General features: G+C 69.7%; 41 protein-coding genes and 1 pseudogene. 16 read left to right on the forward strand and 26 right to left on the reverse strand.

Going from position 1 to position 48,766, the window contains the following annotated elements:
• The 4 genes from D7X99_RS28855 to D7X99_RS28870 form a co-directional block, all read left to right on the forward strand.
• Positions 1–414, forward strand: a 414-nt coding sequence (locus D7X99_RS28855) for a DnaJ domain-containing protein (protein ID WP_158627088.1), incomplete at its 5' end; no start/stop codon positions are given.
• A gap of 24 nt (positions 415–438) precedes the next feature.
• Positions 439–1,143 (forward strand): Smr/MutS family protein, encoded by a 705-nt coding sequence (locus D7X99_RS28860; protein WP_121780599.1) that lies wholly within the window; start codon positions 439–441, stop codon positions 1,141–1,143.
• A gap of 36 nt (positions 1,144–1,179) precedes the next feature.
• Positions 1,180–2,172: an adenosine deaminase gene (gene add, locus D7X99_RS28865; RefSeq protein ID WP_121780600.1), complete on the forward strand. Its 993-nt coding sequence runs from the start codon at positions 1,180–1,182 to the stop codon at positions 2,170–2,172.
• A gap of 3 nt (positions 2,173–2,175) precedes the next feature.
• Positions 2,176–3,249, forward strand: a complete 1,074-nt coding sequence (locus D7X99_RS28870; protein ID WP_121780601.1) for a quinone-dependent dihydroorotate dehydrogenase — start codon at positions 2,176–2,178, stop codon at positions 3,247–3,249.
• Between the two features lie 86 nt (positions 3,250–3,335).
• On the opposite strand, the gene D7X99_RS28875 is transcribed toward D7X99_RS28870, so the two are convergent.
• The gene (locus tag D7X99_RS28875; RefSeq protein ID WP_121780602.1) at positions 3,336–4,037 is read right to left on the reverse strand and encodes a double-CXXCG motif protein; all 702 of its coding nucleotides are present in this window, start codon (positions 4,035–4,037) and stop codon (positions 3,336–3,338) included.
• Positions 4,037–4,723 (reverse strand): TIGR02269 family lipoprotein, encoded by a 687-nt coding sequence (locus D7X99_RS28880; RefSeq protein WP_233596749.1) that lies wholly within the window; start codon positions 4,721–4,723, stop codon positions 4,037–4,039. Before D7X99_RS28880 ends, D7X99_RS28875 begins: the two co-directional genes overlap by 1 nt.
• A 94-nt stretch (positions 4,724–4,817) precedes the next feature.
• Here D7X99_RS28880 and D7X99_RS28885 point away from each other — a divergent pair.
• A pseudogene (locus D7X99_RS28885) lies at positions 4,818–5,300 on the forward strand (dihydroorotate dehydrogenase (quinone)); the annotation flags it as partial.
• A 108-nt stretch (positions 5,301–5,408) separates the two neighbouring features.
• Positions 5,409–5,774, forward strand: coding sequence for a hypothetical protein (locus D7X99_RS28890; protein WP_147452009.1), 366 nt, complete (start codon positions 5,409–5,411; stop codon positions 5,772–5,774).
• Between the two features lie 28 nt (positions 5,775–5,802).
• Here D7X99_RS28890 and D7X99_RS28895 read toward each other — a convergent pair whose 3' ends face one another.
• Positions 5,803–6,885, reverse strand: coding sequence for an SMI1/KNR4 family protein (locus tag D7X99_RS28895; RefSeq protein WP_121780603.1), 1,083 nt, complete (start codon positions 6,883–6,885; stop codon positions 5,803–5,805).
• 182 nt (positions 6,886–7,067) lie between these two features.
• On the opposite strand from D7X99_RS28895, the gene D7X99_RS28900 reads away from it, so the two are divergent.
• The gene (locus tag D7X99_RS28900; protein ID WP_120575612.1) at positions 7,068–7,625 is read left to right on the forward strand and encodes a hypothetical protein; all 558 of its coding nucleotides are present in this window, start codon (positions 7,068–7,070) and stop codon (positions 7,623–7,625) included.
• Between the two features lie 53 nt (positions 7,626–7,678).
• Positions 7,679–8,890, forward strand: a complete 1,212-nt coding sequence (locus D7X99_RS28905; protein WP_121780604.1) for a serine/threonine-protein kinase — start codon at positions 7,679–7,681, stop codon at positions 8,888–8,890.
• Here the strand turns inward: D7X99_RS28905 and D7X99_RS28910 are convergent, their stop codons facing one another.
• Positions 8,891–9,331, reverse strand: a complete 441-nt coding sequence (locus D7X99_RS28910; RefSeq protein ID WP_120575610.1) for a hypothetical protein — start codon at positions 9,329–9,331, stop codon at positions 8,891–8,893.
• Positions 9,332–9,479: 148 nt separating this feature from the next.
• Positions 9,480–12,392, reverse strand: coding sequence for a serine/threonine-protein kinase (locus D7X99_RS28915; RefSeq protein WP_121780605.1), 2,913 nt, complete (start codon positions 12,390–12,392; stop codon positions 9,480–9,482).
• Positions 12,393–12,539: 147 nt separating this feature from the next.
• Between D7X99_RS28915 and D7X99_RS28920 the strand changes: the two genes are divergently transcribed.
• Positions 12,540–13,502, forward strand: a complete 963-nt coding sequence (locus tag D7X99_RS28920; protein ID WP_121780606.1) for an ornithine cyclodeaminase family protein — start codon at positions 12,540–12,542, stop codon at positions 13,500–13,502.
• A 551-nt stretch (positions 13,503–14,053) separates the two neighbouring features.
• Here the strand turns inward: D7X99_RS28920 and D7X99_RS28925 are convergent.
• The 5 genes from D7X99_RS28925 to D7X99_RS28945 all read right to left on the reverse strand — a co-directional run bounded on the left by D7X99_RS28925 (position 14,054) and on the right by D7X99_RS28945 (position 19,544).
• Positions 14,054–15,208, reverse strand: a complete 1,155-nt coding sequence (locus D7X99_RS28925) for a glycosyltransferase (RefSeq protein WP_121780607.1) — start codon at positions 15,206–15,208, stop codon at positions 14,054–14,056.
• Entirely contained in the window at positions 15,198–16,481 is a 1,284-nt protein-coding gene (locus D7X99_RS28930; protein ID WP_121780624.1) for an O-antigen ligase, read from the reverse strand. Before D7X99_RS28930 ends, D7X99_RS28925 begins: the two co-directional genes overlap by 11 nt.
• Positions 16,482–16,698: 217 nt before the next feature.
• On the reverse strand, positions 16,699–18,360 hold the full coding sequence (locus D7X99_RS28935) for a DUF6178 family protein (protein ID WP_121780608.1): 1,662 nt from the start codon (positions 18,358–18,360) through the stop codon (positions 16,699–16,701).
• Between the two features lie 39 nt (positions 18,361–18,399).
• Positions 18,400–19,020, reverse strand: a complete 621-nt coding sequence (gene yihA, locus D7X99_RS28940; protein WP_120575605.1) for a ribosome biogenesis GTP-binding protein YihA/YsxC — start codon at positions 19,018–19,020, stop codon at positions 18,400–18,402.
• Between the two features lie 11 nt (positions 19,021–19,031).
• The gene (locus D7X99_RS28945; RefSeq protein WP_121762611.1) at positions 19,032–19,544 is read right to left on the reverse strand and encodes a multiheme c-type cytochrome; all 513 of its coding nucleotides are present in this window, start codon (positions 19,542–19,544) and stop codon (positions 19,032–19,034) included.
• A 135-nt stretch (positions 19,545–19,679) separates the two neighbouring features.
• On the opposite strand from D7X99_RS28945, the gene D7X99_RS28950 reads away from it, so the two are divergent.
• The 6 genes from D7X99_RS28950 (at position 19,680) to D7X99_RS28975 (ending at position 28,651) form a co-directional block, all read left to right on the forward strand.
• Positions 19,680–20,162 (forward strand): hypothetical protein, encoded by a 483-nt coding sequence (locus tag D7X99_RS28950; RefSeq protein WP_120575603.1) that lies wholly within the window; start codon positions 19,680–19,682, stop codon positions 20,160–20,162.
• A 3-nt stretch (positions 20,163–20,165) separates the two neighbouring features.
• Positions 20,166–20,762, forward strand: a complete 597-nt coding sequence (coaE, locus tag D7X99_RS28955) for a dephospho-CoA kinase (RefSeq protein WP_121780609.1) — start codon at positions 20,166–20,168, stop codon at positions 20,760–20,762.
• A gap of 23 nt (positions 20,763–20,785) precedes the next feature.
• Entirely contained in the window at positions 20,786–21,955 is a 1,170-nt protein-coding gene (locus tag D7X99_RS28960; RefSeq protein ID WP_171805297.1) for an SDR family oxidoreductase, read from the forward strand.
• A 545-nt stretch (positions 21,956–22,500) separates the two neighbouring features.
• Positions 22,501–27,648 (forward strand): myxosortase-dependent M36 family metallopeptidase, encoded by a 5,148-nt coding sequence (locus D7X99_RS28965; RefSeq protein WP_121780611.1) that lies wholly within the window; start codon positions 22,501–22,503, stop codon positions 27,646–27,648.
• 122 nt (positions 27,649–27,770) lie between these two features.
• Positions 27,771–28,166, forward strand: a complete 396-nt coding sequence (locus tag D7X99_RS28970) for a MaoC/PaaZ C-terminal domain-containing protein (protein WP_120596265.1) — start codon at positions 27,771–27,773, stop codon at positions 28,164–28,166.
• A gap of 2 nt (positions 28,167–28,168) precedes the next feature.
• Positions 28,169–28,651, forward strand: a complete 483-nt coding sequence (locus D7X99_RS28975) for a MaoC family dehydratase N-terminal domain-containing protein (RefSeq protein WP_120575598.1) — start codon at positions 28,169–28,171, stop codon at positions 28,649–28,651.
• 19 nt (positions 28,652–28,670) lie between these two features.
• On the opposite strand, the gene D7X99_RS28980 is transcribed toward D7X99_RS28975, so the two are convergent.
• The 11 genes from D7X99_RS28980 to trmFO all read right to left on the reverse strand — a co-directional run bounded on the left by D7X99_RS28980 (position 28,671) and on the right by trmFO (position 42,769).
• Positions 28,671–29,447 (reverse strand): tetratricopeptide repeat protein, encoded by a 777-nt coding sequence (locus D7X99_RS28980; RefSeq protein WP_121780612.1) that lies wholly within the window; start codon positions 29,445–29,447, stop codon positions 28,671–28,673.
• Between the two features lie 3 nt (positions 29,448–29,450).
• The gene (gene dnaK, locus D7X99_RS28985) at positions 29,451–31,298 is read right to left on the reverse strand and encodes a molecular chaperone DnaK (RefSeq protein WP_121780613.1); all 1,848 of its coding nucleotides are present in this window, start codon (positions 31,296–31,298) and stop codon (positions 29,451–29,453) included.
• 18 nt (positions 31,299–31,316) lie between these two features.
• Complete coding sequence (locus D7X99_RS28990) at positions 31,317–32,636, reverse strand: DnaJ domain-containing protein (protein WP_121780614.1); 1,320 nt, start codon at positions 32,634–32,636, stop codon at positions 31,317–31,319.
• 92 nt (positions 32,637–32,728) lie between these two features.
• Positions 32,729–33,955: an aspartate aminotransferase family protein gene (locus tag D7X99_RS28995; RefSeq protein WP_121780615.1), complete on the reverse strand. Its 1,227-nt coding sequence runs from the start codon at positions 33,953–33,955 to the stop codon at positions 32,729–32,731.
• Positions 33,956–34,014: 59 nt separating this feature from the next.
• Positions 34,015–35,412: an ATP-dependent protease ATPase subunit HslU gene (hslU, locus tag D7X99_RS29000; protein ID WP_121780616.1), complete on the reverse strand. Its 1,398-nt coding sequence runs from the start codon at positions 35,410–35,412 to the stop codon at positions 34,015–34,017.
• A gap of 12 nt (positions 35,413–35,424) precedes the next feature.
• Positions 35,425–35,952, reverse strand: a complete 528-nt coding sequence (hslV, locus tag D7X99_RS29005) for an ATP-dependent protease subunit HslV (RefSeq protein ID WP_120575592.1) — start codon at positions 35,950–35,952, stop codon at positions 35,425–35,427.
• Positions 35,953–36,033: 81 nt separating this feature from the next.
• The gene (locus tag D7X99_RS29010) at positions 36,034–36,423 is read right to left on the reverse strand and encodes a DUF1801 domain-containing protein (protein ID WP_233613803.1); all 390 of its coding nucleotides are present in this window, start codon (positions 36,421–36,423) and stop codon (positions 36,034–36,036) included.
• Between the two features lie 24 nt (positions 36,424–36,447).
• Positions 36,448–37,350 carry a tyrosine recombinase XerC gene (locus tag D7X99_RS29015; RefSeq protein WP_121780617.1) on the reverse strand — a complete coding sequence of 301 codons (903 nt, stop codon included), beginning with the start codon at positions 37,348–37,350 and terminating at the stop codon, positions 36,448–36,450.
• A gap of 64 nt (positions 37,351–37,414) precedes the next feature.
• A complete protein-coding gene (locus D7X99_RS29020; RefSeq protein WP_121780618.1) occupies positions 37,415–39,685 on the reverse strand; it encodes a kinesin in 2,271 nt (756 codons plus the stop codon).
• Positions 39,686–39,788: 103 nt separating this feature from the next.
• Complete coding sequence (locus D7X99_RS29025; protein ID WP_121780619.1) at positions 39,789–41,408, reverse strand: gliding motility protein; 1,620 nt, start codon at positions 41,406–41,408, stop codon at positions 39,789–39,791.
• Entirely contained in the window at positions 41,405–42,769 is a 1,365-nt protein-coding gene (gene trmFO, locus D7X99_RS29030; RefSeq protein WP_121780620.1) for a methylenetetrahydrofolate--tRNA-(uracil(54)-C(5))-methyltransferase (FADH(2)-oxidizing) TrmFO, read from the reverse strand. The genes D7X99_RS29025 and trmFO overlap by 4 nt, the downstream gene beginning before the upstream one ends.
• A 229-nt stretch (positions 42,770–42,998) precedes the next feature.
• On the opposite strand from trmFO, the gene D7X99_RS29035 reads away from it, so the two are divergent.
• Positions 42,999–43,391, forward strand: coding sequence for a TraR/DksA C4-type zinc finger protein (locus tag D7X99_RS29035; RefSeq protein WP_121780621.1), 393 nt, complete (start codon positions 42,999–43,001; stop codon positions 43,389–43,391).
• Between the two features lie 62 nt (positions 43,392–43,453).
• On the opposite strand, the gene D7X99_RS29040 is transcribed toward D7X99_RS29035, so the two are convergent.
• The 5 genes from D7X99_RS29040 to D7X99_RS29060 all read right to left on the reverse strand — a co-directional run.
• Complete coding sequence (locus D7X99_RS29040) at positions 43,454–44,032, reverse strand: biopolymer transporter ExbD (RefSeq protein WP_121780622.1); 579 nt, start codon at positions 44,030–44,032, stop codon at positions 43,454–43,456.
• A 2-nt stretch (positions 44,033–44,034) separates the two neighbouring features.
• Positions 44,035–44,559 carry a biopolymer transporter ExbD gene (locus tag D7X99_RS29045; RefSeq protein WP_120598355.1) on the reverse strand — a complete coding sequence of 175 codons (525 nt, stop codon included), beginning with the start codon at positions 44,557–44,559 and terminating at the stop codon, positions 44,035–44,037.
• 25 nt (positions 44,560–44,584) lie between these two features.
• Complete coding sequence (locus D7X99_RS29050; RefSeq protein WP_120575584.1) at positions 44,585–45,340, reverse strand: MotA/TolQ/ExbB proton channel family protein; 756 nt, start codon at positions 45,338–45,340, stop codon at positions 44,585–44,587.
• Positions 45,341–45,503: 163 nt separating this feature from the next.
• Positions 45,504–48,101 (reverse strand): type I DNA topoisomerase, encoded by a 2,598-nt coding sequence (gene topA, locus D7X99_RS29055; protein WP_121780623.1) that lies wholly within the window; start codon positions 48,099–48,101, stop codon positions 45,504–45,506.
• 23 nt (positions 48,102–48,124) lie between these two features.
• Positions 48,125–48,766, reverse strand: a 642-nt coding sequence (locus D7X99_RS29060) for a DNA-processing protein DprA (protein ID WP_199756373.1), incomplete at its 5' end; no start/stop codon positions are given.

A 48,766-nucleotide genomic window follows, 5' to 3' on the forward strand; every position in this document is an offset into this window, starting at 1 on the left:
CCCTTCACCGCGGCCCTGTGGAACCGGCTGGAGTCCTGCCTGGACTCCCTGCCTTCGGGCGAACGGCTCCGCCTGCTGGACGCGCTCTATGAGATGGCGCTCGCGGACGGCCCCCTCCAGCGCTCCGAACGCGAGGCCCTGAAGCGCATGGCCGAAGGCCTGGACGTCCCCTACGCCAAGGTCCAGGCCCTGGCCGAACTGCACCTGGGCGACGCCACCGCCCACTACCAGACGCTGGGCCTCCCCCCGGACGCCACCGACGCGGAGGTGAAGAGCGCCTACCGCAAGCTCGCCGCCCGCTTCCACCCGGACAAGGCCGCCCACCTGGCGCCCAAGGCCGCCGAGCAGGCCGCCCGCCGGTTCCAGGCCGCCCGCGACGCCTACGAGGAAATCCGCAGGCTGCGCGGCCTGTAGCCCGGGTTAGAAGACAGGAATCCCATGAGCCAGCGTCCCCCGAAGAAGAAGGAAGCGGAGTTCCAGAACAACCCGTTCAAGTCCGCCATCAAGACGCTCCAGGACCAGGAGAAGCAGGAGAAGGCGGCGGCCGCCGCCGCGGAGGCCTCGAAGAAGAAGGCCGTCGTGCAGAAGCCCTCCAAGGCCCCCAAGGCGCGTCCGGAAGACGACGACGTGGGCCTCTTCTTCTCCGCCATGGACGGCGTGCAGCAGATCACCCACCGCGGCGAGGCCCCCAAGACGAACCCGCGCCTGCCGGAGATCATCGACGACAACGCGGAGGCGCTCGCGCAGCTCTCCGACCTGGTCGCGGTGGACGGGCCGCTGTCCTTCACCGGCTCGGACGCGGCCTTCGAGGGCGCCTCCCCCGGCACCGACCCCAACCTGCTGCGTTCGCTGCGCCGGGGCGACTTCTCCGTGCAGGACCGGCTGGACCTTCACGGCAAGACGCAGCGCGAGGCCCAGGCCGCCGTGGAGCGCTTCCTGTCCGACAGCCGCCGCGCCAAGCGCCGCTGCGTGCTCATCGTCCACGGGCGCGGTTTGAATTCCAAGGATCAGATCCCGGTGCTCAAGGACGCGGTGAGGGACTTGCTGTCGCAGAAGCGGCTGGAGCGGATGGTGCTGGCGTTCTCCACTGCCCGTCCGCAGGACGGCGGGGCTGGCGCCGTCTACGTGCTGCTGCGCCGATAGCTTTACGCGTGGCCGTGGCTGTGCATACATGCCGCCATGGTTCGCGACCTCATTGACCTTCACATCCACGTGGGTGGCGCGGTGGCTCCGCACATCCTGTGGTCCATTGCCCACCAGCAGGGCTTCAAGCTCCCCGTCAAGAACTACTTCGACTTCGTCGAGCTCATCACCTCCCGTCCGGGCAAGGTGGGCAGCCTCGACGACTACCTGAAGATCCTCCACACCTGGACGGAGAAGATCCAATCCTCTCCCAGCGCCATCGAGCGCTCCGTCTACGAGGTGATTGGCAAGGAGTACCGGGGCAGCCGCGTCACGCAGATCGAGCTGCGCTTCAACCCGATGAAGCGCAACCTCTCCAGCGAGCTGGACCTGGACCACATCATCCACGCGGCGCTGCGGGGCATGGACCGCGCGACGCTGGAGTACGGCGTGAAGGTGGGCCTCATCTTCTGCCTGGCCCGCGAGTTCGACCACAAGCTCAACAGCATCATCGTGGAGAAGGCCATCAAGTACCGCTCGCGCGGCGTGTACGGCATCGACCTGGCCGGCACGGAGCGCGACGCGATGGAGCACAAGGCCTCGCTCGCGGAGTACGAGGACCTCTACGCCCGCGCTCGCAAGGCCGGCCTCAAGTGCACCGTGCACACCGGCGAGACGGCCGGCACGGGCGCCAACGGCCTGATGGCGGCGGTGGAGAAGCTCAAGCCCCACCGCATCGGCCATGGCATCCGCGCCGCGTACGACGAGTCCGCGATGAAGATTCTTCGCGAGAACAACATCACGCTGGAGCTGTGCCCCACGTCCAACATCCACACCAAGGCCGTGGAGGACCTGCAGGAGCTCAAGCACATCATGCAGACGTTCTGGGACCGCAAGGTGAAGTTCACCATCAACACGGACGGCCCCTACCTGCTGGAGACGGACATGCGGCGGGAGATTGAGATCGTCGAGTCCAACGGCCTGCTCTCCACCGAGCAGGTGGACCAGGCACTCGCGTGGGCGCGCGAGGCGTCCTTCATCCCGGCCTGACGCATGTACGGCCTGACTCGCGCATTGCTCTTCAGCCTGCCCCCGGAGCCCGCGCACCGGCTGGGCATGTCGGGGCTCGCGGCCCTGGGGAAGTGGAACGCCCGCTGCCGCGCCATGCGCGAGCACACGCTGCGCCGTGCCCCCATGGACCTGTCCGTGGAGCTGGCGGGGCTGAAGTTCGCCCACCCGGTGGCGCTCGCCGCCGGGTTGGACAAGGACGCGGAGGCCGTGGACGGGCTGTTCGCCTGCGGCTTCTCCGCCGTGGAGATTGGCACCGTCACGCCGAAGCCCCAGCCGGGCAACCCGAAGCCGCGCCTGTTCCGCCTGCCGGAGCACCGCGCGGTCATCAACCGCATGGGCTTCAACAACCACGGCACGGCCACCGCGGCGGAGCGCCTCAAGGCCCGCTCGTGGAAGCCCGGCCCGCTGGGCGTGAACATCGGCAAGAACAAGGACACGCCGCTGGAGCGCGCGGTGGACGACTACGTGGCGTGCGTGGACGCGCTCGCGTCGCTGGGGGACTACGTCGTCGTCAACGCGTCCTCGCCCAACACGCCGGGCCTGCGCAAGCTGCAGGAGCCAGAGCAGCTGTCCGCGCTGCTGCTCGCCGTGCGTGAACGGATGGAAGCCGTGGCTCCGGGCACGCCGCTGTTCCTGAAGATCGCCCCGGACCTCACGCCCGAGGCCGTGGATGAAGTCGTGGACGTGGCGATGGCGCGCGGGCTGTCCGGGCTCATCGCCACCAACACCACGCTCACCCGCCCCTTCGAGCACCCGCACTCGAAGGAGGCCGGCGGCCTGTCCGGCGCCCCCGTGCGCGAGCTGTCCAACGCCGTCATCCGCCGCGCGTACCAGCGCGGCAAGGGCGCCCTGCCCCTCATCGGCGTGGGCGGCGTGTTCACCGCGCAGGACGTCTACGAGAAGCTGCGCGCGGGCGCCACCGTGGTGCAGGTGTACACGGGCTTCATCTACGAGGGCCCGGGCATGGTGGACCGAATCCTCCCGGAGCTGGGCGCCCTGCTGGCCCGGGACGGCTTCGCCTCCGTGCGCGACGTGATTGGCGTGGACGCTCGCTAGGGGAGTCCTCTTCTTCGCGCTCCTGAGTCACCCCTACGCCGGGGAAGTCACCCAGGACTCTCCGCGCAACTCCTGACACGGCTCCGTCAGCGTGTCGGCACTTCGCGCAGCTCGACGTCGCTCGGGCCCAGCTTGTCCAGCGTCGCGGCGAACCGCTCGGAGACCACCATCACCCCCGTTCCCCATACGCGGAACACGTCGCTCGATGGCACAGTGGCCGCGTCCAGCGCCCAGTCGGTGGCGAGGCTGAAGCCGCCCTGGTGGCCGCAGTAGTCGCAGGACGGGCTGTCCGGCGTCATCGAGGCGTAGTGGGCGCGGCCGATGGGGCGCGCCTCCACCTCGTACAGCTGTCCCCTGCTCCCCTGCAGCTGCGCCTGCACCGCCTCCACGCCTTGCAGCGGCAGTTCGCGAAGGGCCGCCCGTGCGTCCTCGCGCACCAGCAGCTGCCAGCCAGGCCACGCCGTCAGCGGGCCGAAGTCACCGGACGCGGCGCCCCGAAGTGGCCCAAAGGCGCAGCCTGGCGTCACCTCCTGGTCCACCGCCACCAAGGGCGTGATGGCCGCGGCCATCCGGCGGTACTCGGCCACCGTCGTCGGCCAGAGCGTCTCCTCGAGTTCCTTCGCGAGTGCCCCCGTCCCGCTCAAGTCCACCGTCGGGTACGCGCCCGCGCCCGCCCAGGTTCCGCAGCGCGGACAGTCCACCCCTGGCAGCACCCATCGATGCTCGGCGTCGTAGCGCCCGCTCCACCGCCATGACTCCTGCGATGCGCGCACCCTGTAGTACCGCATCAGTCATCCCTCACAGGTTGGGGACTCAGGTCGACGACTTGCCAGTACGTCATGGTCAGACCGAAGAGGCCGTGCTTTTGAATCATGGCCGACGCCTGCTCGAAGTATTCCACCTTCCTGGCGCGGTCCCGTTTCAGCTCAAGCCATTCCTCCCACTCGCGATTCCACGGCCCGCCTGCCTCTCCGCGGTGAATCTTGTGATGCAGGTCGGCATCAATGGCAATCACGTACTGGTGGACATCGATGCCTCTGCGCGCGAAGCGACGCTCGAAGGCCTGGGGGAAGATGTGGTGCCGCTCCTTCGGTCGCCTCGCCCATTCTTCAATGGCCTGCTGCCGACGCAGTTCGCTGGGCAGCGGCTCTCGCCTGTGCCAGCGAAACACCATGATGGGCTGCGCACCGCCTGGAAGTCCCTGGGCATTTCCCCAGTTGCGTTGCGCGCCACTTCCAGGCGCGACGAGGAGTGGTGCCACCGTGGCGCCTCGCGTCCGCACCACGCGCCCGGGCACCAGGTCCTCGCAGCGGTACAGCGCGCAGCCCTCGCCGGCACACAGCGCCGCGGTGCAGATGTCGTGCGTGTCATCGCGACATCCTGCCGTCGTTCCCGCCTCCCGCCACACCTCCTCGGGCGTTAGCCGGTGCACTCCAGCTGGCGCGCAGCTGACAACGAGCAGCAGCCCAAGCATCCAACGCATATGGCCCCCGGACGTGAACGCCGCAGTCTTCCGCACAGCTCACCGTCGCGAGCATGTCCGCGCGGGCAGCACTTCATCCGGTCGCCGACAGCGACCGGCCTTCCCGGTGGCCCCGGGCACGCCGCTGTTCCTGAAGATCGCCCCGGACCTCACGCCCGAAGCCGTGGATGAAGTCGTGGACGTGGCGATGGCGCGCGGACTGTCCGGGCTCATCGCCACCAACTCAACCCTCACCCGCCCCTTCGAGCACCCGCACTCGAAGGAGGCCGGCGGCCTGTCCGGCGCCCCCGTGCGCGAGCTGTCCAACGCCGTCATCCGCCGCGCGTACCAGCGCGGCAAGGGCGCCCTGCCTCTCATTGGCGTGGGCGGCGTGTTCACCGCGCAGGACGTCTACGAGAAGCTGCGCGCGGGCGCCACCGTGGTGCAGGTGTACACGGGCTTCATCTACGAGGGCCCGGGCATGGTGGACCGAATCCTCTCGGAGCTGGGCGCCCTGCTGGCCCGGGACGGCTTCGCCTCCGTGCGCGATGTGATTGGCGTGGACGCTCGCGAAGGCATGCCCGCATAGGCCCACCTGCCCTCCGGGGCAGGTAACCTGTCTTCCTGGCGACACAGGAAACTCGGGACAGGGTGCGGGCGATGATTGTGGGACGTCTTCCGCCCTTCGAGGTGCGCCGTGAAGATCTCGCGTCCGCCGTCCTCCCCGCCCGCGTCGCCGACCTTCACGCCGCGCCCTTCCGTGCCGCAGCCGGTCCCGCCGAAGCCGCCCGCGGAGCAGAGCCCCTCCGACGTCTTCGACGGGCCGGTGGCCAGCTCGAACGTGGGTGACAGCAAGCAGGGTGCTTCAGGCAGCAGCATCCGCGTCGGCGCGAGCGCCTCGAGTGGCGGACAGGGCATCGAGGACCGGGACAAGTTCAAGCCGTCACAGGGCCCTGGTGGCCCGGGCACGACCGCCTCCGGCAGCAGCATCCGCGCGGGCGGCCGGGGCAACTCCGGCGGGACGCAGGGCGATCCCCCCTGCACGCCCCACCGGAGGGACTGAAGACGCCGTTCCTCCCGCGCACGCGCGCTCAGTACTCCTTCAGGAGCGCGGCGGCCACCTTGAGGTCCAGCCGCTTGAACAACGCCGAGACCTTCGCCTTCGGGATCAGCTTCTTCGCGGCCGCCTCTACGCGGAGGAGCGCGAAGGCGAGCTGATCGAGTGAGTCGAAGGCCGGCGAGACAGAGCCCTCCTCGTGCGCGTAGCGGACGACCGCTCCCGTCGTGACGTCGAGGAGGAACATCTCGCCGGAGCCGTCGCTCGCGATGCCGACGTACTTGTCGTCGTTCGCACCGGCCAGGTCCTCCTTCTTGCAGTCGAAGCCGTAGCTGTCGAAGTCGAAGGCGAGGGTCATCGACGGCACGCCACCGCCCGTCACCACTTCGTCCAGCGCACGACCCGCGGGAACGGCACGAACCTTCTTGCTGCCGGGCTTCGACACGCGGGGCGCCTTCGGGAAGAAGCGCGCCGCGTCGGCCGCGAAGTCACCGCGCTCGATGTAGCCGGCCAGGGTGCTCGCCTCGGTGCTCTCCCCCCACTCGGTGAGCGTGGGCTTGCTCACGTCGAGCGGCGTGCCGTCCTTGGCGAAGAACGTCGTGCTCTTCAGCTTGCCCTTGGCGAACACCGCCGTCAGGCGATGAGGCCAGGGCTTCGGGACCTTGAAGATCTTGTGCAGGAGCTTCGTGCCGGCGTACTCGAACAGGGCGCCATCGACCGGGCCGACGACCCACTCGAGGGCGCCGTCGATGACGCCATCACGCAGTTCAATCCGCAGCTCGTCCGGGAAGTCGAAGCCGGGGCGGAAGCGCACCTCGACCAGCGCGCCGTCCGCGAACGTCGCGATCATCGTATTGTTCGGCCCGTTCGGCAGCCCAAGCGCCTCCTGCATGGCCAGGCGCGGTGCGTGCTCCGACATCTCGTGGATGCCGAGCGACCATTTGATCTCTCCATCCAGCTTGCCGTCCTTGCGCGTGGCGTCGAGCAGCAGCAGGCCCGACGGATGGATCCACAGGCGCTCGCGCGCGTCGTTGGGACCTCCGCATCGCCAGAGTTTGGTGGGGGCATCGAAGGTGGCTTCAGGAGGAACGCTCTTGGGGCGCGGGGCGGTCGTCATCGCGCCGCACCATACCTGTCGCACCCCTTCCCTCCACCTTCTGGTGGGCGCGGAAGCGCTGTCTGGCTTTGAACGCTGACGCGCCGCATCTCAGACGCGTCTTCGGTTTTCCGGGACTCCTCGGAAACTTGGAACGTGGTGGGTCCGATGATGGTTTCAGGAACTCCGTCCTGAGGTGCTTCGTGAAGATCTCCCGCCCGCTGTCGAGCCCCACGCAGCCCGAGCAGCCCACCCAGCTTCCGGTGCATCGCGCGTCCGGGCAGAGCCTGGCTGGCGGGCACGGATCCTCCAGCAGCGCCCAGGGCTACAGGGATCCGCCGGACCTCTTCCAGGGCGGCCCCAGCCATGACCGGCCTGGCCTCTTGATCCAGGACCGCCTCCATCGCGGCCCCGTGGGTGAGGGCGGCCAGGCGCGGCCCTGCGCCTCCGGCTCCAGCGTGAGGGGCCAGGGTGGTGGCCACTCCGGTTCCGTCTCGTGCAGCTTCGTGCCTTCGGAGAGCGGGGCGGCGGGCGCGGCCAGGCCGAAGCCATCCTCCCCCTTCCAGAAGTTGGCCGAGCGGGTCCGCGACCTGTTCGCGAAGCTGGTGGGCGCGGACGCGCCGGAAGGCTCCCGCCGTGGCCGGGTGGCGACGGGCGATAGCTCCCGGTCCGCGGGCTCCAAGCACACCGGCAGTGGCCAGGGACGCATCGGGGCCGAAGAGGAGCTCCAGGCCAGCGACCCGGCTCGGGTCGGCGGCTGACCCGCGGCGTGATCCTGCGTTCCGGGCGTGAGTGACGGTAGGCTTGCCCCGGAATGAACGACGTCCAGCGATTCGGGCCGTACCGCGTCCTGCGGGACATTGGTGAAGGCGGCATGGGGCGCGTCTCGCTCGCGGAACGCGAGGGCTGGGAAGAGCCGGTCGTCCTCAAGCGAATCCACTCCGAGCACGCCGCCGACGTCCGCTTCCGCCGCCGACTGCTGCGTGAGGCGGAGGTCGCCGCCGGACTGCACCACCTCAACGTGGTGCGGGTGCTGGAGACGGGCGTCATCGACGACCAGGTCTACCTGTCCATGGAGTACGTCGCGGGCTCCAGCCTCGCGCACATCCACGCGGCGAGCCGGCCGGAGCTGCTGCCACCAGGCCCCATCCTGGATGCCATCGCGCAGGCCTGTGACGGGCTCGCGTACGTGCACCAGTTCGTCAACCCGGAGTCGGGCAAGTGGATGGAGCTCATCCACCGCGACGTGTCCCTGGACAACCTGCTGCTGTCCTACACCGGCACGGTGAAGATCGCGGACTTCGGCATCGTGAAGACGTCGGAAGGCACGCAGACGACATCCGGCGTGGTGATGGGGAAATTGGCATACATGTCCCCGGAGCAGATCCGCGACGAGGTCCTGGACGCGCGCGCGGACCTGTACTCGCTGGGCATCTGCCTTTACGAGCTGCTCGCCGGACGGCGGCCGTTTCCCATCCAGCGCGGCCGCGCGGTGATGGAGTCGGTGCTGTATGACGCTCCGCCACCGCTCACGCCGCAGCGCCCGGGGATTCCCGCGTCGCTGGTGTCGCTGGTGGAAGCACTGCTCGCCAAGGGCCGCAAGGACAGGCCCACGGAGGCCGCCGCCGTGGCGAAGGAGCTCCGCGCGGAGCTGGCCCGGCTGGGCGAGTCCCCGCTCTTTCCGTCCCGGCTGATGGAGCCACCCACCGGCGTCCCAGCGAAGCTCCGGAGGCTCCGTCCGGCCCTGCCCGAGCCTCCCGCCTCCGAGCCCACGGAGGTGATGAAGCCGGAGGTCCTGCCCACCCTGCCCCTGGAGCCCGCGCCTCCACTGCGCTCGGAGGCGCCGACCCAGGCGTTGAGGCCCCAGCGCCCGGTGTCCCGGCCGCCGGAGCCCGCTCCTCCCGCGAAGCGGTTCCGGCCCTCCGAAGAGCCACCGCCACCGTCCTCACAAGCACTGTGGCTCAAGTGGGTGGCCGTCTCCGTTGCGGGAAGTCTGATCGCCGCGGCGGCCTGGTGGTGGAGCTGATCAGCAGCCGCAGGTCCCGCTGAAGGCGTACTGGTATTGATATTCCGTGTGCGTGTAGGTGCCGCCCGCGTCGAAACACACGCGATAGCTGTACTGCTGATTGAACAGGCCCGGCTTGCCGCGCTGGTAGGGGTAGCTGCCATCGTCGCACGGCGGAGGGAGGTGCTCAGGCCCGCCCCCCGTGATGGAACGGGGAGCAGCCGCCATCGGATCACCCTCACAATACCAATAGACGCCACACGCGCGGTTGTCCGAACAATACTGCCCGCCCGAGTTGATCCACTCGGACCAGTTCGCGCACGAGCCCAGCGCGGCCTCCGTCGTGGCCAGTGAAGCCTCCTCGGCCGCGGCCTCCTCGGGCGTCATGGGCCCACCGCACGCAGTCAACGCCAGACCCGTGCAGACGCCGACGACGACGCGCAGCAATGACATTCCAGGCATGAAGGGGGACTCCTTGTCCGAGGGGGCACCGGCATGGCGCCCAGCCGTCCGACAGGGATTCAGATTAGACAATCTCGACTCCCCAGACCAGCGCAAGCCTTTCAGGAAAATTCCCGACAAGAACGGTCCGTTCAAAAGGCGGCAAAGCCTATCGGCTTGCAATCCATTGCCGCACCGCGGCCAGCTCGCGCCGCGTCATATTGCCGCCCTGCGCAAAGCCATCCTCGGCCTTGTTCGCCAGCGTCAGAGCCCGCGCATGCTCCGCGGGCTGACCCCAGAGTGCCTGCGCGAGCGCGAAGTGCGTCATCGCGGCGTCCACCGGGTTCCAGCCCAGCGGGGCCAGCACCCGCTCGGAGGTCTCCAAAAGCTCTCGCGCGCTGTCGCCCTGCCCCAGCAGGAAGTACGCGAGCCCCAGCGCGGTGCGGCTGTGGATGGTCCGCGCATGCTCCGCGCCCAGCGAGCGCGACTTGGAATCCAGCGCCGCGCGCAACAGCGGCACCGCCTCCTTCGGACGGCCCTGCGCCACCATCAGCCGCCCTACGTCCTCCTCCAGCGTGTCCACCGCGAACTCCTCTGGTGGCAACACCTTTCGTTGGAGCGCCAGCCCTTCCTGGAAGTGCGCGAGCGCGTCCGCGTCCCGCTCCAACCGCTCCTCCGCGCCGGCCAGCGCCTTCAGCGAATCAATGGCCTCGCGGCTCTCCGCGCCAAAACCCTGACGCATTCCCTCCAGCGCCTGCCGGTGCAGCGCGAGCGCCCGGTCCGGCGCGCCCAGCGACTCCTGCACCAACGCGATGTCGTGGAGCAGCAGCAACGTCTGGGAATTGAGCGGCCCCAGCGTCTGCTGTTGCAGCGTGTACGCGCGCTGTAGCCACTCCAGCGCCTTCGGCAGGTTGCCTGACTCCTGCTCCGCGAAGCCCAGGTTGGTGAGCGTGCCCGCGAGCAGCGGATGCACCGGGCCCAGCCGCTCCTCGTAGATGGCGAGCGCCTTCTGGTACAGCGCGGTGGCCTCCGCCTTCTTGCCCTGGCGCAGCATCACCATGCCCAGGTTGTTGTAGACCTTCGCGGTGTCCACGTGCGTGGGCCCCAGGGTTCGCTCGCGCAGCGCCAGGGCCCGCGTGTAGTGCTCCGCCGCCGCGTCGAGCGCTTCCTCGTTCAGCGCGAGGATGCCCTCGTGGTTGGCGAGCCGTCCCTCCAGGTCCGGCGCGGAGCCCAACCGTTCGATGAGCGCGTGCGCCTGGGCGCTCCACAGGTGGGCCTCGGGGAACCATTCGGGATCCCCGCTCAGTCCCAGCACCAGCTCCGTGGCCACCTGGAGCGCCACTTCGTCATGCCGTCCCGCCGTGGCGGCGGCCATGGCCTCGTGCCACGTAGCCCGCGCGTCGCGCGACTGGCTCATGCGGTGATGGGCCCAGCCCAACACATGGAGCGCCTCCGCCTCCACGGGCCGGTAGTGCGTCACGTGCGCCGCCTCCACTGCGGCCTTGGCCACGGGCACCGCCTGCGCGTAACGGCCCGTGTCGAGCAGCGCCTGCGCATGCGCCACGTCCTTGCGCACGGCGTCCACGCGGGTGCGCGCCGCCTGGTCCTCCGGCGGGGGCACCGCGGCGGAGAGCGCCTCCACGTTCGCGCAGCCAGACACGCCGCGCAGCGAATCCACCGCTTCCGCGCTGCGCTGCACCAGCGCCACATCCGCGTGCGCCAACTCAGCCCCCAGCGCGTCCACCGCCCGCAGGCGCCGGTCCAGACACGACATGCGCAATGCCAGATGCGCTTCCGGCTGCTCTCCCGTCACGCGCGTGGCCTCGCAGGCCTGGCGATGCATGCGGCTCCACTCGGACGCGTAGGCATCCAGCGCGCGCTCCACCCGGTCGAAGGCGCCATCCGCGTCCTTCGCGCCACTCTTCTCGAAGGCCTCCGCCACCGCCGCCTTCTGCGTGGGACCCCAAACGCGGGCGAACAGCTTGGGCGCGCCACTGCACGGCGTGGGACGCACCCACGCCACGCCCACGCCCAGGAAGAGCCCGGCCACCACCGCGATGGAGCGGCCCGCGAGCTTCTTCCGTCCCGCCTCCGGGTCGCGCTCCAGCGCCGCCAGCAGCGCCTCCATGGACGCGAAGCGCTGCTCCGGCGCCACCGCCAGGCCCTGCGCGAGCACGCGGTGCACCCAGCCCGGGACGGATGGATGCGCGGGCGGCTCCAGCTCCACCCGGGGCACCACCGCGCCCTGGGGGGCCCGCTGCGAATCCAGCAGCGTGACGGCCATGCGCCGCAGCGTTCCCTCCTCGAAGGGGCGCTGACCGGTGAGCGCCTCGTAGACGGACACGCAATAGCTGAACTGATCCGCGCGCGCGTCCGGGCCCCGGCCCGCGTACTGCTCCGGCGCCATGTACGCGGGCGTCCCCACCAGCGCGCCCGTCGCCGTGAGCCTTGTGTCGAGCGGCCCCTCCAACAGCGCCGCCGGTGGCACCGCGGGCCCTGCCTCCGTACCCACGCCCGCGTCGGACGCGATGCCGAAGTCCGTCACCCAGACGCCGCCGTCCCGGCCCAGCAGCACGTTGTCCGGCTTGAAGTCGCGGTGCACCAGCCCCGCAGCGTGCGCCGCCGCGAGGCCCTGCCCCATCGCCCGGCATACGGCCAGCACCTGACGCTGGGGGTGCGGCCCCTCGCGCAGCCACTGGCGCAGCGTGCCGCCCTCCACCCGCGCCATGGCGATGAACACCCGGCCCTCATGCGTGCCCACGTCGTGCACCGTGAGCACGTTCGGGTGGGACAGGCGCGCCATGGCCTGGGCCTCGCGCACCAGCCGCAGCGCGCGGGCGTCCTCCTCCTCGTCAGGCAGACGCCGCTCGTGCAGGAGCTTGATGGCGACGGTGCGGCGCAGCTCCGGATCGAAGGCCTCGAAGACCTCGCCCATGCCGCCCTTGCCCAGCCGCGCCAGCAACACATAGCGCCCCACGCGCGTCGCATGGAGCGGACGCTCCGGTACGCTGGAGTCACCCGTCGGGTGGCCTGTGTTCGGCGCCTGGGAACCGGTGTCTTCAGTGGGCCGGGAGGTCTTCATCGCTCCCGGCCTATCCTGAACCCGCCTTTCCCCATTATCCCTGCCTGCCTACCTGCTCCGGGTAGTGATTGTGACAATGCCCAATGGCAGACATTGCACATCGGGCACGACGCACGCGGTCAGGGGCGGCTGGTTATAGCGGCGCCCATGCCCACCCTTCTCCTCAGTGCCAGGGATTTGCGCGGCCTCTACACCGTCGAGCTCGGACTGGAAGCCGTCGAGCGCGCCTTCCTGGCCCATGGCCGCGGTGACGCGCTCATGCCCCCCAAGGTGTACCTGTCCCTGCCCAGGTACGACGGCGACTTCCGCGCCATGCCCGCGTTCCTCGACGGCGCGGCTGGCGTGAAGTGGGTCAACGCCCATCCGAACAACCCGCGCAAGCACGGGCTGCCCACGGTGCGCGCCGTGTACGTGCTCAGCGACCCGGACACCGCGTCCCCGCTGGCCATCCTGGACGGCACGCTGCTCACCGCGTGGCGCACCGGCGCCGCCGGCGGCATCGCGTCCAAGTACCTGGCGAAGAAGAAGCCGCGCACGTTGGGGCTCGTAGGCTGCGGCGTGCAGGCGCGTGTCCTCATCGACGCGCACCGCGCCCTCTTCGGGGACCTGGAGCTGCTGCTGGCGGACGTGTCCTCCCAGGCCGCGGAGGCGCTCCAGAAGGAGAAGGGCGGCCGCGTGGTGAGCCTCCAGGACGCCTCCGGCGCGGACATCGTCTGCTCCGCCACGCCCGCGCGCGCCCCGGTGGTCCGCCGTGAGTGGGTCCAGGCCGGCGCCCACATCAACGCCATGGGCGCGGACGCCCCCGGCAAGCAGGAGCTGGATCCGCGGCTGCTCGTCGAAGGGCGCGTCTTCATCGACGACGCGGATCAGGCGCTCCACTCCGGCGAGGTCAACGTGCCGCTGCACGACGGGCTCATCCAGGCCGAGCAGCTCGCCGGTACCCTGGGAGAGGTCGTCGCCGGCCGGAAGCCCGGCCGCACCGGCACCGAGGTCACCGTCTTCGACTCCACCGGCCTCGCCGTGCAGGACGTGGCCCTGGCCCGAGCGCTCTACGACGTCGCCCTCGCGAAGGGTGTGGGCCAGCGGTTCGATCTGGTCGAGGGCGCCTGACGCCCGTATCCCACCCGGTGCGTCCTCCGCGCGGGGACGACCCAGAAGGACGCACGGGTGCGGCGTTGTGAGGCAAAAAAGAGAGCGCTCGCCGGCACCTTGGAGTTTTACCGGCGAGCGCCCCGGGCCGCGTGCCGACTGGCAGGGCCTCGTAAAGTCGCGGCGGATGTGGGGAGCGGCCTGTCGGCCCGCCCCACGCCACCTTCATGTTTCCTGCCGTCCGCCCCGCGTCCCGTGTTCAGGGCCCCGCGCTCGGCGTCCGTTTCCTTCAAAAAACCCCTGCGTACCGGCGGTGATTCCTCCACCCGCCTGATCCGCCACACCCAGGGTGGGCACGCCTGCCGCTTCCGGCAACACCCGAGGCGCCATTACCACGCATTGCCCACCAATCTCCACGAAAATCGAGCTATTCCCATCTATAACCTGCGCACACGCAGGTCCTCGGGGAGAAACCGCCTCCCTTTTCTACGAAACGCGCCCGCCCCCAATTGCTGAGGACGGGCGTGGATTATCCGGATCGGTCTGACATTTGCCGGCCCCTGGGGGCGGTTTCAGCCTGGGGGCAGTCCTGCCACCTGGCGGTACAGCGCGTCATGTCGGCGCACCATCTTCTCCAGGGACAGCTCGCGGGCGACGAAGCCCCGGGCGGCCTTGCCCATCTTCCGGGCCTCCTTGGGGTTGGCCAGCAGCCGGCGGAAGGCCTGGGCCAGCTGGGCGGGCCGCTCCGGCTCCACCACCAGGCCCCGCTCGCCGTCCGTGATGAGGTCCGGATTGCCGCCCACCCGCGTCACCACCATGGGCAGCCCGGCCGCCATGCCCTCCATCACCGCGTTGGACATGCCCTCCGCCGTGGAGCACAGGACGCCGAAGGTGGCCTGACCGTAGAGGGCCGGCACGTCCGTGCGGTGCTTGAGGAAGTGCACCCCGTCCGCCACCCCCAATTCGTGCGCCATCTTCTCCAACCCCGGCCGGCGCGGCCCGTCTCCCACGAACCACGCGTTCAGCTTCGTCCCCTCATGACGCAGCATGGCAAGGGCGAGTAGCAGGTCCTCCTGCCGCTTCACGGGGTGGTTCATGTTGGCCACATGGAGGACCGTGGGCACGCCGCTGGTGTCGGGCAGTGTGTCCTTGAGCCCCTCCGCCGCGCGCGCGTCGAAGCGCTGGAGGTCCAGGCCGTTGTGGATGACGGAGATGCGCGATTCGGGCAGCCCCTCCTCGTTCATGAGCAGCTGGCGGATGGCCTCCGCGTTGGCGATGACGTGATCCGCCATGCGCGTCATCTGCGCGTGCAGCAGGCGGCGGGCCTTGCCCTGCCAGTGGGACAGGTCCAACCGGCCGACGATGACCTTCGCGCCCGCGAGCTTCGCGGCCGGCACCGCGATGATGCTGGAATAGAAGTCATGCACGTGCACCAGCTGGACGCGGTGTTGCTTGAGCCAGCGGGCCATCCGGTGGATCTGCAGGAGCGTGTTGGGCTGCACGAGCGAGCCCTTGAGAGAGAACACCTCCGGCGCGTGCCCCAGCTTCCAGACCGAGCCCATCAAGGGCCCGGCGTCCTCCAACACAGACACCTGTAATTGGTAGCTGGAGGGCAGGCCTCGCAGCAGCTCCAGCACCTGGACCTCGGTGCCGCCAATGTGGAACGACCGGGTGAATTGCACCAGGCGGAGGGGCTCCTGCCCCATCCGCGCATCCTCACGCCGCATGCCCAGACCCCTCCCACGTGGCCACCGGCGCGGGACTCATCGCCGGTTGCCTCCCCACCGCCAGGGCTCTCTCCCGTGCCTGCGCGATGCGGTGCGCGCTCGCGGCCAGGCCGAAGAGCACGTAGCAGTGCGCGGACAGGATGTAGCCCGAGAACAAGTCACAGATGAGGTAGCCCGCCACCGACGCCGATAGCGCGCGTGCCAGCCATCCCATCTCCGAGTCCGCCGACGCGGCCACCGCCCCGCCCACGGCCCCGCCCGAGAACACCAGGAAGCACAGGAGGCCAATCCACCCGAGCTCCCCGATGACGTCGAGGAAGATGTTGTGCGCCACGTAGGCGCGGTGCGCCTCCGGCGGCGCGTACTGGAACCAGGCGTAGCGGAAGCCGCCCGCGCCCACGCCCAGGAGCGGCTTGTCCAGGCTCATGCGGCTGGCCACCTGCCACGCGTAGACGCGGCCCATGGCGGACGCGTCCTCATGGAACGCCGCCACCGTCTCGTTGCGCTGCCAGAAGCTCTTGGGCGCGAACACCGCCAGGCCCAGCACGAAGACGCTGCCCAGCACGATGGCCTGCATGCGGCGCTTCTCGCGGATGGCCCACAGGGCCATCGCCACCGACAGGCCAATGAAGCCGCCGCGAGAGTGCGACAGCACGATGGCCACCACCGCCAGCACCGCGGACACCGCGCACAGCAGGCGGAACACCCACGGGGTGCTCTTGCGCGCGAGGAACGCCACCGCGAGCGGCACCACCAGCACCATGTTCATGGCCATGTGATTGGGGTCCGCGTACACGCCGACCCAGCGCGAACGGAAGCCCTCCACCATGTTCTCGCCGACGATGTACCAGTTGATGACGCCAATGGACGTCACGATGGCGCCCAGCACCATGGCGCCGGCCACCACCGCCAGCCGCTTGGGTGTGGTGATGACGTTGACGAGCGTCAGGTAGATGGCCGTGAGCTTCAGCAGCTCCACGCCCTGGAAACGCGTCACCTCCGGATTCACGCTCCACGCCACCGAGCAGAACGCCAGCGACGAGAACGCCAGCAGCGCGATGCCCCGCGCGCCGTCGAAGAAGAGAGGCTCCGCCTTGCCAATGCGGCGCATCACCATCAGGCCCGCGCCAAGCCCTGAAGTCAGCAGCGCGAGTCGCAGCGGCTCCAGCGCGGGGATCCACTCACCCGGCACCGCGTACATCACCGCCGCGAACCCCGCGAGCATGTAGAAAGCCAGTACGTCGCGACGCTGCCCCACCGCGCCCGGTCCCATGTACGCCACCCCTTCGCTGTCGGTCGCTCGTCCCGTCACACGCGTGCCCCTGGCCCTCGTGGATTTCCGTTTGCTGTCTGCAAACAGCCGTTTGCAAACAGCTAGCGGGCGAGGGGCAAAGCAGCGCGCGTGCCAGAAGATGGCAACGCGGGAGGCCTGTATCTTCGGGAGGTTGCGGGCTCGCCCGCGACCGCCGGGCCGGGCAAGGCTGAAAAAGCTACGGGACCGGGGCGCTCTCCATCGGTAGGACCGCGGAGGCGATCAGATCCAAACGCCCCTCGCGCAGCCACGCCGGCCCCAGCTCCGACAGAAGCCGCGCCAGCGTGACGTTCACCACCCGACGCAGCTCCTCACGCGCTGGCTCCGGAACCACGGGCGAAAGCGCCGCCACCGCGCGCTCCGCCGCGCTCGCACGCAGGCGAGGTGCATCCGGAGTGCCTTCGAACAGGCGCTGGCCCAGTTCCACCGTGCGCCCCAGCGGCACGGGCCGCACGTCCACGCCCTCCTCCAGCACGGCCATGCCCACCACGGCCGCCCACAGCCGCTCCACGCCCAGCACGTCCAGCGACACGCCGAAGCGCGCCAGCACCGTGTGCGCCGCGGCCTCGGATCCGCCCAGGAGCGCGCCCAGCGCCGCCACCTGTCCCTCCGCGCGCGCGAGCAGTCCTTCCGAACCGGCCACCTCCCGCAGCGAACGGAACGGAACGGGCTCCGCGCCCGGGACGCGCAGCGCCCTGCGAGGACGCTTGCGCCGCAGGGCCTCCAGCGCGGCGGCCTCCTCCGGGAGCACCAGCGGCACGTCCTCCAGCTTCACGAAGGGCGCCTTGAAGAGGCGGTCCGCGCGGTACTTGAGCTGGAGCGTCAGCGTGAAGCCCACCTGGAAGACGCGGCGCAGGGGCGTGTCCCGCAGCACGTCTGGCGCCTTCGCCGGGTCGGCGCCCGTCAGGTGCTCCAGGCCCAGCGACAGGTAGTCGCGCACCCATTCGCCCACGCGGCGCACGGCGTCCAGGTCGCCCGGGTCGCCCAGCTCCGCGACGAGCACCGCGTTGGCCACCTCCCGCAGCTCGTCCTCCGCGTTCATCCGCTCCACGTCGGACAGGTCCCGGAAGGCCGCCTCCAGGTAGTCCAGGTGGCCGCCCGTGGCGGTGAGCGCGGGCGTCCCGGGCCCCGAGGGGCGCGGCGGCACGTCCACGCGGCTGAAGAGCGCGAGCGCGTCCTCCAGCGACGGGAAGCCCAGGTCGGCCAGGCGCGCGCGGCGGAACTGGAACGCGGTCTCCTCCAGTTCGGAGGGGATCTCCCAGCGCACGGCCTCGAAGAGGCGCACCGCTTCGAAGGGGTTCTCCGCGATGAGATCATTGAGGAGCGCGCGCATGGCGGACGCCTCCACGCCCTCCACCTTCACCTCCACCAGGTAGCGCCCTTCCGGGGTCTCCATCGTCATGCCCTGCGGGTTGACGTCCGGGTTCTCCTCCAGGTCGTGGACGGCGGTGAACTCCTTGAGGAGCGTCTCCACCACCTCCAGGTCCACCGCGTGCACCTTGCGCAGGAAGTCCTCCTGCTCGTCGCCGCGCGCGGCGCGCAGCCAGGTGAGCACCGCGTGAGGATCCAGCTTGTCCTTCGCCCAGCCGCCCAGGTCCACGAAGGTGCGGAACTGCGCGGGCGACGCCAGCTGCACGAGCTCCGTCGTGTCCGCCAGCCCCACCTCCTGGATGGTGACGTAGAGGTCCTCCGCGGGCAGCGAGCGCACCAGCGCGGGCGTGTCCTCCGCGTCGAAGAGCGCCGCCACCCGCTGGCGCGGGGACAGGCGCATCAACCGCTGACGCTCCTCGCGAGGCGCGAGGGGCGAACCACCACCATTCGTCTTGCCGTTCTGGGACACGCCGGGGGTGCTACCACAGCGCGCCTACGGTCGGCAGCCTCAGACGCGGGTGGCCTTGCCGAAGGTGTCCAGCAGCGTGCCCCAGACCTCCTCCACGCCCAGCTTCTCCGTGGAGGAGAACGGGATGACCGCCTCGCGGGGCAGCTCCAGTTGCTCCGCGACCTTGTGCAGCCGGGGCTTGCGCTGCGCCTTCGTCAGCCGGTCCACCTTGGTGGCCACGACGAGGATGCGGCGGTTGTGCTCCTGGAGGTAGTCCAGCGTCTGCATGTCCTCCGGCGTGGGGCCAATCTCCGCGTCGATGATGCTCACCACCACCTCCAACCGGTGCCGGTTCTTGAGGTAGGTGGTGATCATCTCCTGCCACTGGGCCTTGTCCGCCTTGCTCGCCTTGGCGAAGCCGTAGCCGGGCAGGTCCGCCAGGCGCACCGTGTGGCGCACGCCGTCGCGGTCCAGGTCGATGTCGAAGAAGTTGAGCGTGCGGGTACGCCCCGGCGTGTTGGACACGCGCACCAGCTTCCGCCGGTTCGTCAGGGCGTTGATCATGGACGACTTGCCGACGTTGGAGCGGCCGACGAAGGCCACCTCCGCGCCGTGGTCCGTGGGCAGCCCCTTGAGCTCCACGGCGGTGGTGACGAAGCGGGAATCGAGGATCTTGATCAAGCGGAGGTCACTTACTTCTTCGCCGTGGCCGGAGCCGGCGTGGAGGGGGCGGCGTCCGCCCGGGTCTGCTGCTTGCGGGCGCGCTCGGCGGACCAGTGGTCGATGGCCTTCAGCGCTTCCTTGAAATCGAACGGGCGCAGGGACGGCGAGGACGCGTCATGGCAGGTGCGGCACTGCTTCTCCGACGGGTCCACCAACCCCACCAGCCGCGCCAACTCCGGGTCCTTCATCACGTAGGACGGCGAGTAGTACTGCCCGCCGCCGTGGCATGTCTCGCAGGTGACGGCCGCCAGCTGCTGCTCCGTCTGGTCCGGCGCGTGGCAGGACAGGCAGCGCGCGTCCTTCTTCTGCCCTTCCGCCAGCGTCTCGGTCGCACGGGCGTGCTTGGACTTCATCCACGCGTCGTACGCCTCCGGGTGGCAGCCCTTGCAGCTGTCGGGGCCCGTGAAGTCCGCGGCGCCGGCGAGGCCGCCGGAAACGGCGAGCAAGAGGGCGGAAAAGACCCGGAAGGCACGAGAAGACATGCCTTGAGCACGTAGCAGAGGCCCCTGGAGGGGGCAAGGCGTCTCGTTCGTGATTGAATACCGGGTGGACAGCTGCGTGGCTTGAGGTAACGGACCTTGAGGCGTGCCTGCCTGATCCGCTAGGGAGGAGTCGAGATGCGGACCCCCGTGATTGCCGTCCTGTTCGCCGTTGCCGTCGCTGCCGTCTCCCTGCCTGCTTCCGCCAAGCCGTGGCAGGGCATCGAGCCCGGGTCCTCCAAGAAGGAGGACGTGGTGAAGAAGTTCGGGGAGCCGTCCCGGACCATGAGCCAGGAGGGCAAGGAGATCCTGGCCTACTTCGCCAAGGAGGCCATCAAGGGCACCACCCAGGCCCAGTTCAAGGTGGACCCGGCCACCCAGATGGTGGAGCGCATCGACGTGTTCCCCGGGCCCGTCATCGAGAAGGACACCATCGAGAACAGCTACGGCCCCGCGTGCCCGGCCGGCGCCATGCCCGCCACGCCCTGCTACCTGCGCAAGCTGACGGACGACTTCCGCACCTACTTCCTCTACGTGAAGCTGGGCGTGGCCATCTTCTTCAACGAGGACGGCAAGACGGTGCAGTCCTTCGTCTTCACCACGCCCAAGGCCGCGAAGTAGCCCGTGCACGTCTTCGGACTGACGGGCGGCATCGCCTCCGGCAAGAGCACGGTGAGCCGGATGCTGCGGGAGCTGGGCGCGCGCGTGCTGGACGCGGACGTGCTCGCCCGTGAGGTGGTGGAGCCCGGCACGCCCGGCCTGAGGCGCATCGACGAGCGCTTCCCCGGCGTGGTGGGCCCCGACGGCCGCCTGGACCGGGTGAAGCTGGGCGCGCACATCTTCGCGGACCCCACGGAGCGGGCCGCCCTCAACGCCATCGTGCACCCGGAGGTGCGCGCCCTCTTCCTCCAGAAGCTCCAGGCGCTGGAGGCGGAAGGGGTCACCCACGCCGTCTACGACGTGCCGCTGCTCATCGAGACGGGCCTGCACCAGGCCATGGAGGGCGTGGCCGTGGTGTGGGTGCCGCGCGAGGTGCAGAAGGCGCGGCTGATGACGCGCGACGGGCTCCTGGCGGACCAGGCGGAGGCGCGGCTCCAAGCGCAGATGGCGCTGGACGACAAGCGCGCGCACGCGACCTGGGTCATCGACAACAGCGGCGCGCCGGACGCCACCCGCCCTCAGGTGGAGGCGGTGTGGCGGGCGATGCTCGCACACGGCTGACGGGCGGTTATGCTGCGCCGCGCATGAGCGAGACGTCCAAGACGCGGCAGGGCCCTGGCACCTACTTCATCACCGGATACCCGGGCTTCATCGGCAAGCGGCTGGTGGAGCACATCGCGCGGGAGGACCCGAAGGGGCACATCTACGCGCTCGTGCAGCCCAAGGCCTTCAAGGAGGCGCAGTCGCTCGCGGCGAAGGTGAAGGGCGCGCGCGTGGTGCTGCTCACCGGTGACGCGGTGGACATGCACCTGGGCCTGTCCGGCGAGGAGTACCAGCGCCTGTGCGAACGGGTGACGGACATCTTCCACCTGGCTGCCGTATCGCAGCTGGGCGTGCCCAAGGAGACCGCGTGGCGGGTGAACGTGGACGGCACGCGCAACCTGCTGGAGCTGGCGCGCGACTGCGAGAACCTCTCCCGCTTCAACCACTTCTCCACCTGCTACGTGTCCGGCGACCGCGTGGGCGTCATCGCCGAGGACGAGCTGGACCGGGGCCAGTCCTTCCGCAACGCCTACGAGGAGACGAAGTTCCAGGCGGAGCGGCTGGTGCAGCGCGCCTCCGCCACCCTCCCCGTCACCATCTTCCGTCCGTCCAGCGTGGTGGGCGACTCGCGCACGGGCGAAATCGATCGCTTCGAGGGTCCCTACTACCTGGGCATCCTGCTCGTCACCTCCCCGCTGGTGGTGCCGCTGCCCCTGCCGGGCAACGGCGTGGCGCCGCTCAACGTCGTCCCGGTGGACTTCGTGGTGGAGGCCGTGTGGCGGCTGTCGCGTGACGCGCGCGCGAAGGGGCGCATCTTCCACCTGGTGGACCCCAACCCCATGAGCGCGCGGCGCGTGTACGAGCTCATCGCGGAGAAGTCCCACAAGCGGCTGCCGCGCTTCAACCTGTCCGCGCGCGCCGCGGACGTGATGCTGCGGCTGCCCGTGCTGGAGAAGCTGGCCCGGCCCCAGCGCGCCGCCATCAGCTACGTGAACCACCTGGCCATCTACAACTGCCACAACACACTGGAGCTGCTCGACGGCACCGGCGTGCGGTGTCCGCCGCTGTCGTCGTACCTGGATCAGCTCGTCGCCTACGTGCGGGAACAGTACAAGCAGCGCAAGGAGGGAGCGGAGGTCGAGGATCCTCTGGACCACGGTCCACTGCCGTCTTCGGATGACGCCGCGCCGGCACCGCGCTCGCGCCGCTGAACAGGGTTTGGGCCCGCAGGCAAGGTGCGGCGCGCCACGTGTCACACGCTCGCGCCCGCCTGGCCGCTACGGCTTATTCCAGACTGCCAATTGTTACTGGGTTGCTAACGCAAAATTGAGGGGCCCCCCCTCTATGCAACGAAACAGTGTCCTGGTTAGCATGCGCTCCCACTGAATCTGGCGCGGTGAAGACAACCGCGGCCAGAAGAGTGGGTTGGAGAGCAGCGCTTGCCGGTGACCGTAGACAGTCGATTCGGATGGGCCGCCCCGGGTTCGGGTGTGGCGCCTCGACTGTCCAGCCTGTCGCAGCGCTTCGCACCCGTCCTGCTCGCCTCGCGCGTCCCGCCTTTCCACGCTGAGGTCCCCGCTCACGTCGCCAATGCGACCTGTGGCGTTGGGCTGCGTTTCCTATCGGGCTGTTGTCCACCCAGGGTCCACCATCCGTAAGGAGCGGCCCGCCTCCCCCGGCGGACCTCTCCTGTCGCAGTCGTCGTCACTCGCAGTCCCCTCGTCCTGCAGTTCATCACCCCCAAGAAGGAAGGCGCATGCGTCTCAGGGAAAAGCTGTTGACCAGCCTGCTGCTGGTGCCCATCGCGGGTACCAGTGCGTGGGCCAAGGAGCGGTCGAACTTCGACGCGTTCCTGGAGCAGCGGGACTCCCGCTCTCTCGCCGTGGATTCGAACACGGCGGTGTCCCGCGGGCTTCGCATCGAGCAGACCGAGCAGCGGCTCGGCGTGCCTACGTTCGCCTGGGCGACGCAGGACGGTGCGCAGTCCAAGTCCGTCATCCGCGCCGGCATGACGGCGGAGAACGCGGCGCGCGCGCACCTGCAGTCCGTGGCGGACAGCTACCGCCTGACGCGTGACGACGTCGCGGGCGCCAACCTGCGCTCCATGCACAACACCGGCAAGGGCGCCATCATCGCGACCTTCAACCAGTCGGTGGGTGGCATCCCCGTCTTCCGCAACGAGATCAAGGTCGTCATGGGCCAGGACCTGCGCCTGGTGGCCGTGAGCGGCTACCTGGCCCCGTCCGAGCTGGCGCTCACCGCGCGCAGCAAGGCGCGCGCCGGCTTCAACCTGGGCGCCGCGGACGCGGTGTCCGGCGCGTTCAAGGACCTGACGGGCTCCGGCACGCAGGCCACCTCGTTCATCAACGCGGGCACGAAGGGTGACTACACCTTCTTCGAGCTGTCCCCCGCCACGAAGTCCGCGCTGCCGCAGGACCTGGCCGTCCCGGCCCGCGCCCGGCAGGTGTTCTTCATGCTGGCCGGCAACCTGGAGCCGGCCTGGTACGTGGAAGTGAACGCGGGCCCCAAGGCCGCGCGCTCCAGCCAGTACTTCGGCTACGTGGTCTCCGCGGCCACCGGCAAGGTCCTCTTCCGCAACGACCTGTCCGCGGACGCGGGCACGGCCTTCACGTACAAAGTCTGGGCGGACCAGGCGTCCCCGTTCATCCCGGAGGACGGTCCCCAGGGCAACGACGCGACCCCGCACCCCACGGGCACCCAGGACGGCTACCAGGCCCCGCTGAACCGCCCGGCGAACGACATCACCCTGGCCAACAGCCCCTACAGCAGGAACGACCCCTGGCTGCCGGCCAACGCCACGCAGACCACGGGTAACAACGTGGACGCGTACGCGGACCTGGAAAAGCCAGACGGCTTCCAGCCCGGTACGAGCGACAAGCGCGCGGAGACGACGAGCGACAACACCTTCTCGTACGTCTACGACACGACCAAAGCCCCGGGCACCAGCACCGAGCAGATCAAGGCCTCGGTGGTGAACCTGTTCTACGTGAACAACTTCCTGCACGACTGGTTCTACGACTCCGGCTTCGACGAAGTCGCGGGCAACGCCCAGTCGTTCAACTTCGGCCGTGGCGGCGTGGAGAACGACCCCATCCAGGCCCAGGCGCAGGACTACGGCGGCCGCAACAACGCGAACATGAGCACGCCGGCGGACGGTGCGTCGCCGCGCATGCAGATGTACGTGTTCGACGGTACGCCCGAGCTGTCCGTGACGTCTCCCGCGTCCCTCGCCGCCATCTACGAGGCCTCCTCCGCGAGCTACGGCACGCAGGCCTACGACATGACGGGCGAAATCAAGCTGACCCCCGAGGCAAACCCCCTGGGCTGCACGCCGTTCGAAGCCGGCTACTTCACCGGGAAGGTCGCCCTCATCGACCGTGGCGTGTGCAACTTCGTCATCAAGTCGCTCAACGCGCAGAACGCGGGCGCCATCGCCACGGTCATCACGAACAACTCGCCCGGCAGCCCCATCTCCATGGGCGGCAACGGCATTGATGACGCCAAGGTCGAGACGCCGTCCCTGATGATCACCCAGGAGGCGGGCAATGCGTGGAGGGCGGCGACCGAGCCCATCACCGTGAAGTTCCTGCGCGAGCCGAACCAGGACCGCGACGGTACGCTCGACAACGGCATCATCGCGCACGAGTGGGGTCACTACATCAGCAACCGCCTCATCGGTAACGCCGCGGGCCTGAGCAACAACCAGGGCCGCTCGATGGGCGAGGGCTGGGGCGACTTCCACGCCATGCTGATGCAGGTTCGCGAGTCCGACCGGACCAAGGCGGGCAACGGCAACTGGCAGGGCGTCTACAGCACCGCCGGCTACGTCACCAGCGGTGGCAAGAACCAGGGCTACTACTTCGGCATCCGTCGCCTGCCCTACTCGACGGACATGAGCAAGAACGGCTACACGTTCAAGCACATCGCCAACTTCACCCCCCTGCCCACGGACGCGGGCACGCGCACGGACAGCAACAGCGAGGTCCACAACAGCGGTGAGGTGTGGGCCACCGCGCTGTGGGAGTGCTACGCGAGCCTGCTGAACGCGCACCCGTTCGCGGAAGCGCAGAACCGCATGAAGCAGTACCTCGTGGCTTCCTACAAGGCGACGCCGAACGCGCCGACCTTCACGGAAGCGCGTGACGCGGTGCTGGCCGTCGCGCTCGCGAGCGACCCGGCGGACTACCAGCGCTTCGTGGCGGCCTTCGCCAAGCGCGGCCTCGGCTTCGGCGCCAAGTCGCCGGACCGCGACGCGTTCGACCACATCAGCGTGACGGAGAGCTTCGCCACGGGCGGCAACCTGGAGGTCACCGGCATCACGCTGACCGACAGCGTGTCCGGCTGCGACCAGGACGGCATCCTGGACATCGGCGAGCAGGGTGAGCTGAAGATCACCGTGCGCAACGTGGGCGGCAACGGGCTGAGCGCCTTCGCCGGCACCGTCAGCAGCACCAGCACCACGGCGACGCTGGAGTTCCCGAACGGCGGCGCGATCAACATCCCCGCCCTGTCGCGCGGTGCCTCGGCCACGGTCACCGTGCCCGTCAACGTCACCGCGGTGTCCGGCACGCCCGCGCGCGCCGGCATCAAGGTCGCCTTCGACTCCACGGAGATCCCGGCGGGGGCGAAGACGGCGACGTTCGATCCGCGCGTCAACTACGACAACGTTCCCACCACCAGCGACACGGAGACGTTCGAGTCCGGCCTGGCCGGGTGGACGGTGTCGCAGAACGTGTCGCCCTCCGGTGACTGGACGCTGTCCGGCACGCCGGAAAACCGGTTCGCGAATGGCAGGGATCCGGGGACGATCGCGGAGACCACCATCACCAGCCCCTGGCTGACGGTGGATGACGCGGCTGACTTCGTGATGAGCTACGACTACCGCCACTCCTTCGAGTTCGACTCCAACGCCTCCTACGACGGCGCGGTGCTCGAGTTCACGGTCGACGGCATCGACTGGATCGACCCCTGGGACCTGTACCCGGTGGTGAACGCGGAGGTGGGCTACGTGGACTACATCGCCACGGGCGGCGGCAACCCCCTCGAGGGGCTCCCCGCGCTGGCGCAGGTGAGCCCGGACTTCCCGGACTTCTCGCCCGTGAGCATCAACTTCGGGACCTTCTTCCCCGACCTGGAGCTCAAGAACGTCCGCTTCCGCTTCCGCATCGGCGGTGACGTGGCCGTCGGCGGGTACGGCCTGGACATCGACAACGTGAAGTTCGAGGGCGCCACGGCGGTGTTCTCGGGCCAGGCGGATCAGCCGGCCTCCACGGGCGCGTGCAACGTGCCTCCGGTGGCCAACGCGGGTCCGTCTCGCGTGGGCACGGCGGCGGTCGCCGAGGGCACGCTCGTCAGCGGCGTCCTCAACCGCGCCACCATCACCCTGAACGGCACGGGCAGCTTCGACCCGGACGCCGCCGCGGGTGAAGCGCTCACCTACAGCTGGACCCAGACGGGTGGCGCCACGCCCGTCACCCTGAACGGCGCGGACACCGCGACGCCGAACTTCGTGGCGGACGTGGACTACACGGACACCCTCACCTTCCAGCTCGTCGTCACCGACGCGTCTGGCAAGGCGAGCGCCCCGAAGACGGTGGACATCCAGATCAACAACGTGAACCAGCCCCCGGTGGCCGCCGCCACCGCGCCGGCGACGGTGAACGAGCGTGACACCACGCCCGTGACCCTGGACGCTTCGGGCTCCACGGACGCGGACGTGATCCACGCGAACACGCTGACGTACGCCTGGGTCCAGACGAGCCCCTCGATGCCCAAGGTGACGATCACCAACGCCACCCGGGCGAAGGCCACGTTCCTGGCTCCGGAAGTGACGGCGGACACGCAGCTGACCTTCACGGTCACCGTGACGGACAGCAGCGGTGCGAAGGCCACCAAGGCCGTCGCCGTGACGGTGAAGAACGTGGACCGCGCTCCGGTGGCCAACGCCGGCGCGGACTTCGACGCGGACGCCCGCTCCACGGTGACGCTGGCTGGCACCGGCTCGGATGCGGACGGCACGGCGGTCACCTACCTGTGGACCCAGGAGTCCGGTGACACGGTGACGCTGACGGGTGCGGACACGGCGACGGCGAGCTTCACGGCGCCGGACGTCAGCGCCCCCACCGAGCTCACCTTCAAGCTCACGGCGACCTCCGGCGGCCAGTCCGGGTCCGACCTGGTCAACGTGACGGTGCGCAAGGCCAACCGCCACCCGGTGGGCCAGGCTCCTTCCGCCGTCGACGCGGATGAGGGCAGCAACGTGGAGCTGGACGCTTCCGGCATCACGGATCCGGACGGCGACGCGCTGACCTACACCTGGGCCCAGCTCGGTGGCCAGCCGGTGACGCTCGACAGCACGACCGCGGCGAAGGTGAAGTTCACCGCGCCGCAGGTCCAGGCCGATACGGCCCTGGCCTTCAGCCTGACCGTGACGGACTCCGACGGCGCCACCTCTGGCCCGTACGTCTACACGGTCAACGTGAAGCAGGTGAACCAGGCGCCGGTCGCCAAGGTCCGGGTCATCTCGGGCGTGCGCGGCGGTGAGCTGGTGAAGATCGACGCCGCCACCTCCACGGATCCGGACAATGAGAAGCTGACCTACGCCTGGGCCCAGACGGGTGGCCCGTCCGTGACGCTGACCGGCGCCAACGCCGCCGAGGCCAGCTTCACCCCGCCGGCGAAGAACACGCTGGAGAACTACGCCTTCACCGTGACGGTGAAGGACGCGGCCGGTGCCACCAGCACCGCCGAGATCAAGGTCTCCGTGCCGAAGGCCGACGACGACGGCGGCGGCTGCTCCTCCACGGGCGGCTCCGCTGGCGGCATGGCGCCGCTGATGGCGCTGTTCGCGGCGATGGCGTTCGCTCGCCGTCGCAAGGCGTAAGCCGGCGCTTCATCCTGAAGCCCTGAAGTGACGAGGGGCGGTCCTCACGCGAGTGGGGGCCGCCCCTTCTTCATTTCCCGTGGGCATCCACGAACGGGGGATGCGGTAGGCTCGCGCGCCTCATGGCACGCACGTTCCAGGTGGGAGACACCTTCACGCACGTCCGCCAGTGCGACCGGCTGCGGCCGGTGTATTACGCGGGCGCTTCCGGGGACTACAACCCCATCCACATCGACCCGGAGGTGGGCAGGCAGGCCGGCTTCAACGGCGTCATCCTCCAGGGGCTCTGCACGCTGGGCTGGGCGGTGGAGGCAGTGGCCGTCTTCGTGGGAGACCCGGGGCTGGTGCGCCGGGTGAGGGTGCGCTTCTCCCGGCCGGTGCTGCCGGAGGACACCGTCACCTTCCAGGGCCGCGTCACCGCCGTCGCGGACGGCCGGCTCACCACGGAAGTCACCGCCACCAACCAGCGCGGCGAGCCCGTCCTCCGGGGCGCCGTCGTCGAAACCTCGCTCGGATAGCCATGGCCCTGGACCCCAAGTTCGTCGGCCGTGCGTACGGCCCCTTCACCTATGAGATTGGCCGGGAGAAGCTGCGCGAGTTCTCCCTCATCCTCGGCGGCTCCGTGCCCTCCGCGGGCACCTTCGGCGAGCCCCCGGCGCAGGTGAGCCCCCTGCTCTACTCGCAGGAGGCGGCCCAGGCGGGCCCGTACGGCGACGTCATCGCCTTCCCCAGCTTCGCGGTGGTGTTCGCCATCCGCCCCTTCAGCGCCGCCATCGCGGACCCGGAGCTGGGCGTGGACCGCGTGCGGCTGGTGCACGGGGAGCAGGAGCTGGAGTTCCTGGGCGTGATGCGCCCCGGGGACGTGCTCACCACCACGGGCGAAATCACGGAGCTGTACCGCAAGGCCGGGATGGACTTCCTCGTCGTCACCACGGAGACGCGCAACGCGAAGGGCGAGCCCGTGGTGCGCGGCGTGTGGACAGCCGTCATCCGCCCCGGGTGACGCAAGAAGCCGCGTGCGCCTACTCGCCGGGGGCGATGATGCCCTCGTCGAGCAGCTGCGCGAGGATGCGCGCGGTGTCCAGGCGCGACATGCCGGACAGCGCGAAGAGGTCGTCGAAGCTCACCGCGCCGTCAATCTGCGCCAGCACGAAGCCCGCGCGGTGGTCCAGGTTGAGCCAGATGATGTCATCCGGCTGCAACCGCACGCGCGGCATGCGGTGCAAATCTCCCAGCCGCGCCTCCAGCATGGCCACCAGGATGCGCTCGCTGCGGTCGCGCAGCGCCTCCACGCGCGGGTTCTCCGGCGCCAGGAACTGGGCCCGGCGCAGGAGCTCCACCGCGCCGGAGTGGTCATCCAGCGCCAGCAGGTCCTCCGCGCCCCGCAGCAGGCTCTCCACCTCCGAGCCCTCCGGCAGCCCGCCCGCCGGAGTGAAGGTGTCCGGCAGCCCGAACTCCTGCGTGCGGTGCGCCTCCGCGATGAGGTCCAACGCGTCGCCGCGCACGCCCGTGCCCTCGGGCAGGCTCACGGATTCACGCAAGGGGGCAGCAACCAGGCCGGGCTCGGAGGGGCCGGCCCAGACGCCCCAGTCCGCCTCCTGATCCGGGCCCGTCAGGTTCCAGCCGGTGTCCCCGCCGGGCTCCACCGGGCCGTCCCGCCCCAGCAGCCGGCGCGCGCGCGCGTTGCCCGGGTCCAGCTCCAGGGCCCGGGTGAACAGCTTCTCCGCGCCGGCCATGTCGCCACTCAGTCGCAGCAGCAACCCGGCTTCGACCAGCGCCTTGGCGCGGAGCGCGTTCATCGCCTACCTCCCCGGCGTTCCGCGCGAGCCCGCCGAGCGCAACAGCGGCAGGCTCTGGGCCAGGGCCTCGCAGGCCCGGGTGAGCGCGCCCACGTCTTCCGCGCCGCGCGCCTGACGCGCGGAATCCAGGGCGGCCTCCGCGCGGGCGACGACGTCCGGCGACAGGCCTCCGGCCCCGGGCATGAGCCGCACGCGGGAGAGCGCGTCCACCAGGTCGCGGGCCAGGATCTCCAGCTCCACGCGCTTTGCCTTCAGCTCCTCGGTGTTGCGCGCCGCCACCAGCCAGTCGCGCTGCTCGTCCATGATGCGGCGCAGCTCGTCCTCCGTCAGGCCGCTGGAGGCGGTGACGGTGATGGACTGGCGCAGGCCCGTGTCGCGGTCGCGCGCGGACACGGACACGATGCCCTCCGCGTTGATGTCGAACGTCACTTCAATCTCCACCTGTCCGCGCGGCGCCTCGCGCAGGCCGGTGAGGAGGAACTCGCCCAACAGCTCGTTGTGGTGCGCGAGTTCGTGCTCACCCTGGAGCACCATGATCTTCACCGTGCGCTGGAAGTCCTTGGAGGTGGCGAACACCTCCGTGGCGGACGTGGGCACGGTGGTGTTGCGCGGAATCAGCCGCCGCACGTAGCCGCCGGCGATGGCCACGCCCATGCTCTGCGGCGTGACGTCCAGCAGCAGCAATTCGCTCTGCTGCCCCACCAGCGCGTACGCCTGGATGGCGGCGCCCAGGGCCACGACCTCCTCCGCGTGCACGCCCTTGCAGGGCTCGCGGCGGAAGTACTGGCGCACCTGATCCACGATGCGGGGCATGCGCGACATGCCCCCCACGAGGATGACCTCCTTCAGGTCCGAGGGGCGCACCTTCGCCTCGCCCAGGACCTCCGACGTGATGCCCACCAGGCGCTCGCCCAGGTCCGCCGTGAGCTCCTCCAGCTTCTCGCGGGTGAGCGTGGACTGCAGGTGCAGCGCGGCGCCTCCGCCCGGCGGAGTGCAGATGAAGGGCAGGTGCACCTGCGCCTCCTTCACCGACGACAGTTCCACCTTCGCCTTCTCCGCGGCGTCCTTCAGCCGCTGCAGCGCCATGCGGTCCTTGCGCAGGTCGATGCCGTGTTCCTTGGCGAAGCCGAACACCATCCACTCGATGATGCGGTGGTCCCAGTCCTCGCCGCCGAGGAAGGTGTCACCGCCGGTGGCCACCACGTCGAAGATGCCGTTGTTGATCTCCAGCACCGACACGTCGAAGGTGCCGCCGCCCACGTCCAGCACGGCGATCTTCCCGTTCACCGTGCGGCCGAAGCCGTAGGCCAGCGCCGCCGCGGTGGGCTCGTTGATGATGCGCAGGACGTCCAGCCCCGCGATGCGGCCCGCGTCCTTGGTGGCCTGGCGCTGGCCGTCGTTGAAGTAGGCCGGCACGGTGATGACGGCCTGGGTGACGGGCCGGCCGAAGTGCGCCTCCGCGTCCGCCTTCAGCTCCGCCAGGATCATGGCGCTGACCTCCGGCACGGCGAGGTCGCGGCCCGCCAGCCGGACGCGCACGTCGTCGTGCGCGCCGCACACCACCTGGTACGTGAGCGCGCGCAGCGCGTCCTGCACCGGGTGCGAGGAGTACTTGCGGCCGATGAGGCGCTTGGCCGCGGACACCGTCTCCTGCGGGTTGGTGATGGCCTGGCGCTTGGCGATGCCGCCCACCAGGCGCTTGCCGTTCTTCGACACCGCCACCACGGACGGCGTGAGGGGCTGGCCGGTGCGGTTCTTGATGATGATGGGCTGACCGTCCTGCACCGTGGCGACGAGGCTGTTCGTCGTCCCCAGGTCGATGCCAATCAGCGGTTCGGGCTCAGCAGCCATGGGGACGCATGCACCTCATCACGTGAACGTCCAGCGCAGCTTCTTGAGGGCGGCGCGAGCGTCGGCGTTGTCGGGGTCCAGACGCACGACCTCCTCGAAGTGGTGCTTGGCCGGCTTCTTCTGCCCCGCCACCAGGAGCACGTGGGCCAGCAGCAGCTGGTAGTCCGCGCGCCCCGGCTTCAGCTCCACCGCGCGTTGCGCGAGCTTCATCACTTCCTGCGCGTCCTGCGCCAGCTCCCGGCCCACGCGTGCCGCCTGGAAGGCCGCCTCCGGGTTGTCCCCGTTGAGCGACACGGCCAGCCGGTAGGCCGCCTGCGCCCCGGCGAAGTCGCCGCGCATCTCCAGCTCCTGGCCGCGCTCCACCTCCGCCTGCGCGCGCGTCAGGTCGTGCTTGCGGCGCGCCTCCACCAGCAGCTGCGCGACCTCACGGTTCTTCGGGTCCAGGCTCAGCACGTGGTTGAAGTCCTGATAGGCCCGCTCGAAGTCCCCGCGCGCGGTGGCCGCCCTGCCCCGGGCGATGAGCTCCGTGAGCTTGTGGCTGCGCGCCATGTACGGGTGGCGAGCGAAGCGTGCCTGGCGCTCGGCACGGCGGGCCTCGGACTCCGCGTCGTCCGGGGGCGGGGCGGCGGGAGGCGGCACCGAGGCGAAAGACCCCGAGGGCGGGCGCGCGCCCGAAACGGCGGGGGGCATCACCGCCGCGAAGCTGCTGCCGGACGTCGTCCGCGGGGGCGCTGCGGCCGGAGGAGGCGTCGTCGGGACGCGAGCGGCCGGGGGCGCGTCGGGGGCGCGCGCCGGTTCCTGGCGGCTGAGGGCGTTGTGGGCGTCCGTGAGGCGCTTGAAGATGCGCTCCAGCCGGGCGCGGAAGCTGCCCAGGTTCTTGCCGAAGTAGCGGTCCGGGTGGAAGCGGCGGGAGGCGTTGTAATACGCCTGCTTCACCTCCTGGGGGCTGGCGCCCCGGGACACGCCCAGCACCGCGTGGTGGTCCATCTTCTCCAGCGAGCGCTCCATCTCGATGATGTCACGCTTCTGGTCGGGCTCCAGGTCCACCTCCTCCGCCATGGAGGCGTCCACCGCCGGGGCTGCGGACGGGGCGCGCTGCACCACCCGGGCGGGCACGATGGCCCCCTTGGCGCGCAGCGCCAGCAGCACGGCGATGGTGCGAGCCTCGCCCAGCGAGGAGCGGGACAACACGGCGTCGATGCGTTCGACGCGGCCCACCAATGCCAGCACGGAGCCCTCCTCGGGGCTGAGCTGGAGACGGGCCGGGTCCAGGTGGGGCACCGTGGCGATGTGGTCGGTCCTGCCCCCCAGGCCGACGATGGGGTTGGGCGCGCTCAAGGTGTCAGTTCCGCGGGCTGGCGAATCCCCAAGTGTAGGTGTCCGGGAAGCAGGGCGTCAAACCTCCCGGCACCGCCAAGCCGCTCCCCCTTCTACAACGTGGAGAGGACACGCTGGAGGATGCCCAGCGCTTCGTCCAGCTCGGTCCGGGTGATGATGAGGGGCGGGGCGAACCGGAGCGTCACATCCCCGGCGGAGTTCACCAGCAGGCCGGCATCGCGCAGCTTCGCGATGACGGGGGCGACCTCCCGGTCCAGCTCCACGCCCAAGAGCAGCCCCTGCCCGCGCACGGCCTTGATGCGGCCTTCCGGCAGCGCGGCCTGGAGCGCGCGTGCGCCAGCGAGGAAGTGCTCCCCCTTGGCCCGCACCTCTTCCAGGAATCCGGGCTGACGCATCAGGCGCAGCACCACGTTGCCCGCGGCGGCGGACACCAGGTTGCCGCCGAAGGTGGAGCCGTGGGTGCCCGCGGAGAGGCTGACCGCCAGCTCCTCGCGGCAGAGCATGGCGCCCATGGGCAGCCCGTTGCCCAGCGCCTTGGCGATGCTGATGGCGTCCGGCCGGATGCCGTGGTGCATGAAGCCGAAGGGCTGGCCCGTGCGGCCCATGCCCGTCTGGACCTCGTCCACGAGCAGGAGCAGGCCTTTCTCGTCACAGAGGGCGCGCAGGCCCTGGAAATAGCCCGGGGGCGCCATGCGCACGCCGCCCTCGCCCTGGATGGGCTCCACCAGGATGGCGGCGGTGGACGGCCCCACGGCGCGGCGCACCGCCTCCAGGTCGCCGAACGGCAGGTGCCGGAAGCCCTGGGGCAGCGGCTCGAAGCCGACATGGTACTTCGGCTGGCCGGTGGCGGTGACGGTGGCCAGCGTGCGGCCGTGAAAGCTCTTCTCGAAGGTGAGGATCTCGAAGCGCTCGGGCTGTCCCCGGTCCTTCATCACCTTGCGGGTCAGCTTGATGAGGGCCTCGTTGGCCTCCGCGCCGGAGTTGCAGAAGAACGCGCGCGGCAGGCCCGCCCAGTCGGTGAGCTGCGCGGCCAGGTCGATCTGCGGCTGCGAGTAGAAGACGTTGGAGACGTGCCACAGCGTGTCCAGCTGCGCCTTGGCCGCCGCGACCACCTCCGGGTGGCAGTGGCCCAAGGCGCATACGGCGATGCCGCCAATGCAATCCAGGTACGCCTTGCCATCCGCGTCCCACACCCGCGTCCCCTGCCCGCGCACCAGGGCAATGGGTTGCTGCTTGTAGTTCTGCAGCAGGTGCTGCTTCGCCTTCTGGATGAGGTTCTCGTTACCAGGGGCGGATGCTGGGGACGGCGGCGTTTGCAAGGGGGGGTACCTCTCTCTTCCTGACGACGCGGTGTGGCGACGCGGCGGACCCTAGCGCGCTAGAGGATGTAGCGCGACAAGTCCTCGTCCTGGACGATGGCGGCCAGGCGCTCGCGCACATAAGCGCCATCCACCTGGAAGTCGCGCGGTCCCATTTCGCTGGCGGTGAACGACACGTCGTCCAGCAAGCGCTCCAGCACGGTGTGCAGCCGCCGGGCGCCGATGTTCTGCGTGCGCTCGTTGGCCTGCTGGGCGATGCGGGCGAGCTCCGCCACCGCGTCGTCCGTGAAGGACAGCCGCACGCCCTCCGTGGCGAGCAGCGCGGTGTACTGGCGCAAGAGCGAGTTCTTCGGCTCGCGCAGGATGCGCACCAGGTCACCGCCGGACAGCGGCTCCAGCTCCACGCGGATGGGGAAGCGGCCCTGGAGCTCCGGGATGAGGTCCGCCGGCTTGGAGACGTGGAAGGCGCCCGCGGCGATGAAGAGCATGTGGTCCGTCTTCACCTGACCGTACTTGGTGTTGACGGCCGAGCCCTCGACGATGGGGAGGATGTCGCGCTGCACGCCCTCGCGCGAGACGTCCGGGCCGCCGCCACCCTTGCCGCCCTCGCGGCTGGCGATCTTGTCGATTTCGTCGATGAAGACGATGCCGCTGGACTCGGCGCGCGCCACGGCCTCGCGCTGGACGCGGTCCGGATCCACCAGCTTCTGCGCTTCTTCCGCGCGCAGAATCTGGAGCGCCTCCGGCACGCGCAGCTTGCGCTTCCGGGTGTTCTTCATGCCCGGCATGTTCTTGAACAGGTCCTGGAGGTTGACGCCGATCTCCTCCATGCCCTGGCCGCTGAAGTTGCGCATGAACGTGGGCGAACTCTCGTTCGTCTCCACCTCCACGGTCTGATCATCCAGCGTGCCGGCGCGCAGCTGGGCGCGCAGCTTCTCCCGCTCGTTCTCGCCCAGCGGCGAGGGCGCGGGGGTCGGCGGAGGCGAGAAACCGAACGGCGGAGAGGACGTCGTGCGCGTCTGCCCGCCGTTCTTGATGAGCTCCATCAGCCGGTCCTCGGCCAGCTCCTCCGCGCGCGGCTTGACCTTCTCCGTCTCCTCCTCGCGCACCAGCGCGATGGCGGCTTCGACGAGGTCGCGGATCATCGACTCGACGTCGCGGCCCACGTAGCCCACTTCCGTGAACTTGCTGGCCTCCACCTTGACGAAGGGGGCCTGGGACAGCTTCGCCAGACGGCGGGCGATCTCCGTCTTCCCCACGCCGGTGGGGCCGATCATGATGATGTTCTTCGGGTAGATTTCATCCCGCAGGTCGTCCGGCACCTGCTGACGGCGCCAGCGATTGCGCAGCGCGATGGCGACGGCGCGCTTGGCGTCGTTCTGCCCGACGATGTAACGGTCCAGCTCGCTGACGACCTCGCGAGGCGTGAAGGCGGACAACTTGCGCGATTCGGCCACGGGGCGGTCCTCTCAGAGCTCTTCGTAGGTGACGTTGGCGTTGGTGTAGACGCAGATGTCCGCGGCGATGGCCATGGCCTGCGTGCAGATGTCGCGGGCGGACAGCGGCGAGTGCGCCTGGAGGGCGCGCGCGGCGGCCAGGGCGTAGTGCCCCCCGCTGCCCACGGCGGCGATGCCGTGGTCCGGTTCGATGACGTCGCCGGCGCCGGACAGGATGAAGGTCTTCTCCTTGTCCGCGACGATGAGCAGCGCTTCCAGGCGGCGGAGGAAGCGGTCGGTGCGCCAGTCCTTGCCCAGCTCCACGCAGGCGCGGGCCAGGTTCTTCTGGTGCTCCTTGAGCTTGGCCTCGAAGCGCTCGAAGAGGGTGAAGGCGTCCGCGGTGCTGCCCGCGAAGCCGGCGAGCACCTGCCCCTCGCCAAGCTTGCGCACCTTGCGCGCCGTGTTCTTCATGATGGTCTTGTCGAGGCTGACCTGGCCGTCGCCCGCGATGACGACCTTCCCGTCGCGACGGACGCAGAGGATGGTGGTTCCGTGGAACATGACCAGGGGTTTAACAAGACCACCCGGCCCCTACCCACAAAAACCGCGCGGCTGTCCGCTCCCTCACCCTGCGCCAGGCGCTCAGGCTGCGGTGGCCTTCATCCAGCGGCCCACCAGCTTCACCAGGGCGGCCTTCTTCGCTTTCACCGTCTTCGCGTCCGGCAGCGTCACCACGCCCCGGTCCTTCGCCAGCCACTCCACCAGCCCGGAGTCGTCCTCGAAGGCGAAGTCCGTCGCGTCCTTCACCTTCGCGCCCCGGTGGAGGATGACCTGGAAGATGCCCTTGGGGGCCAGGCGGAACGTCACGCGGTCATCACCCGAGTGGACGAAGCTGGGGGCCTTCCACTTGATGCGCTCGGTGATGCTGGCGTCGGAGGCCAGGATGGCCGCGCGCACGGCTTCGATCTCCGCCTTCAGCGGGTGCTCGAGTTCCGCCATGAACTGTTCGACTTCGCCGCCGAGGTTCGCCATCTCCGGCCCGTTCCTTCCGCTGCGTCACGCGCGCGGGTGCGCGGAGTCGTAGACCTCCTGCAGCTGTTCGAAGGTCACGTGGGTGTACTTCTGCGTGGTGGACAGGCTCGCGTGGCCCAGCAGCTCCTGGATGCTGCGGATGTCCGCACCTCCGCCCAGCAGGTGCGTGGCGAACGAGTGGCGCATCGCGTGCGGGCTCACCTTGCGCGCCAGCGCCAGCTTGAGCACGTACGCGTCCAGGTGCCTCGCGATGCTCCGAGCCGTCAGCCGGCCGCCCTTGAAGTTGAGGAAGAGCGCATCCGGGTCCTGGCCCTCGCGCACCTCGGCCAGCAGCTCGCCGCGCCGCGCGAGGTATGCCTCCAGCGACTGGATGGCCTTGGCGTTGAGCGGCACCAGCCGCTCCTTGCTGCCCTTGCCCATCACCCGGACGATGCGGCTGCTGCGCTCCACGCCCAGCAGGTCCAGGCCGCACAGCTCGCTGATGCGCAGGCCGCCGCCGTAGAGCATCTCCAGGATGGCCTTGTCGCGAAGCCCCAGCACCGTCTTCACGTCCGGCATGTCGAGGATGGCGAACACCTCCTCCACCGGCAGCACCTTGGGCAGCGACTTCGGCAGCTTGGGGCTCTTCACCAGCTTCGCGGGGCTGGCGGACAACAGCTTCTGCCGCACCAGGTACTTGTAGAACGACTTGATGCTGGCCAGCCGCCGCGCGCGGCTCGAGGGCGCGTGGTCCACCGCGAGCGTGCCCAGGTAGCCGCGGATGGCCGCGTGCGAGCCCGCGAGCAGCGACAGCTTCATCCGCTCCACGAGGTAGCGCTCATAGTCCACCAGGTCGATGAGGTAGTTGCGCACCGTGTGAGGGGACGCGCCCTTCTCGCCTTCGAGGTGGTCCTTGAACTGCTCCAGCAGCGGGGACAGGGTCGACATGGTCGGGGAAGCCTAGGGGCCTCCCCGAGCCTCGCAAGATTCGCGTCGCTCCGCGAGCCCCGTCCTACTTCGCGGGCACCGGAACGGGGGTGACGGGCACCACGGGAATGGCCCCCGCCGGCAGCTCGGGCGGCACCAGCTTGGGCAGGAGCACGCGGCAGGCGTCCTCGGACAGCCAGTGGTACGTGCACAGCCACTCCGTGACGGGCACGCGCACCTGCCAGCCCAGCACGAAGAGGATGAGCAGCGTGAGCCCGATGCGAGCCCCCATCGACATGCTCTCGGTCTCGTCGTCGTCCTGCGTGTGGCGCAGCGCCCCGCGCACCAGGTCCGCGTGGTCCACGCGCGCCCCCTTGGGCAACTTCGGCTTGCGGGTGATGAGCGTCGCCACGCCGCGCGTGAGCATCAGCCGGTCGTTGAGCGCCCAGCCGGAGCCCTCCAGCAGCAGCGCCAGGTTGCGCCGGCGCAGCTTCAGCCACCCGAGCAGTCCCGCGGGCGCCATCACCACGATGGCCAGGATGGTCGCCGCGGTGATGACGTCCACCAGCGTGAGCGACTTCACCTGCGTGAGGATGAACGCCAGCGAGGAGCCCAGCGCCGCGAACGCGATGCCGCCCGCCGCGAGCACCCCCGCGAGGCCGCCTCCCGAGGGAGCCGCCGCGGGCGCAGCGGCCGCCGGGGCTGGAGCCGCCGGGGGTGGAGGCGCGGTCACCGTCTGCTTGTAGCCGGACTCCAACGATGAATCGAAGTCCTTCTCCCCGGACGCGGCCAGCCCCTCCACCTTGCTGGTGATGAACGCGCCGATGCGCATGAACGGCATGGTCATCGACTCCCAGAGCGACACGGGCTGCCGGATGACCTGCGTGACGATGGCGTCGCTCTCCTTGCCGTCCACGTCGTAGAACACGCCGCGCTTGCCCACGACGAGCTCCGTGCTGCGGCCCGCGGTGACGGGCACCGCCACCTCGTAGCCATCCGTCGCGTCGCGGGGCAGCACCTTCACGTAGAGGATGCAGGTGGTCCCCTGCCCCGTCAGCGCCGCGTGCGCCGCGCGATCCGTCACCAGCACGGACAGCGTGTACTTGCGCCCCGCCAGGATGAGCGTGCCCCGCTCCATCAGCGCCCGCCGCTTGGGCAGGTACAGGTTGGGCATGCTGATGAAGTTGTTGGCGAACTGCAGCAGCCAGCGCTGGTACAGCACCAGCCGCTCCAGCTCCGCGATGACGTCCAGCGTGGGCTTGAGCGACAGGTCCTCGCGGCTCACCGACTCCAGCGCGTCCAGCTCCTCGTCCGACACCGTGCCCAGCGTGTCCGCCACCGCGTGCAGCGGGCTTGCCTCGCGCTTCGCCTGCCAGCCGAGGATGGCCTCCGCCTTCGCGGACAGCTCGCGCCAGGCCGTGTCCGTCAGCTTCACGCCGTCGCCCAAGAGAGGCGTCGCCACCTCCTGGTGGAAGGCCTCCAGCTTCTCGTAGCCGGCGCCGCGGTACAGCCGCGCCCACACCAGCACGCCGCTCGGGTCTGGCGGCGCGATGGGCAGCTCGTTCGCGGCCTTCCCCATGGCGCCCAGGTCACCGAGCGCGCCCTCCACCCGGTCCGCGCGCAGGCGCAGGCTGGCGGCGGCCTCCGGCTGCGCGGCCACCAACCGGCACTGCACGAAGTAGCCATCCAGCAGCGGCGCCACGTCATGCACGCGCTTGGCCTGCTCCAGGCTCGCCGTGCCCCAGGTGAACACGGCGTCCCGGCCGCCCAGGTGCGCGAGCAGGGCCGTGCGCTCGTCCCGGAAGCGCTTCACCAGGCCCACGTCCACGCCCGCCAGCCCCGCCCGGTTCGTCACCTGTGGGAAGGCCGCGATGATGGACTGGGCCAGGGGCCGCAGCCGCTCCGGCAGCGACACCGGCGCGATGAGGCCGTCGCCGTTCTTGCCCGCGTCGCGCAGCGCCTTGTCACTGGTGCGCAGCTGCTCCAGCGACAGGCGCGTGGTGTCCGGCGCGTTGAGCGTGCGCAGCACCAGCTCCGCCGCGCCCTTGAGGTTGGATGCCGTATCGGAGAGCGCCGAAAGCTCCAGCACGTCGCTGCCCGCGTCCGCGCCCTTGCGATCCGTCAGCCGCGCCGCCGTCCAGTCCACCGCGCCGCGCAGCTCCTCCACGCGGATGCGGCGGTTGCCGTCCGCGTCCATCAGCGTGAGGAAGCGTGGATCACACGCGATGCCCTCCATGGGGCACGCGAGCGCCGTCCACTGCGTCGCGGGGATCCTCACCGCCTCGGTGAGGGTGTTGAAATCGGGGATGTCGACCTGGAGCGAGCCGCCGTAGCGGCGATAGACGAGCTGTGCCATTCGGCGGGAGAAGACAGCACACCCCGTCCGGGTGTGCACGCCTCAACGTCCAGCCGCGCCCGGGAAGGAAGGCCCGGGCGGCCTCCCTGCCCTGGGTCACCCGCTACTGCGCGGTGGCGACGGCGCTGTACACGCCGGGGTTCTGCCCCTGGCCGATGATGTAGACGGCCCGCGCGTCATCCTTGCCCGCGAAGTACACGGGCACCTGCACGCCCTGGTCGAGCGTCTTCCGCGCCCCCGACTTCACGTCGTAGACCGCCACGTCGTAGGTGTCCGCGTCCATGCGCGCGTACGTCGCGAGCACGCGGGCACCGTCCTCGGAGATCTTGTAGCTGAAGATGCCCTGCATCCACGTCTTCGCCTCGGCCTGCTTCTCGTTCAGCTCCACGGCCTTGAAGTCGCACGCGCGGCCGTTGCGGATGCAGTTGGTGCGGAACACCACCGCGCTGTTGTTCGGCGCGAAGCCGTAGCCGAACACGCCCGGCTGTACCTTCTCCGCCTTCTCCTGGCCCAGCGCGTACAGCATCAGGTCCACGGAGAACACCGGCTTCACGAAGCGCGACAGGAACGCCACGTAGCGGCTGTCCGAGCCCCACACGAAGTTGGGCACCCGGTCCCCCACGCGCTTGGGCGCGCCGTCCGGCAGCGAAGCCACTCCCAGGGCGCCCGCGCGCGACGGCTGATCATACTTCTCCAGGAAGGCCACCGCCTTGGAGTCCGGCGCGAACGCCATCTCCTCCACCGCCTCGCCCACCTTGCGCCCCGCGCCTCCGGACGCCGGGCCCACGTGCAGGTCGCCCATCTGCTCCGGCTTGCCGTTCTCCGTGCGCGCCAGCCACTGGCCATCCGGCGAGAAGCCGAACGCCTTCGTCCCCGTGGCCAGCTTCGTGCCCTTCAGCGCGGGCACGTCCGCGAGGTACAGGTCATACATCCCGCGCACGGCCTCGCTGCGCACCTGGTAGGCCACGTGCTTGCCGTCGGAGGACACCTGGTAGTCGCCCACCTGATCCGCCAGCTTGCGCGGCGCTTCCGTGGAGCCCACCGTCACCGCCGCCAGCCCGCCCGCGGCCGACAGCCGGCGCTTGAAGAGCAGCGTCTTGCCGTCCGGGGTGAACTGCGCGGTGCTCACCTCGCCCGCCACGTCCTGGAACGGCCCCTGCGGCAGCTTGCCCAGCTTCAGCGTGCCCGCGTCCACGAAGGCCACGCTCACGCCGTCCGGGGACGGCAGCAGGTAGCTCACCGCCGTGCCCAGCTTCACCGGCTCAGAGGCCGCGTCCGTGAGCGACAGCACGTTCAACTCGCCGGACTGCGAGGCCGGGTTGTAGCCCGTCACGTACAGCAGGTGCTTCGAGTCCTGGGAGAACAGCAGGCTGCCCGGCACGTTCGTCACGCCGTCGCCCAGCGCGCGCGACTTCCCGCCCGCCGTCGGCACGACGTGCAGCGAGCCCACCAGCATCTGCGGCGGGATGCCGTCCAGCCGGGGCTTCTGCCCGTTGAGCAGGAACGTGGCGAACTGCCCGTCCGGAGACAGGCGCAGGTCCGCCGCGCGTCCCGCCGCGAGCAACTGCCCCTGCCCGCCCACCACCGCGGTGCCCTTCGCCGCGCTGCGGACCGTGTCCCCCTGCGCGGCGCTGCGCTGGGAGGGCGCGCTGTTGTCCTCGCCCTTCTTGCACCCCGACACCGCCAGCAGGGCCAGCAGGCCCACCATCCCGGTTCGCATCATGCGCTCGTCTGTCCTTCCGTCTGGGCGACAACGCCCGCGAGTGGCAGCCAGGCCGCCAGGTCCTGCTTCGCCCGCGCCGAGTAGGCCGCGCGCTTGTCCGCCTTCTTCATCCGCCCGGACAGCGGCGGGAACAGGCCGTAGATGACGTTGGTGGGTTGGTGCGGGTGATCCGGCGGGTGCGCTTCCCCGGTGAGGTGCCGGTACAGCGACCCCAGCGCCGTCGTGGCCGGGGGCGGCACGAACGCGGTGCCCGTCAGCCGCGCGTGCACCGCCAGCGCCACCATGTAGCCGCACGCCGCGCTCTCCACGTAGCCCTCCACGCCCGTCACCTGTCCCGCGAAGAACACCCGCCGCTCCGTCTTCAACGACAGGTCCTCCGCCAGCAGGCGGGGCGAGTCGATGAACGTGTTGCGGTGGATCTGCCCCATCCGCAGGAACTCCGCATTCTGGAGGCCCGGGATGCACGTGCTGAAGATGCGCTTCTGTTCACCCCAGGTCAGACGCGTCTGGAAGCCGACCATGTTCCACGCCGTGCCCGCCCGGTCCTCCATGCGCAGCTGCACCACCGCGTACGGGTCCGTCCCCGTGCGAGGGTCCCTCAAGCCCACGGGCTTCATGGGCCCGTAGGCCAGCGTTTCGTCGCCTCGCTCCGCCATCACCTCGATGGGCAGACACCCTTCGAAGTACTTCGGTTCCTCGAAGCTGTGCGGCACCACCTTCTGGCCCGCCTTCACCTCGTTCACGAAGCGGTAGTACTCGTCCTTCGTCATGGGGAGGTTGAGGTAGTCATCCCCGCCGCCCTTGCCGTAGCGGCTCTGGCGGAAGGCGATGTCCATGTCGATGGAGTCCCCCGACAGGATGGGCGCGATGGAGTCGTAGAAGTAGAGCTTCGTGCCCACGTGGCGCTCCAGGTCCACCGTGAGCGCCTCCGACGTCAGCGGCCCCGTGGCCACCACCACCACGCCGTCCTCCGGAAGCCTCTCCACCTCGCCGCCGACAATCTCCACGCCCGCTCCGGACACCAGCCGGGTGGTGATCTCCCGCGAGAAGCCCTCGCGCTCCACCGCCAGCGCGTCACCCGCGGGCACGCGGTGCAGGTCCGCGCTGGAGAGCACCAGCGAACCCAGCGCGCGCAGCTCCGCGTGCAGGAGGCCAATGGCGCTCTCCGGGTTGTCCGAGCGCAGCGAGTTGCTGCACACCAGCTCCGCGAGCGTGTCCGACTTGTGCGCCGGGGAGCGCTTGTGCGGCTTCATCTCGCGCAGCACCACCGGCACGCCACGCCGCGCCAGCTGATACGCGCACTCCGTCCCCGCCAGGCCGCCACCAATCACCGTCACCCGCTGCTGCTTCACGTCCGACATGCATGCCTCCGGAGCCCCCGCACCGGGGCCCCAAAGGGCCCTGTTAGCAGAGAGGCCACTCCCTTTCACGTCCGCCCGCCTGCCCCACGTCCCACCATGCGTGCGGAATGGGAGGTGAGGTTTCCCCACCTGGGATCCAACCCTAGGTTTCTCGCGGTCTTCGCTCGGGACGGGAAGCGTCCGAGCGAGCGCCCTACAACCGCGAATCTGGGATGGGAGTGACGCAGCCATGAGCCGAGCCAACGACTTGTTGAAGATCCGGGGCCTGTTGCAGGAGCGTCGCCGGACGACCGAGACCGCCCAGGCGGGGGCTCGCCGTGAGCTGACCGCCCTGAAGGATCAGGAGCGTGATCCCGAGTACGAGGAGCAGGCGCAAGCGGAGCTGGCGGACTACACGCTCTCCACGCTCATCGAAGCGCAGCGCCGGGAGATCATGCTCATCGACGCCGCGTTGAGCCGCATGGAGAACGACGTGTTCGGCGAGTGCGTGGACTGCGGCAACGAAATCTCGCTGGACCGGCTGGAGGCCATGCCCTTCGCCATCCGCTGTGAAGAGGACGCCGCCGTGCACGAGCAGGAGACGCGGGAGGCCGCGCGCCACGTGGGCAGCCTGTCTCTCTAGCGAAGCCGTCCAAGCGATCCCCCGTGCGTCCATCCCGCACGGGGGAGTCATGTGTCCGGCCGCTACTCCGCGTCGCGCTGGAGCACGATGAAGCGGTAGTTCCGCAGCTCGTTCACGCCCGCCGTGTAGAGCACCGTGAGCAGCAAGTCGTACGGGACCATCTTGTCCGCGATGACCGACAGCTCGTGCGTGAAGGGCGCCGCCGGGTTGCGCTCCTCGATGTACTTGAGCTTCTGCACTTCCTTCTTCAGCTGCGCGTCCAACCCGAGCACCAGGCGCTCGCCCTGGAGCTGGTTCGCCGGGATGCGGCCGTTCTCCAGCCGCACCACCTCTTTGTCCCCCACCATGATGTTCTTGGGCGTGATGGTGATGGCCACCGTGTCCTTGGGCGTGGCGCGCGTGGAGGACACCGGCGGCCGCACGTCTTCCGACGCGGTGATGGCCGCGGAGGACGACGCGAAGGACTTCAGGAGGAACACCAGGATGATGGTCATCATGTCCATCATCGCGGTGATGTTGAGTTCCTTCACCTCGCTGGCGGCCTCGCGCTCCTTGCGCTTCTTGCGCGCGAGGGCCCGGCGGTAGCGCATGCGCGCGAGCTGGTCGGCTTCTTCGGCGGACGGGGGCGCGTTCTCGGACATGACTAGAGGACGCCCAGGGTGACGTCGGGGAAGAGCAGCTTGCGCTCCGCGACGGTGCCCGTCGTCTCACGCAGGGCGTCCATCGTCTGGATCAGCGCGTCGTAGGGGATGTCCGGATCCGCCGCGACGATGACCTTCGTCTCCTGCGGGAAGGCGGCCTTGAGCTTCACCATCCGCGCGTTCAACGCGGCGAAGTCGTGCGTGCCATCCGCGCGCAGCGGCACCGAAGGCGCCCCACCCTCCGCCGGCGCGGCGTCCGGGCTATCGCCTCGGATGAAGAGGCCCTTCTGGGAGATGAGCACGGACAGGTTCAGCTTGGGCGCGTCCGCGTCCCCTCCCGCCCCCGCGGTGGCGCCGTAGCTGGGCGCGTTCACGTTGAGCGCGCCAAAGGCGGTGAGGCCCGTGATCGACAGCAGCATGAAGATGATGAGGTTCATGAGGATGTCGAGGTACGGGACGATGTTCAGCTCGCCCGCCTCCTCCTCTTCCCTCGGCTTCAGCTTTCGGCGCGAGTAGTGGAACGCCATGGCGTGTCCGGTGCCTTTCGGCGGCTCAAGACGCGGCGCGGACGTCGGAGTCCGAAGGGATGACTTCCAGCGAGCCCCGGCGCGACAGGAGGTTCTCCAGCTTCAGCGCGTTGAGCTCCACCAGCTCCACCATGTTCTTGGAGTAGTTGCTGAAGAACAGGTGCGACACGATGCAGAGCACCGCGATGGAGAGGCCGAAGCCCGTGTTGTACATGGCCTCCGAGATGCCGTTGGAGAGCAGCGCCTGCTTCTGCTCCGCCGGCACGTTGCCCAGCGCGCGGAAGGTGCCGATGAGGCCCACGATGGTGCCGACCAGGCCCACCAGCGTCGCGATGTTCGCGAGCGACCACAGCCACTGCACCCGGCGCGACACGTGCGGCGTGTACTCCGCCAGCGCCTCCTCCACCGCCTTGGCCACTTCCAGCTCACCCCGGTTCGCGTTGATGAGCCCCGCGCGGATGACGCGGGCCAGGGGCGAGCGCGGCGCCATGCCGCAGAACTTCACCGCGCGGTCCAGGTTGCCGCTGCGGACCATCTTGTGGACCTGCTCGATGAACGCCGTCGCGTTGAGGCGGTAGCGGAAGAGCAGCGTCACCGCGCGCTCACCAATCACGGCCAGCGAGGCGGCCAGCCAGAACAGGTTCACGAACATGAACGGGCCGCCGGCCTTGAACGCGCCGACGATGAAGTCCCCCAGACCTCCCGAAGAGGCATGGCCCGCCGCGGCGGGAGCGGCCTCGGCCACCACCACACGCAGCAACTCATTCATGGAGGGAATCATCGCGGACCGCGTCCTTTCGCTGCCCCCGCGCGCACTCCTGCCGCGAAACGGGCAGGAGGCATGCTGGTGGGCCGGGAGCAATCCGGACTTCTAGGACTTCGCCTGCGAAGGTGTCAAGCCAGGGGGCAGAGCCTACCCCCCTGGAATGACTGGGCTTTTGCGCTCAGGCTTCCACGGTGGGCGTGGGAGCAGGCGCTCCTTCCGCGGAAGCCCCCGGAATGGATGGCTCCACCACCTCGCGGCGGTAGTCGCATTCCTTGTTCGGGCAGGCGATGTAGGCGCCGTCCCGCTTGGAGAACTTCTGCAGCAGGTAGGGCGACGCGCACTGCGGGCAGGCTTCCGCCAGCGGCCGGTCCCACGCGGCGAACTTGCACTCCGGATACCGGTTGCAGCCGAAGAAGATCTTCCCGCGGCCGCTGCGGCGCTCGGTGAGGTAACCCACCTTGCACTCCGGGCAGTTGACGCCAATGGAGATGGGCTTGGACGTCTTGCAGTCCGGGTAGCCCGAGCACGCCATGAAGCGCCCGAACCGGCCGCGCTTGATCACCATGGGCTTGCCGCACTTCTCGCACTTCTCGTCCGTGGTCTCCTCCTCCACGATGACGATCTTGCCCTCGGCGTCCCGCTTGAAGTCCTTGGTGTTCTTGCAGTCGGGGTAGTTCGAGCAGGCGAGGAAGTGGCCCATCTTCCCGAACTTGATGACGAACGGGTTGCCGCACTTCTCGCAGGCGATGTCGGTCTTGATCTCCTCGCGCTTGACGTCGCGCATCTCCGCTTCGGCCTTCTCCAGCGTCTCCTTGAAGGGGCCGTAGAAGTCGCGCAGCACCGTCTTCCAGGACGCGCCGCCGTCGGAGATCTGGTCCAGCTTCTCCTCCATGCTGGCCGTGAACGACACGTCCAGCTCATGGGGGAAGTGCTTCACCAGGAGCTCGTTGGTCATCTGGCCCAGGTCCGTGGGACGGAAGCGGCTCTCCAGCTTCTCCACGTACTTCTTGTCCTGGATGTTGGAGAGGATGGCCGCGTACGTCGACGGACGCCCGATGCCGCGCTCCTCCAGCTCCTTCACCAGCGTCGCTTCGCTGAAGCGCGGAGGCGGCTGGGTGAAGTGCTGTTCGTTGAGCAGCTTGTCCAGCGAGAGGACCTCGCCCTCGTTGAGCGGGGGCAGCTCGCCCACCACGTCCTCGGCGCCCTCTTCACCGGCGGCCTTGGCCTTGTCGCGCTCGGACTCCTCTTCCGGCGTGAGGCCAGCGCCGTACACGCCCAGGTAGCCGGGGAACTTCAGCGTGCTGCCGGACGCGCGGAAGGTGGTGCGGCCCGCGGTGATGTCCGCGGCCGTCTGATCGTACACGGCGGGCTTCATCTGGCACGCGACGAAGCGGTTCCAGATGAGCTCGTAGAGCCGGAACATGTCCAGCTCGTCCATGGCGTCGAAGAAGGGACGCACGCGCTCGGGCGGGTACTCCAGGGACGTGGGCCGGATGGCCTCGTGCGCGTCCTGGGCGCTCTTGCGGCTCTTGTAGACCATGGGCTCCGGCGGCAGGTAGTCCGCGCCGTACTTCTGGCCAATGAACTCGCGCACCTGCGTCACGGCGTCGTCGGACAGACGCGTGGAGTCCGTACGCATGTACGTGATGAGCGCCGTCTGGCCCTCCTCACCCAGCGGCACGCCTTCGTACAGCTTCTGCGCCAGCGTCATCGTCTTCTTGGCGGTGAAGTGCAGCCGGTTCGCCGCCTCCTGCTGGAGCTTGGAGGTGATGAAGGGCGCGGGCGCGTTGCGGCGCCGCTCCTTGCGGTCCACCTTCGCCACGGTGAAGGACGCGTCCTTCAGCTCCGCGACGAGCCCGTCCGTGGTGGCGCGGTCCTTGAGTTCCACCTTCTTGCCGTCCACGCGGGACAGCTTCGCCTTGAAGGGCGGCGGCCCCTGCGGGCCCTGCACCAGCGCGTCCAGCGTCCAGTACTCCTCGGGCTGGAAGGCCTTGATCTCCGCCTCGCGCTCCACAATCAGGCGCACCGCCACGGACTGCACGCGGCCGGCGGACAGGCCCCGGCGGATCTTCTTCCAGAGCAGCGGCGAGATTTGATAGCCGACGAGCCGGTCCAGGATGCGGCGCGTCTGCTGCGAGTCGTAGTTGTCCTGGTTGAGCTGGCGCGGCTGCGCGATGGCGTCCTGCACGGCGCGCTTGGTGATCTCGTTGAAGGTCACCCGCAGGGAGTCCGGGTGGCCCAGCTCCTCCTTGATGTGCCAGGCAATGGCCTCGCCCTCGCGGTCGGGGTCCGTCGCCAGGAAGACGCGGTCCACCGTCTTGGCCATCTTCTTCAGCTCGTTGAGGACCTTCTCCTTGCCCTTGATGACCGTGTACTCGGGCTTGAAGTCGTCCTCCACGTCGACGCCAATCTTGCTCTTGGGCAGGTCCTTCACGTGCCCCACGGACGCCTTCACCGTGTAGCCGGAGCCCAGGTACTTCTTGATGGTCTTGGCCTTGGCGGGCGACTCCACCACCACCAGGTAGTGCGGGCCCTTGCCACGGCGCTCGGGCACTTCCTCTTCGGCGTCCGCGTCCACGGTGGGGAGCTCTTCGGCGTCGGCGTCCGCGCCACGGCGGCGGGCCGCCGGCTTCTTCTTGGCGGTGACCTTCTTCGCCGCCGTCTTCTTCTTGGCAGCCTTCTTGGCCGCCGGCTTCTTCGCAGCCGCCTTCTTGGGCGTCTCCTCCGCCGCCGCCGCCTCCGTCTGCGCCGCCTGTGTCTTCTTCCGCGTGGCCATGGCTCTCCTACCTCGAACTGCCTCTAGACCTTCTCGTACCGTTTACCCGGGTGCTGGACCACCAGCCCCGACAATTCCAACTCCACCAGGGCGCTCGTGAGCGCCGCGGGCGACAGCGGGCTTGCGGCGAGCACCTCGTCGAACGAACGGGGAGCCCGGTCCAACAACCCATAGGCCCCGCGCGCTTCCGCCGACAGCGCCTCCCACCACCCACTGTCCCGCCCCGCAGGCACCGCGCGGACCGGGTGAACGCCCACCACCGCACAAATCGATTCCGCGGACGTACATGCGCGGGCCAGCCCGTCCGCCAGCAGGGCGTTGCAGCCCGCCGCGGCCGGCTGCCAGACGTCCCCGGGCAGCGCGAACACCGGCCGGCCCTGCACCCGCGCCGCCTCCGCCGTGTACAGCGCCCCGGAACCCTCCCCCGCCCGCATCACCAGCACCGCGTCCGACGCGCCAGCGATGAGCCGGTTGCGCCGGGGGAAGGTCGTCGTGCTCGCTCGGACCCCCGGCGGCAGCTCGCTGAAGTACACCCCTCCCCGCTCGAGGAAGTGGGGCAGCATCCGGGCCTGGGCGGAGTCCAACGCGTCCAGCGCGGAGCCCAGGAAGGCCCACGTCTCCGCGCCCACGTCCAGCGCGCCCCAGTGGCAGGCCCGGTCCACGCC

The sequence above is a fragment of the Corallococcus sp. AB032C genome, from assembly GCF_003668935.1.
GTDB classification, from domain to species: Bacteria; Myxococcota; Myxococcia; order Myxococcales; family Myxococcaceae; genus Corallococcus; species Corallococcus exiguus.

What these genes read in the sequence shown, in the direction of transcription:
- D7X99_RS28860 (WP_121780599.1), top strand. Translation starts at nt 439, where the DNA reads ATGAGCCAGCGTCCCCCGAAGAAGAAGGAAGCGGAGTTCCAGAACAAC.
- add (WP_121780600.1), top strand. Translation starts at nt 1,180, where the DNA reads ATGGTTCGCGACCTCATTGACCTTCACATCCACGTGGGTGGCGCGGTG.
- D7X99_RS28870 (WP_121780601.1), top strand. Translation starts at nt 2,176, where the DNA reads ATGTACGGCCTGACTCGCGCATTGCTCTTCAGCCTGCCCCCGGAGCCC.
- D7X99_RS28875 (WP_121780602.1), bottom strand. Translation starts at nt 4,037, where the DNA reads ATGCGGTACTACAGGGTGCGCGCATCGCAGGAGTCATGGCGGTGGAGC.
- D7X99_RS28880 (WP_233596749.1), bottom strand. Translation starts at nt 4,723, where the DNA reads ATGCTTGGGCTGCTGCTCGTTGTCAGCTGCGCGCCAGCTGGAGTGCAC.
- D7X99_RS28895 (WP_121780603.1), bottom strand. Translation starts at nt 6,885, where the DNA reads ATGACGACCGCCCCGCGCCCCAAGAGCGTTCCTCCTGAAGCCACCTTC.
- D7X99_RS28905 (WP_121780604.1), top strand. Translation starts at nt 7,679, where the DNA reads ATGAACGACGTCCAGCGATTCGGGCCGTACCGCGTCCTGCGGGACATT.
- D7X99_RS28910 (WP_120575610.1), bottom strand. Translation starts at nt 9,331, where the DNA reads ATGCCTGGAATGTCATTGCTGCGCGTCGTCGTCGGCGTCTGCACGGGT.
- D7X99_RS28915 (WP_121780605.1), bottom strand. Translation starts at nt 12,392, where the DNA reads ATGAAGACCTCCCGGCCCACTGAAGACACCGGTTCCCAGGCGCCGAAC.
- D7X99_RS28920 (WP_121780606.1), top strand. Translation starts at nt 12,540, where the DNA reads ATGCCCACCCTTCTCCTCAGTGCCAGGGATTTGCGCGGCCTCTACACC.
- D7X99_RS28925 (WP_121780607.1), bottom strand. Translation starts at nt 15,208, where the DNA reads ATGCGGCGTGAGGATGCGCGGATGGGGCAGGAGCCCCTCCGCCTGGTG.
- D7X99_RS28930 (WP_121780624.1), bottom strand. Translation starts at nt 16,481, where the DNA reads ATGGGACCGGGCGCGGTGGGGCAGCGTCGCGACGTACTGGCTTTCTAC.
- D7X99_RS28945 (WP_121762611.1), bottom strand. Translation starts at nt 19,544, where the DNA reads ATGTCTTCTCGTGCCTTCCGGGTCTTTTCCGCCCTCTTGCTCGCCGTT.
- D7X99_RS28950 (WP_120575603.1), top strand. Translation starts at nt 19,680, where the DNA reads ATGCGGACCCCCGTGATTGCCGTCCTGTTCGCCGTTGCCGTCGCTGCC.
- D7X99_RS28960 (WP_171805297.1), top strand. Translation starts at nt 20,786, where the DNA reads ATGAGCGAGACGTCCAAGACGCGGCAGGGCCCTGGCACCTACTTCATC.
- D7X99_RS28965 (WP_121780611.1), top strand. Translation starts at nt 22,501, where the DNA reads ATGCGTCTCAGGGAAAAGCTGTTGACCAGCCTGCTGCTGGTGCCCATC.
- D7X99_RS28970 (WP_120596265.1), top strand. Translation starts at nt 27,771, where the DNA reads ATGGCACGCACGTTCCAGGTGGGAGACACCTTCACGCACGTCCGCCAG.
- D7X99_RS28975 (WP_120575598.1), top strand. Translation starts at nt 28,169, where the DNA reads ATGGCCCTGGACCCCAAGTTCGTCGGCCGTGCGTACGGCCCCTTCACC.
- D7X99_RS28980 (WP_121780612.1), bottom strand. Translation starts at nt 29,447, where the DNA reads ATGAACGCGCTCCGCGCCAAGGCGCTGGTCGAAGCCGGGTTGCTGCTG.
- dnaK (WP_121780613.1), bottom strand. Translation starts at nt 31,298, where the DNA reads ATGGCTGCTGAGCCCGAACCGCTGATTGGCATCGACCTGGGGACGACG.
- hslV (WP_120575592.1), bottom strand. Translation starts at nt 35,952, where the DNA reads ATGTTCCACGGAACCACCATCCTCTGCGTCCGTCGCGACGGGAAGGTC.
- D7X99_RS29010 (WP_233613803.1), bottom strand. Translation starts at nt 36,423, where the DNA reads ATGGCGAACCTCGGCGGCGAAGTCGAACAGTTCATGGCGGAACTCGAG.
- D7X99_RS29015 (WP_121780617.1), bottom strand. Translation starts at nt 37,350, where the DNA reads ATGTCGACCCTGTCCCCGCTGCTGGAGCAGTTCAAGGACCACCTCGAA.
- D7X99_RS29020 (WP_121780618.1), bottom strand. Translation starts at nt 39,685, where the DNA reads ATGGCACAGCTCGTCTATCGCCGCTACGGCGGCTCGCTCCAGGTCGAC.
- D7X99_RS29025 (WP_121780619.1), bottom strand. Translation starts at nt 41,408, where the DNA reads ATGATGCGAACCGGGATGGTGGGCCTGCTGGCCCTGCTGGCGGTGTCG.
- trmFO (WP_121780620.1), bottom strand. Translation starts at nt 42,769, where the DNA reads ATGTCGGACGTGAAGCAGCAGCGGGTGACGGTGATTGGTGGCGGCCTG.
- D7X99_RS29035 (WP_121780621.1), top strand. Translation starts at nt 42,999, where the DNA reads ATGAGCCGAGCCAACGACTTGTTGAAGATCCGGGGCCTGTTGCAGGAG.
- D7X99_RS29040 (WP_121780622.1), bottom strand. Translation starts at nt 44,032, where the DNA reads ATGTCCGAGAACGCGCCCCCGTCCGCCGAAGAAGCCGACCAGCTCGCG.
- D7X99_RS29045 (WP_120598355.1), bottom strand. Translation starts at nt 44,559, where the DNA reads ATGGCGTTCCACTACTCGCGCCGAAAGCTGAAGCCGAGGGAAGAGGAG.
- D7X99_RS29050 (WP_120575584.1), bottom strand. Translation starts at nt 45,340, where the DNA reads ATGATTCCCTCCATGAATGAGTTGCTGCGTGTGGTGGTGGCCGAGGCC.
- topA (WP_121780623.1), bottom strand. Translation starts at nt 48,101, where the DNA reads ATGGCCACGCGGAAGAAGACACAGGCGGCGCAGACGGAGGCGGCGGCG.